58 protein-coding genes (1 of these 58 only partly in view) are annotated in these 54,647 nt (G+C 66.3%); 36 read left to right on the top strand and 22 right to left on the bottom strand.

Annotation, left to right across the window (positions count from 1 at the left end; translation table 11 throughout):
• The 7 genes from AC56KW_RS16285 to AC56KW_RS16255 all read left to right on the top strand — a co-directional run.
• On the top strand, nucleotides 1-308 hold the 3' portion of the coding sequence (locus AC56KW_RS16285) for a flagellar protein FlaG (protein ID WP_497171721.1). It extends 55 nt beyond the left edge of the window; only the last 308 of its 363 coding nucleotides appear in the window; its start codon lies off the left edge, out of view; its stop codon occupies nucleotides 306-308.
• A gap of 103 nt (nucleotides 309-411) precedes the next feature.
• Nucleotides 412-1,854: a flagellar filament capping protein FliD gene (gene fliD, locus AC56KW_RS16280; RefSeq protein ID WP_497171720.1), complete on the top strand. Its 1,443-nt coding sequence runs from the start codon at nucleotides 412-414 to the stop codon at nucleotides 1,852-1,854.
• A gap of 23 nt (nucleotides 1,855-1,877) precedes the next feature.
• Nucleotides 1,878-2,363 carry a flagellar export chaperone FliS gene (fliS, locus tag AC56KW_RS16275; protein ID WP_497171719.1) on the top strand — a complete coding sequence of 162 codons (486 nt, stop codon included), beginning with the start codon at nucleotides 1,878-1,880 and terminating at the stop codon, nucleotides 2,361-2,363.
• Complete coding sequence (locus tag AC56KW_RS16270) at nucleotides 2,363-2,698, top strand: flagellar protein FliT (RefSeq protein ID WP_497171718.1); 336 nt, start codon at nucleotides 2,363-2,365, stop codon at nucleotides 2,696-2,698. The genes fliS and AC56KW_RS16270 overlap by 1 nt, the downstream gene beginning before the upstream one ends.
• Before the next feature lie 48 nt (nucleotides 2,699-2,746).
• Nucleotides 2,747-3,904 (top strand): flagellar hook-length control protein FliK, encoded by a 1,158-nt coding sequence (gene fliK, locus AC56KW_RS16265; protein ID WP_497171717.1) that lies wholly within the window; start codon nucleotides 2,747-2,749, stop codon nucleotides 3,902-3,904.
• Nucleotides 3,897-4,256 carry an EscU/YscU/HrcU family type III secretion system export apparatus switch protein gene (locus AC56KW_RS16260; protein ID WP_497171716.1) on the top strand — a complete coding sequence of 120 codons (360 nt, stop codon included), beginning with the start codon at nucleotides 3,897-3,899 and terminating at the stop codon, nucleotides 4,254-4,256. The genes fliK and AC56KW_RS16260 overlap by 8 nt, the downstream gene beginning before the upstream one ends.
• Complete coding sequence (locus AC56KW_RS16255) at nucleotides 4,249-4,998, top strand: flagellar brake protein (RefSeq protein WP_497171715.1); 750 nt, start codon at nucleotides 4,249-4,251, stop codon at nucleotides 4,996-4,998. Before AC56KW_RS16260 ends, AC56KW_RS16255 begins: the two co-directional genes overlap by 8 nt.
• A gap of 33 nt (nucleotides 4,999-5,031) precedes the next feature.
• Here the strand turns inward: AC56KW_RS16255 and AC56KW_RS16250 are convergent, their stop codons facing one another.
• A complete protein-coding gene (locus tag AC56KW_RS16250; RefSeq protein WP_497171714.1) occupies nucleotides 5,032-5,808 on the bottom strand; it encodes an SDR family NAD(P)-dependent oxidoreductase in 777 nt (258 codons plus the stop codon).
• A 242-nt stretch (nucleotides 5,809-6,050) separates the two neighbouring features.
• Between AC56KW_RS16250 and AC56KW_RS16245 the strand changes: the two genes are divergently transcribed.
• Nucleotides 6,051-6,509, top strand: a complete 459-nt coding sequence (locus AC56KW_RS16245; RefSeq protein WP_497171713.1) for a carboxymuconolactone decarboxylase family protein — start codon at nucleotides 6,051-6,053, stop codon at nucleotides 6,507-6,509.
• Between the two features lie 10 nt (nucleotides 6,510-6,519).
• Nucleotides 6,520-8,052 (top strand): HD domain-containing phosphohydrolase, encoded by a 1,533-nt coding sequence (locus tag AC56KW_RS16240; RefSeq protein ID WP_497171712.1) that lies wholly within the window; start codon nucleotides 6,520-6,522, stop codon nucleotides 8,050-8,052.
• On the opposite strand, the gene AC56KW_RS16235 is transcribed toward AC56KW_RS16240, so the two are convergent.
• A complete protein-coding gene (locus AC56KW_RS16235; protein ID WP_497171711.1) occupies nucleotides 8,045-8,527 on the bottom strand; it encodes a winged helix-turn-helix domain-containing protein in 483 nt (160 codons plus the stop codon). The genes AC56KW_RS16240 and AC56KW_RS16235 overlap by 8 nt on opposite strands.
• Before the next feature lie 56 nt (nucleotides 8,528-8,583).
• Nucleotides 8,584-9,147, bottom strand: coding sequence for an EF-hand domain-containing protein (locus AC56KW_RS16230; RefSeq protein ID WP_497171710.1), 564 nt, complete (start codon nucleotides 9,145-9,147; stop codon nucleotides 8,584-8,586).
• A gap of 241 nt (nucleotides 9,148-9,388) precedes the next feature.
• Between AC56KW_RS16230 and pdxR the strand changes: the two genes are divergently transcribed.
• The 6 genes from pdxR to AC56KW_RS16200 all read left to right on the top strand — a co-directional run bounded on the left by pdxR (nucleotide 9,389) and on the right by AC56KW_RS16200 (nucleotide 15,058).
• Entirely contained in the window at nucleotides 9,389-10,816 is a 1,428-nt protein-coding gene (pdxR, locus tag AC56KW_RS16225) for a MocR-like pyridoxine biosynthesis transcription factor PdxR (RefSeq protein ID WP_497171709.1), read from the top strand.
• 159 nt (nucleotides 10,817-10,975) lie between these two features.
• Nucleotides 10,976-12,634, top strand: a complete 1,659-nt coding sequence (locus AC56KW_RS16220) for a cbb3-type cytochrome c oxidase subunit I (RefSeq protein ID WP_497171708.1) — start codon at nucleotides 10,976-10,978, stop codon at nucleotides 12,632-12,634.
• A gap of 9 nt (nucleotides 12,635-12,643) precedes the next feature.
• A complete protein-coding gene (locus AC56KW_RS16215; protein ID WP_497171707.1) occupies nucleotides 12,644-13,246 on the top strand; it encodes a cbb3-type cytochrome c oxidase subunit II in 603 nt (200 codons plus the stop codon).
• Nucleotides 13,243-13,848 carry a c-type cytochrome gene (locus AC56KW_RS16210; RefSeq protein ID WP_497171706.1) on the top strand — a complete coding sequence of 202 codons (606 nt, stop codon included), beginning with the start codon at nucleotides 13,243-13,245 and terminating at the stop codon, nucleotides 13,846-13,848. Before AC56KW_RS16215 ends, AC56KW_RS16210 begins: the two co-directional genes overlap by 4 nt.
• Nucleotides 13,826-14,470: an SCO family protein gene (locus AC56KW_RS16205; RefSeq protein ID WP_497171705.1), complete on the top strand. Its 645-nt coding sequence runs from the start codon at nucleotides 13,826-13,828 to the stop codon at nucleotides 14,468-14,470. The genes AC56KW_RS16210 and AC56KW_RS16205 overlap by 23 nt, the downstream gene beginning before the upstream one ends.
• Entirely contained in the window at nucleotides 14,471-15,058 is a 588-nt protein-coding gene (locus AC56KW_RS16200; protein ID WP_497171704.1) for a hypothetical protein, read from the top strand.
• 24 nt (nucleotides 15,059-15,082) lie between these two features.
• Here AC56KW_RS16200 and AC56KW_RS16195 read toward each other — a convergent pair whose 3' ends face one another.
• A complete protein-coding gene (locus tag AC56KW_RS16195) occupies nucleotides 15,083-15,712 on the bottom strand; it encodes a LuxR C-terminal-related transcriptional regulator (RefSeq protein ID WP_497171703.1) in 630 nt (209 codons plus the stop codon).
• 148 nt (nucleotides 15,713-15,860) lie between these two features.
• Between AC56KW_RS16195 and AC56KW_RS16190 the strand changes: the two genes are divergently transcribed.
• Nucleotides 15,861-16,310, top strand: a complete 450-nt coding sequence (locus AC56KW_RS16190; RefSeq protein ID WP_497171702.1) for an RrF2 family transcriptional regulator — start codon at nucleotides 15,861-15,863, stop codon at nucleotides 16,308-16,310.
• A gap of 264 nt (nucleotides 16,311-16,574) precedes the next feature.
• Here the strand turns inward: AC56KW_RS16190 and AC56KW_RS16185 are convergent, their stop codons facing one another.
• Complete coding sequence (locus AC56KW_RS16185; protein WP_497171701.1) at nucleotides 16,575-17,477, bottom strand: LysR family transcriptional regulator; 903 nt, start codon at nucleotides 17,475-17,477, stop codon at nucleotides 16,575-16,577.
• 105 nt (nucleotides 17,478-17,582) lie between these two features.
• On the opposite strand from AC56KW_RS16185, the gene sugE reads away from it, so the two are divergent.
• Both sugE and AC56KW_RS16175 read left to right on the top strand, forming a co-directional pair.
• Nucleotides 17,583-17,903 carry a quaternary ammonium compound efflux SMR transporter SugE gene (gene sugE / locus AC56KW_RS16180; protein WP_497171700.1) on the top strand — a complete coding sequence of 107 codons (321 nt, stop codon included), beginning with the start codon at nucleotides 17,583-17,585 and terminating at the stop codon, nucleotides 17,901-17,903.
• A gap of 80 nt (nucleotides 17,904-17,983) precedes the next feature.
• On the top strand, nucleotides 17,984-20,071 hold the full coding sequence (locus tag AC56KW_RS16175; RefSeq protein WP_497171699.1) for a sensor histidine kinase: 2,088 nt from the start codon (nucleotides 17,984-17,986) through the stop codon (nucleotides 20,069-20,071).
• A gap of 26 nt (nucleotides 20,072-20,097) precedes the next feature.
• On the opposite strand, the gene AC56KW_RS16170 is transcribed toward AC56KW_RS16175, so the two are convergent.
• Nucleotides 20,098-21,294: a GAF domain-containing sensor histidine kinase gene (locus tag AC56KW_RS16170; protein WP_497171698.1), complete on the bottom strand. Its 1,197-nt coding sequence runs from the start codon at nucleotides 21,292-21,294 to the stop codon at nucleotides 20,098-20,100.
• A 120-nt stretch (nucleotides 21,295-21,414) separates the two neighbouring features.
• Nucleotides 21,415-21,792 (bottom strand): flagellar hook-basal body complex protein FliE, encoded by a 378-nt coding sequence (fliE, locus tag AC56KW_RS16165; protein ID WP_497171697.1) that lies wholly within the window; start codon nucleotides 21,790-21,792, stop codon nucleotides 21,415-21,417.
• A gap of 188 nt (nucleotides 21,793-21,980) precedes the next feature.
• Here fliE and fliF point away from each other — a divergent pair, with 188 nt between their 5' ends.
• The 13 genes from fliF (at nucleotide 21,981) to fliR (ending at nucleotide 33,839) form a co-directional block, all read left to right on the top strand.
• A complete protein-coding gene (fliF, locus tag AC56KW_RS16160; protein ID WP_497171696.1) occupies nucleotides 21,981-23,687 on the top strand; it encodes a flagellar basal-body MS-ring/collar protein FliF in 1,707 nt (568 codons plus the stop codon).
• Complete coding sequence (gene fliG, locus AC56KW_RS16155) at nucleotides 23,680-24,684, top strand: flagellar motor switch protein FliG (RefSeq protein ID WP_497171695.1); 1,005 nt, start codon at nucleotides 23,680-23,682, stop codon at nucleotides 24,682-24,684. Before fliF ends, fliG begins: the two co-directional genes overlap by 8 nt.
• A complete protein-coding gene (locus AC56KW_RS16150) occupies nucleotides 24,684-25,427 on the top strand; it encodes a flagellar assembly protein FliH (RefSeq protein WP_497171694.1) in 744 nt (247 codons plus the stop codon). The genes fliG and AC56KW_RS16150 overlap by 1 nt, the downstream gene beginning before the upstream one ends.
• On the top strand, nucleotides 25,427-26,863 hold the full coding sequence (fliI, locus tag AC56KW_RS16145) for a flagellar protein export ATPase FliI (protein ID WP_497171693.1): 1,437 nt from the start codon (nucleotides 25,427-25,429) through the stop codon (nucleotides 26,861-26,863). The genes AC56KW_RS16150 and fliI overlap by 1 nt, the downstream gene beginning before the upstream one ends.
• Before the next feature lie 36 nt (nucleotides 26,864-26,899).
• Nucleotides 26,900-27,343, top strand: coding sequence for a flagellar export protein FliJ (gene fliJ, locus AC56KW_RS16140; protein WP_497171692.1), 444 nt, complete (start codon nucleotides 26,900-26,902; stop codon nucleotides 27,341-27,343).
• A gap of 7 nt (nucleotides 27,344-27,350) precedes the next feature.
• A complete protein-coding gene (locus AC56KW_RS16135; protein ID WP_497171691.1) occupies nucleotides 27,351-28,604 on the top strand; it encodes a flagellar hook-length control protein FliK in 1,254 nt (417 codons plus the stop codon).
• A gap of 392 nt (nucleotides 28,605-28,996) precedes the next feature.
• Nucleotides 28,997-29,521 (top strand): flagellar basal body-associated protein FliL, encoded by a 525-nt coding sequence (fliL, locus tag AC56KW_RS16130; RefSeq protein ID WP_497171744.1) that lies wholly within the window; start codon nucleotides 28,997-28,999, stop codon nucleotides 29,519-29,521.
• A 23-nt stretch (nucleotides 29,522-29,544) separates the two neighbouring features.
• Nucleotides 29,545-30,528, top strand: a complete 984-nt coding sequence (fliM, locus tag AC56KW_RS16125) for a flagellar motor switch protein FliM (protein WP_497171690.1) — start codon at nucleotides 29,545-29,547, stop codon at nucleotides 30,526-30,528.
• Between the two features lie 100 nt (nucleotides 30,529-30,628).
• Nucleotides 30,629-31,072 carry a flagellar motor switch protein FliN gene (fliN, locus tag AC56KW_RS16120; RefSeq protein ID WP_497171689.1) on the top strand — a complete coding sequence of 148 codons (444 nt, stop codon included), beginning with the start codon at nucleotides 30,629-30,631 and terminating at the stop codon, nucleotides 31,070-31,072.
• Complete coding sequence (gene fliO / locus AC56KW_RS16115) at nucleotides 31,069-31,917, top strand: flagellar biosynthetic protein FliO (RefSeq protein WP_497171688.1); 849 nt, start codon at nucleotides 31,069-31,071, stop codon at nucleotides 31,915-31,917. The genes fliN and fliO overlap by 4 nt, the downstream gene beginning before the upstream one ends.
• Nucleotides 31,907-32,644, top strand: a complete 738-nt coding sequence (fliP, locus tag AC56KW_RS16110) for a flagellar type III secretion system pore protein FliP (protein WP_497171687.1) — start codon at nucleotides 31,907-31,909, stop codon at nucleotides 32,642-32,644. The genes fliO and fliP overlap by 11 nt, the downstream gene beginning before the upstream one ends.
• A 10-nt stretch (nucleotides 32,645-32,654) precedes the next feature.
• Nucleotides 32,655-32,924 (top strand): flagellar biosynthesis protein FliQ, encoded by a 270-nt coding sequence (gene fliQ, locus AC56KW_RS16105; protein ID WP_005665867.1) that lies wholly within the window; start codon nucleotides 32,655-32,657, stop codon nucleotides 32,922-32,924.
• Between the two features lie 69 nt (nucleotides 32,925-32,993).
• A complete protein-coding gene (gene fliR, locus AC56KW_RS16100) occupies nucleotides 32,994-33,839 on the top strand; it encodes a flagellar biosynthetic protein FliR (protein ID WP_497171686.1) in 846 nt (281 codons plus the stop codon).
• Here the strand turns inward: fliR and AC56KW_RS16095 are convergent.
• From AC56KW_RS16095 to AC56KW_RS16085, 3 genes are all read right to left on the bottom strand, one after another.
• Nucleotides 33,727-34,386, bottom strand: a complete 660-nt coding sequence (locus tag AC56KW_RS16095) for a GNAT family N-acetyltransferase (protein ID WP_497171685.1) — start codon at nucleotides 34,384-34,386, stop codon at nucleotides 33,727-33,729. The two genes, fliR and AC56KW_RS16095, sit on opposite strands and share 113 nt — an antisense overlap.
• 54 nt (nucleotides 34,387-34,440) lie before the next feature.
• On the bottom strand, nucleotides 34,441-34,791 hold the full coding sequence (locus AC56KW_RS16090; protein WP_497171684.1) for a MarR family winged helix-turn-helix transcriptional regulator: 351 nt from the start codon (nucleotides 34,789-34,791) through the stop codon (nucleotides 34,441-34,443).
• 81 nt (nucleotides 34,792-34,872) lie between these two features.
• A complete protein-coding gene (locus AC56KW_RS16085) occupies nucleotides 34,873-35,754 on the bottom strand; it encodes a CPBP family intramembrane glutamic endopeptidase (RefSeq protein ID WP_497171683.1) in 882 nt (293 codons plus the stop codon).
• A 197-nt stretch (nucleotides 35,755-35,951) separates the two neighbouring features.
• Between AC56KW_RS16085 and AC56KW_RS16080 the strand changes: the two genes are divergently transcribed.
• The gene (locus AC56KW_RS16080; protein ID WP_497171682.1) at nucleotides 35,952-37,973 is read left to right on the top strand and encodes an AsmA family protein; all 2,022 of its coding nucleotides are present in this window, start codon (nucleotides 35,952-35,954) and stop codon (nucleotides 37,971-37,973) included.
• A 1,057-nt stretch (nucleotides 37,974-39,030) separates the two neighbouring features.
• Here AC56KW_RS16080 and flgL read toward each other — a convergent pair.
• From flgL to flgB, 11 genes are all read right to left on the bottom strand, one after another.
• Nucleotides 39,031-40,254, bottom strand: a complete 1,224-nt coding sequence (gene flgL, locus AC56KW_RS16075) for a flagellar hook-associated protein FlgL (RefSeq protein ID WP_497171681.1) — start codon at nucleotides 40,252-40,254, stop codon at nucleotides 39,031-39,033.
• A gap of 25 nt (nucleotides 40,255-40,279) precedes the next feature.
• Nucleotides 40,280-42,250 (bottom strand): flagellar hook-associated protein FlgK, encoded by a 1,971-nt coding sequence (flgK, locus tag AC56KW_RS16070; protein ID WP_497171680.1) that lies wholly within the window; start codon nucleotides 42,248-42,250, stop codon nucleotides 40,280-40,282.
• 71 nt (nucleotides 42,251-42,321) lie between these two features.
• Nucleotides 42,322-43,284, bottom strand: coding sequence for a flagellar assembly peptidoglycan hydrolase FlgJ (flgJ, locus tag AC56KW_RS16065; RefSeq protein WP_497171679.1), 963 nt, complete (start codon nucleotides 43,282-43,284; stop codon nucleotides 42,322-42,324).
• Between the two features lie 14 nt (nucleotides 43,285-43,298).
• Nucleotides 43,299-44,423 (bottom strand): flagellar basal body P-ring protein FlgI, encoded by a 1,125-nt coding sequence (locus tag AC56KW_RS16060; protein WP_497171678.1) that lies wholly within the window; start codon nucleotides 44,421-44,423, stop codon nucleotides 43,299-43,301.
• Between the two features lie 15 nt (nucleotides 44,424-44,438).
• On the bottom strand, nucleotides 44,439-45,092 hold the full coding sequence (locus AC56KW_RS16055) for a flagellar basal body L-ring protein FlgH (protein WP_497171677.1): 654 nt from the start codon (nucleotides 45,090-45,092) through the stop codon (nucleotides 44,439-44,441).
• Nucleotides 45,093-45,102: 10 nt separating this feature from the next.
• On the bottom strand, nucleotides 45,103-45,885 hold the full coding sequence (gene flgG, locus AC56KW_RS16050; protein ID WP_497171676.1) for a flagellar basal-body rod protein FlgG: 783 nt from the start codon (nucleotides 45,883-45,885) through the stop codon (nucleotides 45,103-45,105).
• 64 nt (nucleotides 45,886-45,949) lie between these two features.
• Entirely contained in the window at nucleotides 45,950-46,690 is a 741-nt protein-coding gene (gene flgF / locus AC56KW_RS16045; RefSeq protein ID WP_497171675.1) for a flagellar basal-body rod protein FlgF, read from the bottom strand.
• A gap of 106 nt (nucleotides 46,691-46,796) precedes the next feature.
• Nucleotides 46,797-48,323 (bottom strand): flagellar hook protein FlgE, encoded by a 1,527-nt coding sequence (locus AC56KW_RS16040; protein ID WP_497171674.1) that lies wholly within the window; start codon nucleotides 48,321-48,323, stop codon nucleotides 46,797-46,799.
• A 40-nt stretch (nucleotides 48,324-48,363) separates the two neighbouring features.
• Nucleotides 48,364-49,080, bottom strand: a complete 717-nt coding sequence (locus AC56KW_RS16035) for a flagellar hook assembly protein FlgD (protein WP_497171673.1) — start codon at nucleotides 49,078-49,080, stop codon at nucleotides 48,364-48,366.
• A gap of 14 nt (nucleotides 49,081-49,094) precedes the next feature.
• On the bottom strand, nucleotides 49,095-49,496 hold the full coding sequence (gene flgC / locus AC56KW_RS16030; protein WP_071361650.1) for a flagellar basal body rod protein FlgC: 402 nt from the start codon (nucleotides 49,494-49,496) through the stop codon (nucleotides 49,095-49,097).
• 15 nt (nucleotides 49,497-49,511) lie between these two features.
• Nucleotides 49,512-49,928, bottom strand: coding sequence for a flagellar basal body rod protein FlgB (flgB, locus tag AC56KW_RS16025; protein WP_497171672.1), 417 nt, complete (start codon nucleotides 49,926-49,928; stop codon nucleotides 49,512-49,514).
• A gap of 164 nt (nucleotides 49,929-50,092) precedes the next feature.
• On the opposite strand from flgB, the gene flgA reads away from it, so the two are divergent.
• From flgA to AC56KW_RS16005, 4 genes are all read left to right on the top strand, one after another.
• Nucleotides 50,093-50,797: a flagellar basal body P-ring formation chaperone FlgA gene (gene flgA, locus AC56KW_RS16020; protein WP_497171671.1), complete on the top strand. Its 705-nt coding sequence runs from the start codon at nucleotides 50,093-50,095 to the stop codon at nucleotides 50,795-50,797.
• Nucleotides 50,798-50,927: 130 nt separating this feature from the next.
• On the top strand, nucleotides 50,928-51,242 hold the full coding sequence (gene flgM / locus AC56KW_RS16015; RefSeq protein ID WP_497171670.1) for a flagellar biosynthesis anti-sigma factor FlgM: 315 nt from the start codon (nucleotides 50,928-50,930) through the stop codon (nucleotides 51,240-51,242).
• Between the two features lie 3 nt (nucleotides 51,243-51,245).
• Nucleotides 51,246-51,716, top strand: a complete 471-nt coding sequence (locus AC56KW_RS16010; protein ID WP_497171669.1) for a flagella synthesis protein FlgN — start codon at nucleotides 51,246-51,248, stop codon at nucleotides 51,714-51,716.
• 170 nt (nucleotides 51,717-51,886) lie between these two features.
• Nucleotides 51,887-53,122, top strand: a complete 1,236-nt coding sequence (locus AC56KW_RS16005; RefSeq protein WP_497171668.1) for a GGDEF domain-containing protein — start codon at nucleotides 51,887-51,889, stop codon at nucleotides 53,120-53,122.
• Nucleotides 53,123-53,363: 241 nt separating this feature from the next.
• Here the strand turns inward: AC56KW_RS16005 and AC56KW_RS16000 are convergent, their stop codons facing one another.
• A complete protein-coding gene (locus AC56KW_RS16000; protein ID WP_497171667.1) occupies nucleotides 53,364-54,410 on the bottom strand; it encodes a phytanoyl-CoA dioxygenase family protein in 1,047 nt (348 codons plus the stop codon).
• Nucleotides 54,411-54,647: the final 237 nt, after the last annotated feature.

The following is a 54,647-nucleotide window of genomic DNA, read 5'->3' as shown; positions in this document are numbered from 1 at the left end:
GCCAGCCCGCATCCGCGCCGCCTGCTCCCACCACCCCAATCCCCAGCAAGGTCCTGCATAGCGACGGTGAGCGGGATGACGCGGACGCCGCCGACATCCAGAACGCCGTCGAGCGCATCAACGAATCCCTGCCGCCGTCGAGCCAGGGCATCGAATTCGCGGTCGACGCCGACAGCGAGCGCGTGATCGTCAAGGTGGTCGACCGCGAGACGCGCGAAGTGCTGCGCCAGATGCCGACCGAGGAAGCGCTCGAGATCGCCAAGGCGCTCGACCGCAACCAGGGCTTGCTGATCCGGCAAGAAGCCTGAGCCGATCGCCGCCGCCGAAAGAATTGGCCGGTAAAAACGCCTCTGACACTTGATTTGCTTCGGGTGGCGGGCCGGTATATTGCTCACTCATTGGAGGAAATTCATGGCAACCATCACATCCGCAGGTATCGGGTCCAACCTGGATGTCGAAGGCCTGGTGAGCCAGCTGATGGCGTTCGAGCGCCAGCCGCTGACCAAGCTCGCACTCAAGGAAACCAGCTACCAGGCCAAGCTGTCGGCATTCGGCACGCTCAAGTCGTCGCTGACCGAGTTCCAGACCGCCGCACGGGCCCTGAGCACGCCGGACAAGATGTCGCCGCTCAAGAGCAGCGTCGGCGATGCCGCCATCCTGTCGGCCAGCGGCGGCGTGGGCGCCACGGCGGGCACCTATGATATCGAAGTTACAAAACTGGCACAGTCCCAGAAACTGATCACCTCAAAACCATTCACTGCCACTACCGATCCGGTTGGCACCGGCACGTTGACGATCGCCTTCGGCAGCTATGCGGGCAGCGCTTTCACGCCCGACGGCGGCAAGACAGCGGTCGACATCACCATCGACAGCAGCAACAATTCGCTGGCCGGCATGCGCGATGCGATCAACGCGTCCAATGCCGGCGTCACGGCCAGCATCATCAATGACGGCAAGGGCTACCACCTGTCGCTGACCTCGAAGACCACCGGTGAAACCAGTGCGATGCGGATCAGCGCCGCCCCGCCCAAGGGCTCGGATGCGACAGCCACCACGGCGCTGTCGGCATTCGCCTACGGCGGTACCGATGGCGCCGGCGGCGCCGGCATGCGGCAGACCGCGGCGGCGCAGAACGCCGAGATCGTGGTCGACTCGGTCAAGATCAGCAAGCCGACCAATACCATCACCGATGCCATCCAGGGCGTCACGCTCAACCTGACCAAGACCACGGCCGAAAACGTCACCACCAAGCTCACCCTGACGCGCGACACGGCGTCGGTGCAGACCGCCATCGAGGCCTTCGTGAAGTCGTACAATTCGCTGAGCAAATCGATGGCCGATTCGACCGCCTTCGACGTGGCGACCGGCAAAGCGGCCGTGCTCAACGGCGACAGCACGGTGCGTTCGATCCAGACCCAGCTGCGCGGCATCCTCGGCGGCGTGATCCCGGGCGCGGCGCGCGGCGCGGCGGCCCTGCCCGATATCGGGATCACCACCCAGCGCGACGGCAGCCTCGCGATCGATTCGGCCAAGCTCAGCGCGGCGCTGAACGATCCGAACAAGGACATGAGCGCGCTGTTCGCCAGCAGCGGCACCACCAAGGGTTTCGCGTCGCAGATCGACGCCGCCGTCGGCCGTATCCTGAGCCCGGTCGGCACGCTGCCGACCCACACCAACAGCTTCACGGCGTCGATCAAGGATCTCGACAAGCAGCGCGCGGCATTGAGCACGCGCCTGGTCGCCACCGAACAGCGCTACCGGGCGCAGTTCGCGGCGCTGGACAAGACGATCGCCAGCATGACCACGACCAGTAACTACCTGACCCAGCAACTGGCCAGCCTGGCCAATATGTAATTCGGAAACAGAGGATATTCGATATGTTCGGAACCAAACGTAGTGGCGCCAGCGCCTACGCCAATGTGGGCGTCGAGACCGGCGTGATGGCCGCCAGCCCGCACAAACTGATCACCATGCTGTTCGAAGGCGCCATCGCCGCCCTGTCGGCCGCGCTGGTGCACATGGAAGCGAAAAGCATCGCCGCCAAGGGCACCGCGATCTCGAAGGCGATCTCGATCATCGACAACGGCCTGCGCGCCAGCCTGGACAAGAACGTCGGCGGCGAAATCGCCGACAACCTCGACGCGCTGTACACCTATATGAGCGACCGCCTGCTGCAGGCCAACCTCAACAATTCGCCGGAGTCGGTGCGCGAAGTGATCACGCTGCTGGCCGACCTGAAAGGCGCCTGGGAAGCGATCGTACCGGCCAATGCCGTCCAGGAAGCGGCCGCGCCGCCCGCGCCCGTGCAGGCCCAGGCCTACGATGCGCCTGCCCTGCGTGCGGCAGCCTACGCGAGCGCCTGATGATGAACGGGGACGACATTCTCTCGCTGTACGAATCGGTGTCGAGCCTGAGCGGCGACATGCTGGTGGCGGCGCAGGCCGGCGAATGGGATCAGCTGGTCGAACTCGAAACCCGCTGCGCCAGCCAGGTCCAGGCCCTGCGCGCCGGCGAGTCGGCCACCGTCCTGAGCGCCGAACGGCGCGCGCGCAAGATCGCCATGATCCGCAAGATCCTGGCCGACGACCGCGCGATCCGTGACCTCACCTCGCCCTGGATGGCCAAGCTCGGTGCGATGATGCAAAGTACCGGCGCCGAGCGCCGGCTGGCCAATGCCTACGGCAACGGGGCCTTCTAAACCGGCACGCCGCGCGCCGCCGGGCGGCGCCGCGGGCGATCGCGCACCATGATCCCAGCTGAAAGCGTCGGCCCGGTAAGCCGCATCCTGCCATCCACCGGCGCGGGCGACCCGCGCCAGGAGGCGTTTACGCGCGCGCTCGCACCGCTGCTGGGCAAGGCCCTCCACGGCGCGATCCAGGCCAGGCTGACCGACGGCACCTTCGTCGTCAGGTTCGCCGATACCCAGGCCCGCATGCAGTTGCCGCCCGGCGCGCAAGTCGGCGCCGACGTGCCGCTGACCCTCGTCGGCCTGCACCCGCGCCCGACCTTCCAGGTCGGCGCGCAGACGCTGACCGCCTTCGCCGAAGCCGGCCCCGCCCCGCACGAGGATGCCGATGCGCCAGGCGCGCAGCTGGCGTACCGCGAAGGCGCCGCCGCCGGCCGCGCCGGCGCCCTGCTCGCTTCCAGCGCGGCACTGGGCGCGCAAGCCTTCGCCGGCGGCACCGAAGCGAAGAACACCACCCTGAGCCCCACCGCCCAGGCCCTGGCCGGCGTGCTGGCCGCGGCGCAGAAGGCCGACAGCCAGCTCGCCAGCATCGTCGGCCGCGCGCCGCTGGTGGCCAATGCCGGCGCCGATCCTGCGGCCATCGCGGCCGGCCTGCAGCAAGCCTTCGGCAAGAGTGGGCTGTTCTACGAATCGCACGTGGCCGAATGGGCGCGCGGCGCGCTGCCGCTGTCCGAACTGGCCGAGGAACCGCAGCAGCAGGCCGCCCAGGGCGGCGCGCGCCCCAATCCGCAAGACCCCGCCACCGCCCAGTTCATCAGCATGCAGCTGGCGGCCCAGGAACAATCGCACCTGGCCTGGAAGGGCCAGCTGTGGCCGGGCCAGCCGATGGAGTGGGACGTGCGGCGCGAAGCGCACGGCGGCGACCAGAATGACGACGACCAGGCGATCTGGCACTCGCGCCTGCGCCTGCGCTTTCCCCAGCTGGGCGAACTCGAGGCGCAGCTGCGCATGGTGAACGGCGCGCTGCAGGTGCAGTTCGCGGCGGCCGACGACGCCACCGCCGACCTGCTGCGCCGGCATTCGCCCGCGCTTGCCGGCGCCCTCGACGCGGCAGGCATGCCCCTGGCCGGCTTCGGTGCGCGGGCGCGCACCACGCAGGACGCCGCGCAGGACAGCGGCGCGCAGGACGCCGGCGCCAGGGACAGCCCGGATGAATGAACCGGTCGACAAGCGGCGCCAGAACGCCGTGGCGCTGGCCTACAGCGCCGGCGAAGGCGCACCCACCGTGGTCGCGAAAGGATCGGGGCTGGTCGCGGAACAGATCATCCGGCGCGCCCGGGACGCGGGCGTGTTCGTGCACGAATCGAAGGAGCTGGTGTCGCTGCTGATGCAGGTCGATCTCGACCGCGAGATTCCTCCGGCCCTGTACCGGGCAATTGCGGAACTGTTGGCATGGCTATATCATATCGAGTCGGCTCGACAACACGGTGAGCTATTGCCTCCCGCGCCCGATCCGACGCCCCACCTCCCAACGGCGCCAGCGGCAAGGACAGAAGTAAGCGATGAATGAAGCAGACCTGGAAGACTGGCACGATTACGAAGTCAGGTCTCCGCGCGAGATCATGGCGCTGCTGCGCCAGATCGGCGAAAAGAATCAGCTGATTCGCATGCTGATCAAGGGCGAGTCCGATGTCTGCGTGACCTCGATCCTGGCCGTCGATGAAGGCAACCGCACCGTGGTACTCGACCGCTCGGTGGATCGCGCCCAGAACGAGCGCATCGTGGCCGCCGGCCGCGTCAAGTGCGAGACCACGCTCGACAAGATCCGTATCCTGTTCCATGCCGATGGCCTGACCGCGACCAGCTGGCGCGGCGAACCCGCGCTGCGCGCCGACATCCCGCCCACCCTGATCCGCCTGCAAAGGCGCGCTTACTACCGGATGGCGACGCCGGTCAGCAATCCGGTACGCGCGCTGATTCCGGTGCAGGTCGACGCCGGCGGCGGCCTGGGCGTGTTTCCGCTGCAGGATATCAGCGTCGGCGGTATCGCCCTGCTCGACAGCAAACTGCAGCTGGGCACCACCATCGGCCGCGTAATCGAAGGCTGCCGCATCGAACTGCCCGAGATCGGGCCGATCTCGACCTCGCTCGAGATCCGCAATTCGCTCGACCTGACCCTGCTGAACCACAAGACCAGCCGCCGCCTGGGCTGCCAGTTCGTCGACATCTCGCGCGGCGCCCTCGCCACGGTGCAGCGCTATATCACCAGGCTCGAACGCGAGCGCAACGCCAGGCTGGCGGGTTTGGCCTGACCCTGGCCTGACCGGCGCCTGGGCCGTCGCGGCTCAGGCGGCCGGCTGCGACCTGGCGGTGTAACGCGGCGCCGGCGCCGCATCGAAAGCCAGCCATTTTTCTCCCTCGTGCAGGCCCGGGATGGTGACCTGTTCGCCCTGCGCCAGGCCCGCCAGCGCGGCGTCGCCCAGGTCGTCCACGCCCATGATGATCGCGGCCGGCAGGCGCTCGAACGGATGGCCCAGCGTGTCCCAGAAACCGGTGGCGGTCACGCCTGGCAGCACCGCCTGAATGCGCAAGCCCCTGGACCCGAACTCGTGCTGCAGCGCCTGGGTAAACGCCAGCACATAGGTTTTGCTGGCGCCATACACGCCATTCATCATCTCGGTCGCAATCGCGACGATCGACGACACGTTGACGATCGTGCCCGCGCCGCGCGCCGCCATGCCGGCCGCCACCGCGTAGGTCAGGCGCGTCAATGCGGTGACATTCAGCGCGATCATATCGTCCATCGCATCGACGTCGCCATCGACCAGCGGCGCGACCGAGCCGACGCCGGCATTGTTCACCAATACCGTGATGTCGTCGCGCACCCGCAGCAGCGCCTCGACGCGGCGCAGCGTATCGGGCTGGGCCAGGTCGGCGGCCAGCACCTCGACCCGGCGGTCGCTGGCGGCCGCTACCTGCCTGGCCACGCGCGCCAGGCGTTCTTCGTCGCGTGCGATGAGGATCAGGTCGTGGCCCTGGCGCGCCAGGCGGTCGGCATGCACCGCGCCCATGCCGGTCGATGCGCCGGTGATGACGGCGGTTCCCTTGTGTGCTTGCGTCACTGGAGCTCCCTGTCGAATTGATGGCAGCGGCAAGTGCAGCGAGCCGGCAGTAAACACTAATCCGTATGCCTCTCTAATCGGAAGCAGGCCGGCATGGGGCATCGGCAGGTCCGGTGCCTTCCTATCCCGAATGGGAGAGCGGCGCGAAAAAAACGCGCCGCATGTCACAGCCGCGCAGCGCGGATCGTCTTGTCTGCATGAAGGCCGCACAGTGCGTCCTCGCCACCCGAAAGGAACCAACCATGTCAGCACGCATCAACCTGTTCACCCTGGCCCCGGCCAACCTGAAAGCCATGATCAACCTGTCGACGGCCAACCGCCAGGGCGCGATCGGCGAGCGCCTGTTCGAGCTGATCCAGCTGCGCGTCTCGCAAGTCAATGGCTGCGGCGTCTGCATCGATATGCATTGGCGCGACCTGATCAAGCAGGGCGCCGATCCGCGCCACCTCAATTCGCTGGCCGCCTGGCGCGAATCGCCGTTCTTCAGCGAGCGCGAACGCGCCGCCCTGGCCTGGGCCGACGCCGTCAACGCGCTGCCGCAGCGCGACGAGACGGACGCAGCGTGGCCTGCCCTGCGCGAGCATTTCAACGAGAACGAGATCGCCGAACTTGGCTATACTATCGCGGCGATTCGCGGTTGGAACGTCATCAACCTGAGTCTGCGCAACCAGATCCCGGTGCATCCCGCCCCGGGCATGTAATCGAGGATCGATGGACACGGCCGCGCGCGCAACTCCTTCCCTGTCGGTTTCCGCGGCGTCGCTGCACGGCCACGACACCGCGACCCTGGCCCAGGCGATGGGACTGCTCGCCATCGTGGGCGACCTGAGCATGGGCCAGCCGATCGACGGCTCGGAGCGCGCGGCGCGCCTGGCCGCGCGTGTCGCCGCGGCGGCCGGCGGCAACGCCACGGCCTGCGAGCACGCGCGCATGGTGGCGCTGCTGCGCTGGTCGGGCTGCACCGCCAACGCGGCCGGCTTCGCCGCCCTGATGGGCGACGACGTGGCCGGCCGCCATGCGCTGGTCAGCCGCACCTTGAGCCCGCAGCAGGCGAAGCAACTGGGCGACACCACCGCGCTGGCCGAGATCCATTGCGAAGTCTCGGGCGATATCGCCGCCATGATGGGATTGCCGGCCGCGGTCGAAAGCGGCCTGCGCCACGTGTGGGAGCAGTACGACGGCAAGGGCATTCCGCTGCGCATGCGCGGCGACGAAGTGCCCGAGGTCGTGTTCCACGCGTCGCTGGGCGGCGACCTCGAGGTGCTGTCGCGCGCGCACGGCGCCGAACGCGCGCTGGAGATGCTCGCGCAGCTGGGCGACGCCAAGTATCCGGCGCGGCTGGTGGCACTGGTGGCGCCGCATGCGCGCGCCTGGCTCGACGAACTCGAGTCCGAGCAGAAGCAGGCTTCGCGGCCCGACTTCCTTCCGGTATCGGTGCCACTCACCCTGGTGGCCGATATGATCGAGCTCAAGCTTCCCTGGCTGGCAGGCTATTCGCGCCGCGTGGCGCTGCTGGCGCACGGGGCGGCGCAGGCGGCCGGCCTGCCCGAAGCGCAGCAGCGCGCGCTGGCGCGCGCCGCCCTGCTGCACGGGATCGGGCGCGCCGCCGTGACCAATACGGTGTGGGAGCGCAGCGGCAAATTGAGCGCCGCCGACTGGGAAGCGGTACGTCTGGTGCCCTACTGGACCGCGCGCGCCGGCAGCCGCATCGACGGCCTGGGACCCGATACGCAGCTGGCCTCGCAGGTCTACGAGCGGCTCGATGGCAGCGGCTACTTCCGGAGCCTCGACGGCGACATGCTCGGCGTGCCGCAGCGGCTGCTCGGCGCGGCCGCCGCCTGGGTCGCACTGCGCTCGCCGCGGCCGTGGCGCGCGGCCCATGAGCCGGCGGCGGCCATCGCCCTGCTCGAAGCCCAGGTGACGGGCGCTCGCTTCGAGCGCGCCGCGGTGGACGCCGTGCTGGCCACGGCGACGGGCGCCTCCGTCAACGCCGGAGGCGGTGCAATGGCCGCAGCTGGCGCAGGCGCTGTCGGCCACGGCGCGGCGGCGCGCGCCGTGCTGTCGGCGCGCGAAGTCGAGGTCTTGCAGCGCATCAGCCTCGGCGAGAGCAACAAGGAAGCCGCGCGCGCGATGCGCATCAGCCCCAGCACCGTCCGCACCCACGTCGAGAGCATCTTCCGCAAGCTCGATTGCTCCACCCGCGCCGCCGCCACCCTCAAGGCCCTGACCCTGCGGCTCATCTAGGAACCTGTCCCGGCAGATGAGTCGTTCCCGCCGCGCCTGGCAAGCGCGCACTGGGTTGCCCGTCGTTGCGTTGCCCGTCATTGCCTGGCTCGCCATGCATCGCCATGCAGTTTCCCTCACCTGCCGGGACAGGATCCAGTGCCGGATCGATCGGCTCGACCGGCCGCGAAACAGGTAGCCGCGCAGCGGCGCGTTGACGATCCGGCAGCCGCCATCCGGCGCCACCGCGTCCAGCGCCTTGCGCAGCGTCGACAAATGCACGCGCAGGTTCGCTGCCTCGACCACCAGGCCACGCATGGCGCAGCAGTTCGTCCTTGCCCACCACCTCGCCGGCGCGCCGTACCAGGCACGCCAGCAGGTCGAAGGCGGGCGCGCCGAGCGCCACCTGGCGCCCACGGCCTCGGGACGGCGCCGGCGCGGGAACAGCGCGCATGGTCCCGTCCGCCAACCTGTCTTCACATTCGTTCTCCTGCATGGCGCGCGCTGGCGCGATGCATCCGGCAGCCGGACGCGAGGCGCGCCATCGATCACTCAGGCCACGGTGTCGACCTCGCGCGCCATCGCTCCCAGCACCGCCGCGGCGTCGTACTGGGCCGCATGGCGCCGGTGCAGCGCGCCCAGGGCGGCAGGGTCCATGGCGCCGCGCTGCCCGAGCTGGCGGCGAAAAGCCGCATCGCGGAAGGGGTCGTGCATGCTGTCGCCGAATTCCGCCAGTCCCAGCTTGCCGTCGCCGTCGATGTCGAGCAGCGCGTGCAGGCGGCTGGCGCGGCCCTGGTCCGCGCCGCCGCCCATTTGCCCGGCCAGTTCGGCGACGCCGATATCGCCGTCGCCGTCGGCATCGATCGACTTCGCCACCTCGTGCTTGTACAGCATGGCGTAGGAACCCTGGGTCATCTTGACGCCCTTGCCGGCGAAATGCGCGATCGCGTCGGCGTGGCGCGCCGCGTTCTCTTCGAGGCGGCGCCGGTCGTCGGCCGAGTCGGCGCGCGCCTGCGCGATGCTTGACGGGATCTGGCCGGCGCCGGGCTTGACGACCGGGGTCCGCACAGCGGTGAACGACAGCGCCAGCGACGGCGCGCTCGATGAAATCCACATGCTTGCTCCGGCATGGATGAGGGACTGTCATCGTCCTCCGGAATGCTTGCCGGACAAAGAGCCAAGATCGGGCCAAGTACTGGGGCCATCGCGCCGCCGATACAAGGTCGCGCCTGGCGCTACCCGTCGCCTGGACCAAGATCGGCCTTTCTCACTGGACCACACCGGTCTTGGCCCAGTCCGCCCTTTCGTGGCTACCGGTCCAAGCGCATAATCGACCATTGAAGGGGGATCGTTTCCAATGCAAGACTTGTCCGTCAGCGACTACCTGTCGTTCGACACCACCAGCCCGGTTCCGCTGTACCGCCAGATCCATGCCCGCGTGCGCGAGGCGGTCGATACCGGCGTACTCAAGGCGGGTGACCGCATTCCCGCCACCCGCGTGCTGGCCGAGGAGCTGGGCCTGGCGCGCGGCACCGTGGCCGCCGCCTATGCCCTGTTGTCGGCCGAGGGCTACCTGGAAGTGCGCGGTGCGGCCGGCTCGGTCATCGCGCGGCGCGAACCATCTCCCGTGCGCGCGAGGGTGGCGCCGCGCGCGCGGCCGCTGCCGCTGGACGTCGGCGGCGCCGTCGCACCGCTGCCGTTCCAGATGGGATTGCCGGCCCTGGACGCTTTCCCGCGCAAGGTGTGGGCGCGCATCGCGGCGCGCACCGCGCGAACGCTGCAGACACGCCACCTGCTGAAGGAGTCGACCTTCGGCGCGCCGGCCCTGCGCACCGCGATCGCCAGCTACCTCAAGCTCTCGCGCGGCATCGACTGCATGCCCTGCCAGGTCTTCGTCTGCGCCGGCTACCGCGAAGCCCTGGGCCTGGTCGCGCATGCGCTGCTGGCGCCGGGAGACATGGTGTGGACCGAGGAGCCGGGCTTCCCGCCCACGCGCCACCTGCTGGCGGGCCTGGGCTACGTGCCGCGTCCGGCGCCGGTCGACGAGCACGGCCTGGACGTGGCGCGCGCCGCGCTGCTGGCGCCGGGGGCGCGCATGGCGGTGGTCACGCCCGGCCACCAGTGCCCCCTCACGATCAGCATGCCCCCGGCGCGGCGCCGGCTTCTCCTCGACTGGGCAGGCGCCCACGACGCCTGGATCGTCGAGGACGACTACGACGGCGAATTCCGCCACAGCGGCCGTCCGCTGCCGGCCCTGGCCAGCATGGACCAGGGCGGCCGCGTGATCTACAGCGGCAGCTTCAGCAAGGTCATGTTCCCGGCGCTGCGCCTGTCCTATGTGGTGGTGCCGCCCGCGCTGGTCGAGCGCTTCGAGGACGCCGCCTGCCTGGTCGGCAACGGCTGCCCCGCGCTGACCCAGGGCATCCTGTGCGAATTCATGCACGACGGTCACTTCGTGCGCCACGTGCAGGCCATGCGCCGCCTGTACGCCGAGCGGCGCGATATCGCGGCGCGCGCGCTGGCGCCGGCTTTCGGCGACCGGGCCACGCTCCTGCCGCAGGCCGGCGGCCTGCACCTGGTGGCCCAGGTCGCGCCCGGCGCCGACCGCCTGCTCGCGGCGCGCCTGCGCGAGCATGGCCTGGCGCCGCTGGCGCTGGCCGATTTTTATGCCGGCACGCCGGCCCGCAGCGCGCTCCTGATGAATTTCGCGAATGTCGCGAACGGCGTTCATGCCGAAGAACTGGCGCGGCGCGTGGCGCAGGCATTGGACCGCCCTACCCACTAGAGAGGACCCGCGCGGCGCGCGAGGGTAGCGCAGCAGCCGGCGCGGTGCGCTCTACCCTAAGCCGTATTGCCGCCGCCCGTCCTAATTCCGTATCTTGAAAGCATCTTTTCCCGGCCTGCGCACCCGCGCCCGGGCCGCCCTTCTTTCGCCGGACCCGCCATGAATACCATGACCATCCTGCTGTCCTCGTTCATCCTCTCGGTGACGGGATTGGCGATCTTCATCTGGTCGCTGCGCACGCGCCTGTTCGAGGCCAGTCCCGCCGCGGCCCGCACCATCTTCTCCGAAGGCGAGATCGGGCGCAGCGACGATCCCGCCGCCACCCCTGGCCAGGCCGCCGCCCAGGCCGCGCGCGACGCCGCCCCGTCCCTGAGCGACGGCGCGGCGCGGCGCCTGAACAACGAGCTGGAGGCGCGGGTCGAGGCCGACCGCTCGAGCGGCCTGGTGACCTTCCTGTTCCTGGGCTGCGCCGTCGCCTGGCTGCTGGTGGCGACCACCGCCGGCCTGCTCAGCTCCATCAAGCTGCACGAACCCGACCTGCTGGTGCACCAGGCCTGGCTCACCTTCGGCCGCCTGCGCACCATCCACCTGAACACGGTGGCCTATGGCTGGGCGCCGATGGCGGCGCTGGGGCTGGCGATGTGGTTGCTGCCACGCCTGCTCAAGACGCCGCTGGTCGGCGCGCGCTACGCGATTGCCGGCGGCATGCTGTGGAACGCGGGCCTGATCGCGGGGGTGGGTTGCATCGCGATGGGGATCAGCGACGGCATGGAGTGGCTCGAGATCCCGTGGCAGGTCGACATCCTGTTCGTGGCCGGAGGTGCGCTGGCTGGCTTGCCGCTGGTGTACACGCTGCAGGCGCGCAAGGTGCGCCACCTATACGTGTCGGTCTGGTACATGGGCGCGGCGCTGTTCTGGTTCCCGACCCTGTTCCTGGTCGGCAACCTGCCGGCGATGCACTTCGGCGTGCAGCAGGCGGCCATGAACTGGTGGTTCGGCCACAACGTGCTGGGCCTGTTCTACACGCCGATGGCGCTGGCCTGCGTGTACTATTTTCTACCGAAGATCATCGGCCGCCCGATCCAGTCGTACAACCTGTCGCTGGTGGGCTTCTGGGCGCTGGCCTTCTTCTACGGCCAGGTGGGCGGCCATCACTTGATCGGCGGCCCGGTGCCCGGCTGGCTGATCACGCTGTCGATCGTGCAGAGCGTGATGATGATCGTGCCGGTGCTGGCGTTCTCGATCAACCAGCACCTGACCATGAAGGGCCACTTCAAGCGCCTGTGGCATTCGCCCACGCTGCGCTTCATCGTGCTGGGCGGGATGATGTACACGCTCAGCTCCATCCAGGGCTCGATCGAGGCGCTGCGCAGCGTGAACACGGTCGCGCACTTCACCCACTTTACGGTAGCCCATGCCCACCTGGGCCTGTATGGCTTCTTCACGCTGGTGATGTTCGGCGCCATGTACTTCGTGATGCCGCGCGTGATGGACTGGGAGTGGCCGTATCCGAACCTGATCTCGCTGCACTTCTGGCTGGTGGTGGCCGGCTTCGGCATCTATTTCGTCGGCCTGTCGATCGGCGGCTGGCTGCAGGGCCTGGCCATGCTGGACGCGGCGCGCCCGTTCATGGATTCGGTGAACGTGACCATCCCCTGGCTCAAGAGCCGTTCGGTAGGCGGGTCCATCATGGCCCTCGGCCACCTGGTGTTCGCGGTCCACTTCGCCCTGATGGCGACCCGCCGCGGCGTGGCGCGCGAAGGCGCGGCGCTGCTGAACGAACACCCGGCACGGACCGCGGTCCCCAACGCCGCTTAAGGGAACTGTATGCAGGACGAACTCAAACTGCTGGGCGGCGCGATGGTGACGCTGGCGCTGGCGACATCGGCGCTGGTGGTGGTGCCGCACATGCAGCTCAAGGACGGCGCGCCGCCGCCGGGACTGAAGCCCTATTCCTCGGCCGAGCTGCGCGGGCGCCAGGTGTATATCGCCAACGGCTGCATCTATTGCCACTCGCAGCAGCCGCGCGACCGGCTCCAGGCGCCGGACGACAAACGCGGCTGGGGCCGCGCCTCGGTGACGGCCGACTACCACTACGACAAGCCGCACCTGCTGGGCACCATGCGTACCGGGCCCGACCTGTTCAATATCGGCGCGCGCCAGCCCAGCGCCGACTGGCACCTGGGCCATATGTACCAGCCGCGGGCCTACGTCGCCGGCTCGATCATGCCGGCCTATCCCTACCTGTTCGAGGTCAAGGACAAGCTCGAGGAAGGCGACCGCGTGGTGACGCTGCCGCGCGGCTACACGCCGGCCGGCAAGGTCGTGGTGGCGCGCCAGGAAGCGCTCGACCTGGTGGCCTACCTGGTGGGCCTGGACCACACCTATCCGGCGGTCGAGACCATCGGCACGCAGAGGGAGCGCAAATGAGCGAACATCCGCATGAGCACGAGCATGACCACGAACGCGCGCGGCGGCGCGAGAATCCGGATCCGACCGAGGTCGAACGCCCGTTCCCGAAGCCGCTGCTGGCCGTGGTGATCGGCCTGGTGAGCTGGGGCGTCGGCTACATCTATATCACGCAGAGCAATGACAACGCCGCCTTCGGCGACCACCGCACCCTGTCCACCCTGCAGGGGCCGGCGCCGGGCGCCAAGGTCGACGGCGCGCAGATCTACAACGCCCAGTGCGTGGCCTGCCACCAGGCCACTGGCCTGGGCCTGGCCGGCGTGTTCCCGCCGCTGGCCGGATCCGAATGGGTGACGGGCGATCCGAAGCGCCTGGCGCAGATCGTGCTGCACGGCGTCTCCGGCACCCTGACGGTGAAAGGCGCCGCCTACAACGGCATGATGCCGCCATTCAAGGACAAGCTGGACGACGCCCGCATGGCCGCGCTGCTGACCCATATCCGCAGCCAGTTCGGCAACCGCGCCGACGCCGTCGACGCAAGCTTGATGCGTGATGCACGCAGCGCCAGCAGCGCGCGCACGGCCCCATGGAAGGGCGACGATGAGCTCGCCTCGTTCAGGTAGCAGGGCGACATTCGGCGCCGTGCTGGCCGTGACCCTGGCCGGCGGCGCCGCCCTGTACCACGGCAGCAGCGGCTTCCGGGCGGTCTCGACCGAGAGCGCGCGCCGTATCGCGGTGGCCGAGCGTCCCGTCCCCGCGCCGAAGACGCACCTGGCCGGCGCCGACGGCCACACCACCCTGCTGGCCGACGAACTGGCGCGCGACGGCCGCGTCGCCCTGGTCACCTTCATCTATGCGCGCTGCCAGTCGGTCTGCCGCGTGGTCGGCACCGAGCTGCAGCAGATGCAGGAGCACATCCAGGCACGCGGGGCGGCCGACAAGGTGCGCCTGGTGACGATCAGCTTCGACCCGCGCGATGATGCGCGCGCACTCTTCGAATACGCGCGCATGATGAAGACCGATCCGGATGTATGGCGCCTGTACGGGATACCGGCTGGCGCCGAACGGCAAGGCCTGCTCGACGCCTTCGGCGTGATCGTGGTACCGGCGCCGCTGGGCGAATTCGAGCACAACGCGGCCTATCACGTGGTCGACCGCAGTGGTCGCCTCGTGCGTATCCTCGACTACGCCGAACCCGATGCGGCACTGGCCGATGCGCTGGCGCGGGCCGCGGAAGGAACCTGAGTGACGATTGAAAAACACCGCGTGCGCTTGACGCGCTGGAGCGGTCCCGCGATGCTGGCCGTGCTGGTGGCGACCCGTACGCCCCTGGAGGCGACCATGTGGCGCCATATGGTAGTGCAGTTGCCGCTGCTGGTCGTCTGCGGCGTCCTGCTGCGCCCGTGGCTGCGTTTGCCGCCGCGCGCCGCGCAGTGGGATGCGCAAGGCCTGGCGACCTTCACCGCCGCGGTGTTCGCCACGACCTACTGGATGATCCCGCGCGCGCTGGAGCAGGCGCTGGATGAGCCGTTCGCGAATCTCCTGAAGTTCGCCAGCCTGGTGCTGCTCGGCGCCCTGCTCCCCGGCGCCATGCGGCGCGCCCACGTCGTGGTCCAGCTGTTTTTTGTCGCCAACATCTGCGCCATGATGGCGATCGCCGGCATGCTGTACCGCGAACTGCCACAGCGCCTGTGCAACGCCTACCTGCTGGACGACCAGGATATCACCGGCAGCTCGCTGGTGGGCCTGGCGCTGCTGCTGGGCGTGGCCTGGTGCATCGTCAATGCCAGACATTTCGCCGACCCGCCAGACGGACCGCTGCGCGGCCGCTGACCGTCGGTCGGCAGCGCCATGCGCTCAGTTATAGGCGCTGCGCACGCCGCTGCCTGGACGGATCAGGCCGCGCTGAGTGGCAACCACGACCGCATGGGTACGCGCGGTGGCGTCGAGCTTGCTCATCACGCCCTTCACATGGGTCTTGACGGTGCCGACGCCGATGCCCAGCTTGCGGGCGATCGACTTGTTGCAGCAGCCTTCGGCCAGCAGTTGCAGCACGTCGGTTTCGCGGCCCGTGAGGTTCTCGCGGCTCAGGCTGTCGGCCACGCTACGGGTCACCGATTCGCTCAGGTAACGCTGGCCCTGGGCGAGCGAGGCGACGGCCTTGAGCAGCTCGTCCTGGCTGCACGACTGCAGCACGTAGCCGTGCACGCCGGAGTCCATCGCGATGCGCACCTCCCACTCCTTGTCGAGCTGGGTGACGATCAGGACGCTGGGCCGGCGCAAGCCGCCGGCATGCTCGGGCTGGCGCGCCAGCGCGAGGCCGGTGTCGTAATCGGCGACCAGGACGCGCGCCACTTGCCGCGCCTCGGGCTGGCTCAGGTGGGTGCTGACGCGCAGTTCGGGGCGGTCGGCGAGGATGGCGTGCAGGCCGGCGGTCATCACCGGATCGGTGTGGATGATGTGAACGGCGGATGGAATGGTAGGCATGGTGTACTCCTGATTTAGCAACGTCGGGCTCGCTACCCGTTCGTTCATATTGGAACGGCAAGGTAAGTCCGGCAAGTTAATACATGTAAAAATTGCGCCCGGCGGGCACCGGTCGGGGTTACGTTGAATGCGTTATACTTGGCCGATCATGCGCCTGACCTCCTTCACCGATTACACGTTGCGCACGCTGCTGCATCTGGGTAGCAACCCCGGTCGCCTGGTGACCATCCAGGAGATCGCAGACCTGCACAACATTTCTAAAAACCACCTGATGAAGGTGGTAAACGAGCTCGCGCGCAACGGCACAATCGAAACCATTCGTGGCCGCAACGGTGGTTTCCGTTTGGCACATGAACCGAAGGACATCAACGTCGGCGCCATCGTGCGCATGAGCGAGAGCGACTTCTACATGGCCGAGTGCTTCGATCCCAACGGCAACCCTTGCGGCCTGGTCAAGGCTTGCGGCCTCAAGGGTGTGCTGGGCAATGCCACCGCCGCCTACCTGGCCGAGCTCGACCGCCACACCCTCGCGTCCCTGCTGCCCGAACCGCGTCCGCGCGACATGCCCGTGACCGTGCATCGCCGCAAGGCTGCCTGAGTCATCAAGTCACGTCCGGCGACCTACTGAACGGTTTATCTACGCCGCCGCCGGCGTCCCGGATGCAATCGGCGGATACATCCCCGCTCTTCGCGGCGGATGCGCTGGTACAGCACCCGGTTTGCCTCTTGCCTGATCGCTCCTTCGCCTACCAAGGATTATGCTCAGCAGTTAACCAAGTGTAGTGCGGTTTCCTTAAACGTGCAATTAACATGCTTGTTATTATCGGCGCCGCGGCCGGCACGTGTTGCGCCTGTCGTGAAATCAGTTCCCGTGGATGCGGCGCTCGTTCAGCAAGGCGACGAAGCGCCGCGCCGCCAGCCCCTGTGGACGGGCATTGGCCCAGACTACATCGACGAACAGCCGCATGACGTTGGTGAAATTCGCGGACGGGATGTGCACCAGATGGCCCTCAGCCAGCGGCGCACGCACGAAGCCGGCAGGCAGCCAGGCCCAGCCGAGGCCCGCCGTCACCAGGCTGAGCGCCGCGACCGGATTGTCGGTTTTCCACTGCAGGCGCGACATGGCGATGCGCTTGTCGACCTGGTCGGCATGGCGGCCGGCCATCACGATCTGGCGCTCGCCCAGCAGGTGCTGGTCGCGAATCGTACCGGCCGGCATGCGCGCCAGCAGCGGATGGTCGGGCGCCAGCACCGCTACCAGGGTCTCGTGGGCGACCTCCTGGAAGCCTTCGCGCGGGTCCATGCCGTAGCGCTCGAACACCAGTGCCAGGTCGGCGCGGCCATCCTGCAACATCGCCAGCGCGTCGGCCTGTGCGGCGCTGAGGACATTCACTTCGAGCAAGGGAAACTCGTCGGAAAGGACGCGCAGCGCATCGTGCCACGGCGCGGCCGCCATCAGCTCAGGTACCAGCACCAGCGTGAGCGAGGGTTCCAGCTCCTGGCTCAGCGACAGCGCGTGCTGGTTCAACAGGCGCAGTTGCTCGACCAGCAGGCGCGCCTGCGGCAGCAAGGCCATGGCGTGCGCCGTCGGACGCGGCTCACGGCCACTGCGGTCGAACAGTTCCAGGCCGAGCTCGGCCTCCAGGTTGCCGATGGCCATGCTGACGGCCGACGGCACGCGCCCGAGCGAACGCGCGGCGGCCGAGAAAGAACCGTGATCGACGGCGGCAAGCAGGATGCGCAGGTGATCGAGATCGAGTGTCATCCGTCAATCATATTGATAGCTGCTGACTTTTTCCATCACTCTTTCTCACATAAGATATTCCCATCTATCGCGGCGCAATCGCCGCTTTAACTGGAGGAAAGCATCATGGTGTGGTTGGTCTTGTTTCTCGCGGGGCTGTTCGAGGTATGCTGGGCGGTCGGGCTGAAGTACACGGAAGGATTTACCCGCCCGTGGCCCACGGTCGGTACCGTGGTGGCGATGGCGGTCAGCTTCGGCCTGTTGTCCCAGGCCATGAAGCAATTACCGCTCGGAACAGCGTATGCGATCTGGACCGGCATCGGCGCCGTCGGCACCGCCCTGGTCGGGATCGTCCTGTTCGGGGAGTCGGCCAACCCGGCGCGGCTTGCCTGCATCGGCCTGATCGCGGCGGGCATCGTCGGCTTGAAGCTCGCTTCGCCGGCCTGACGCGCACCGTTCGCGCCGGTGCCCGGGCCACTGGCGAAATACAGGCATACTGACGACTTCCGCTAATTTTCATTTAGACAATGTCAGTACCAGCACCCGAATTCGACCATTTGCCCCAGGATAGCGAGACGGTTGCCCTGCTCCGCAGCACGGATTGGTCCTCGACATCGCTCGGACCGCCGTCGACCTGGCCGGAAGCCTTGCGCCTGCAGCTCAATATCTGTTTCGAATCGGCGTTCCCGATCGCCGTCTGGTGGGGCCCCGACCTGATCCAGTTCTACAATGACGGTTACCGGCCGATCCTTGGCGCCACCAAGCATCCACGGGCGTTCGGCGGGCGCGCGATCGACACCTGGCCCGACATCTGGCCGATCATCGGCAAGATGGTCGAGCAGGTCGTCGAGCGCGGCATCGCGGTCAAGGGCGAGGACATGCCCCTGGTCCTGGAGCGCAACGGCTATCCCGAGACTTGCCACTTCACCTTCTCGTACAGTCCCATCCGCAACATCGACGGCCATATCGACGGCATGTTCACCGCGGCCGTGGAAACCAGCGCCAGGGTCCGGGCCGAACGCAGGCAGGCATTCCAGCTGCGTCTTGCCGACGCCCTGCGCGTGATCGGTCACCCGGCGCAGATCGCCGCATGCGCGGCGGCGATGCTTGGCGAGCATGTCGGCGCCGGCCGCGCCGGCTACGGCATGGTCGACGACCAGTTGCAGACCGTCGCCGTCGACAGCGACTGGACCGATGGCCGCATGGCCAGCCTCGGCGGAGAAAGCCGCGCCCTCGACAGTTTCGGGCCGAACATCATTGCCGAACTGCGGGCCGGACGCACGCTCGCGCTGGACGACATCGGCGCCGATCCACGCGCGGCGCCGTACGCCGACGGCTATGCGAGTATCGGCAGCACGAGCCTGCTCGTGGTTCCCCTGCTGAAAAACGGCGCGCTCAACGCGATCCTGTACCTGCATTGCGCCCAGCCGCGCACCTGGATGGCGGACGATATCACGATTGCCGAGGATGTCGCCCGCCGCACCTGGGACGCCATCGAGCGCGTCAATGCCGAGCACCGGCTGCAGTCCGAGCGCCTGCGCCTGCAGGCGGTCGTCGACACGATTCCGGCCGGTCTCATCATGATGAACGACAGCGGCGACCTGCTGATCGAGAATGCCGAGTGGAAGCGCGCCTGGGGCGGTTCCGCGCGACTGGGCGACGGCCTCGACTATGCCCGCTACAAGGGCTACTGGGCCGACAGCGGCGCGCCGATCGCCGCCGGGCAGTGGCCCTGCCTCGTGTCGCTGACGGAAGGCGCCACGATACGCGACGCCGTCATCGACATCGAGCGCCTGGACGGCAGGCGCGGCACGATCGTCGTTTCCAGTGCGCCGGTGCGCGACAGCAACGGACGTGTCGTCGGTGCGGTCGCTGCGAACATGGACATCACCGAGCTGCGGGCGGCCCAGATGAAATTACTGGAAACCGACAGGCGCAAGGACGAGTTCCTCGCCATGCTGGGCCATGAACTGAGGAACCCGCTCGCCCCGATCTCGACCGCCGCGGAAATCCTGCGCGTCGTCTCCGATGGCGACGCGCGGGTCGTTCGCGCCAGCGAGGTGATCCGGCGCCAGGCAAGGCACATGAGTGCGCTGGTCGACGACCTGCTCGATGTCTCCCGCGTGACCCGGGGGCTCGTGCAACTCAACAAAAGCGCGATCGACCTGGACAGCGTCATCGATGACGCCGTCGAGCAATCGCGGCCCCTCGTGGAGTCGAAGCGGCATGCGCTGACGGTGCGGCACGCCGAACGGCATCCCACCGTGATCGGCGACCGCCACCGTCTCGTCCAGATCGTCGTCAACCTGCTCAACAATGCGGCGAAATACACGCCGGAAGGCGGCGCCATCGCGCTGACCGTCCGCCACGACGGCGCGCATGCGTTGGTCGACGTCGAGGACAATGGCATCGGCATCGAGGACACCCTGCTGCCCCATATCTTCGACATGTTCACGCAGGCGCAGCGCACACCCGACCGGGCGCAGGGGGGACTCGGCATCGGATTGGCGCTTGTCAAGAGCATCGTGGGCCTGCACGGCGGCGAGATCTCGGCCTGCAGCAGGGGACCGGGTTGCGGCAGCAGGTTCACCGTCTCGCTGCCCCTGGCGCCGTGAGCCGCGAGGGGCAGCCATGTCCCTGCTCAGGCGCGCCCGGCGTCGCCCACCGGACGCGCCATCGAAAAGGTAAAGCAGACCTTGCCGTCGGCCGAATTCACGTCGACGCTGCCGCCATGTGAACGCGCAATCTCGGACACGATGTACAAACCCAGGCCCAGCCCCTCATGCGGCGTACTGCCAGGGGAACGCCAGTACGGCTTGAACAGCTGCTGGACCAGTTGCGGCGACAAGGCGGCGCCGTCATTGGTCACGGACAGGCGAAAATGGCTGTCGGTGCAGCCGATCAGGACATGCACCGGCGCCGCCGGCGCCCCATGCACGATGGCGTTCTTGACCAGGTTGGACAATAGCTGGCAGAGCCGGACGGGATCGCAGCGCAAGGCGATGTCGGGCTGGATGACCGTGACGATGCTGGCGTCGGGGTGGATCTCGCGCAGCTCGGCGATGACCTGGGCGAACTGGACATCGAGCGCGTGGACCTGCCGCAAGGTCAGCGCAATGCCCCCGCCCATGCGTCCGCGCGTGAAATCGACGACGTCGTCGACCAGCGCCGCCATCCGGCCCACGCTGCGGCGCATGCGCTGCAGGATCGCCTGCGTCGATGAATCGCTGGTGCGCCGGGCAAGCAGCTCCACGCCGCTCTGGACCGAGCCGAGCGGCGTGCGCAGGTCGTGGCCCAGGACGGCAATGAATTGTTCGCGCAACTCCGCCGTCGCGCGCTCCGACGACAGGTCGGTTTGCGCCACCGCGTGGGCGCGCTCGGTCTCGAGCTGCACCGAAATGAACTGGGCGAACAATTCCAGCGTTGCCACGGTGGCGGGCGCCGACAGCCTGGCCGGCCGTGGATCCAGCCCGCACAGGGTGCCGAAATACGTCCCGTCGCGGCGCAGGATCGGGATCGAGAAATAACTCTGGAACCCGTAGAGGCGCGGCGTATGGTGCCCGCAATACTGCTCGCTCATCGCGACGTGATCGATGACGATGCTCTGGCAGCTGCTGCGCACTTCCTCGCACAGAGTCGTCGTGACATCCAGGCTGTCGCCCGGTTTCAGGCCGAAGTCCAGCCTGTCGTTCACCGCGCACGCGGTCCAGGAATCCTCGGCGACATGGGCAATGGCGACGAAACCGAGGCCGGTGAACGCCGCGACCGTTTCAAGAATCTTCGGCACGGCGCCGATCGCCTCGATCTCGCGCACGCAAGTCGCTACACAAGTATTCATGGCCCGCGGTCCCGTAATGAATGACCCTCCATCTTAACATCTGCCAATGGCGTCGTGACGATCGACCGCAAGCCGGCCCGGGGGCAACCGGACGATCACGGCCGATCGCCGCCACGCACGTCACACCTGCATATTCATGATGTCGTGATAAGCCGACACCAGCTTGTTGCGCACCTGTACCGTGGCCTGGAAGGCGATGCTCGATTTCTGCATCGCGACCATGGTGTCCGACAGGCTGACCGTGTCGTCGCCCATCGTGAAGCGCCGACTGAGCGCCTGCGCCTCGGCCGAGCGGTCGCTCACGCCCTGCAAGGATTGATGCAGGGCTTCCGCGAAGTCGAGCTTGACCGCGGACTTGCCGCCCACCGTACCCGCGCCGCCCAGGCCACCAGGAGCCACGGGGGCGCTCACCTCCGGTTTGCTCGCCGCCGCCTTGAGCTGCTCCATCATGGCCTGGATGCGGCTGCTGTCGATGCCGCCGATACCGCCGATACTCATATACACTCCTGCACGTTATTGCCTTGTAGAATCATCTACAAATGCATTCAGGAAAGCAGAATAACAGCGCGAGCGCGAATTCCACCTGTGAGTTAGACCGGTAAACGCCCCCTATTTCAGGGTTTGAATGTTGCCTCACAGCTCCATAATGCTGCCTGTCCCCACACTTTCACCTGAAACCACCCACCATGGCAGCAACTGCGGAAAACTTGATCGACACCAATCCGGGCCAGCCACCGGCTGCGTCCCCGTCGTTTTTCCAGACCACCATGGGCAAGCGGGTTGCCATCGGCGGCGGCATCGCGCTCATCCTGGCGCTGATGATCGCGGTCTGGATGTGGAGCCAGGCGCCCGAGTACCGCGTGCTATTCTCCAATTACAGCGACCGCGACGGTGGTGCGATCACCGCCTCGCTCGACCAGATGGGGGTGCAGTACAAGTTTTCCGAAGGCGGCAACGCGATCCTCGTGCCTGGCGAGCAGATCCACGACCTGCGCCTGAAGCTGGCCGCGCAGGGCTTGCCGAAGGGCGGCAACGTCGGCTTCGAACTGATGGAAAACCAGAAGCTGGGCGTGTCCCAGTTCCTGGAACAGGTCAACTACCAGCGCTCGCTCGAAGGCGAGCTGGCGCGTTCGATCCAGTCGCTGGGTTCGGTGAGCGCCGCGCGCGTCCACCTGGCGCTGCCGAAGCCGTCGGTGTTCGTGCGCGACCAGCAAAAGCCGACCGCCTCGGTGCTGCTGAACCTGCAGCCGGGCCGCGCCCTCGACCAGGGCCAGGTCAACGCGATCGTCCACCTGGTCGCGTCCAGCGTGCCTGAGCTGACCTTCGGCAACGTGACCGTCGTCGACCAGACCGGCGCCCTGCTGTCGGAACAGGCCGGCAAGGGCGCGGGCAACAAGATGCTCGACGCCACCCAGCTCAAGTACGTGGACCAGGTGCAGGACAACATCATCAAGCAGGTCGAGGCGATGATCAAGCCGCTGGTCGGCGAAGGCAATGTGCGCGCCCAGGCGACCGCCGAAGTGGACTTTGCCCAGGTCGATACCGCCGCCGAGTCGTACAAGCCCAACTCGCCGCCCGAGCCGCAGGCGATCCGCAGCCAGCAGACCTCGGAAACCCAGGGCGCCGGCGCCGGCGCATCGGGCATCCCGGGCGCGCTGTCGAACCAGCCGCCGGGCGTGAACACCGCGCCGATCGACGGCGCGCCGCCGGCCGAAGCGCCTGCCGCGACTGGCCCGAGCACCAGGAACTCGACCACCAATTTCGAAGTCGACAAGACCATCACCTACGAACAGCGTCCGATGGGCGGCATCAAGCGCCTGACGGTCGGCGTGGTGGTGAACTACCGCCGCATCGTCGACCCGGCCACCGGCAAGGTCACCGTGCGTCCGCTGGCAGCGGCCGAAGTGGCCCAGATCAACGAGCTGGTCAAGCAGGCCATGGGCTACAATCCCGAGCGTGGCGACACCATGAATGTGACCAACGCACCGTTCGACGGCGTCGACAAGCCGGTCGACCCGGTGTCGGAACCCGACTGGTGGCGTGACCCGGAGATGCTGTCGCTGTTCAAGGACCTGGCGCGCTACGCCTTTGTCGCCGCGGTGATCGCCTTCCTGTACTTCCGTTTCCTGCGCCCACTGCTGCGTCCGGCGATCAAGAAGTTCGACGAGGCGACCGCCGTCCCGGAAGAGGACAAGAAAGACAAGAACGCGGCAGCCGAAGACGAAGAAGCGCAACAGGACGCCGAGCCCGACGAAGAAGAGCTCGAGGAAGAAGAAAAGATGCGCCGCGATATGGGTTACCGCGCCAACCTGAAACTGGCAAAAGAGCTGGCAGCCCAGGATCCGCGCATCGTCGCAAACGTCATCAAGGCATGGTTGGGTTCAAATGAGTGATAAAGACAAGGACGGCACGAACAAGGCGGCGATCCTGATGCTGGCCCTGGGTGAAGCCGAAGCGGCCGAGGTGATGAAATTCCTCGGCCCGCGCGAAGTGCTCAAGCTGGGCGCGGCGATGGCGCAAATGAAGGCGGTCCAGCATGGCCAGGTGGTCGCCGTACTCGAGGATTTCGTCGAAGAGACCAATCTGCACTCGACCGTCGGCCTCGATTCGGACGAATACATTCGCCAGGTGCTGACCAAGGCCCTGGGCGACGACAAGGCGACCGTGCTGCTCAACCGTATCCTGGGCGGCAAGGATGCCTCGGGCATCGAAAGCCTGAAGTGGATGGACTCGGGCTCGGTAGCTGAGCTGATCCGCAACGAGCACCCCCAGATCATCGCCACCATCCTGGTCCACCTCGAGCGCGACCAGGCTTGCGAAATTCTGGCAAACTTTTCGGAACGGCTGCGCAACGATGTCGTGCTGCGTATCGCCACCCTGGACGGCGTACAGCCGGCGGCACTGCGCGAGCTGAACGACGTGCTGACCAAGCTCTTGTCGGGTAACGAGAACATCAAGAAATCGTCGCTGGGCGGCGTGCGCACCGCGGCCGAGATCCTGAACTTCATGAGCGGCGAGCAAGAGCAGGCCGTGATGGACAGTATCAAGAACTACGACAACGACATGGCGCAGAAGATCATGGACGAGATGTTTGTGTTCGACAACATCATCGACATCGACGATCGCGGCATCCAGTTGCTGCTGCGCGAAGTGCAGTCCGAGATGCTGATCATCGCTCTGAAGGGGGCCTCGCAAGATTTGCGCGAAAAGATTTTCAAGAACATGTCGCAGCGTGCCAGCGAGATGATGCGCGAAGACCTGGAGTCGAAAGGTCCGGTGCGCCTGTCCGAAGTAGAATCGCAGCAGAAGCAGATCCTCCAGATCGTGCGCCGCCTGGCGGACGAGGGACAGATCGTGCTTGGCGGTAAAGGTGAGGATTCGTTCGTCTGATGGTGATACCGAAAGAACAGCAGAGCGCCTACCTGCGCTGGGAAATGGCGTCGTTCGGCGACGAGCGCCCCAGCACGCTCGCGCGCCGCGCGGCCGAAGCGGCCGCACCGCCGTCCGCCCGGCCTGGCTCGGCCGGCGCCCATCCCGCCCTGCCGCCCGAATACAACCTCCCCAGCGTCGAAGAACTGGAGGCGATGCGCGAAGCGGCGCGCCAGGAAGGTTTCGCGCAAGGGCTGGAAGAAGGCCGTGCCCAGGGTCATGACGAAGGCCGGGCCCAGGGCTACGCCGAAGGCGCCGAAGCCGGCCAGCGCGAAGCCACCGCCGAGCTCGAGCATCTGCGCCACATCGCCGCCAGCTTCGGCGACGCCATCGCCCGGGCCGACGAAACCATCGCCCGCGATGTACTCGACCTGGCCCTGCGCCTGGCGCGCGGCATGGTGCGCACCGGCTTCGACGTGCGCCCCGAACTGATTTTATCGGTGGTGCGCGACGCCATCGACCAGCTGCCCGTGCTGCAGCAGCCGGCCGTGCTGACCCTGCATCCGCAAGACGCTGAACTGGTGCGCCATGGCATGGCCGAAGAGCTGTCCAAGGGCGGCTGGCGCATCGTCGAGAACGCGTCCGTCGCGCGCGGCGGCTGCAAGGTCGAGACCGCGACTAACCAGATCGACGCCCAGGCCGCGGCCCGCTGGAACCGCCTGACCCATGCGCTCGGCGCCAACGTCGACTGGCTGGGCGACTGATGGACGAGCACCAGCGCCAACCGGAAGGCACGCACGGCGCCGACAGCGACGGCGACCCGCACACCGCGCGCTGGAAAGCCTATCTGCGCGATTGCGATACGCTGGTCAGCTTCGCCGATCCGCTGCAAGTGTCGGGCCGCGTCACGCGCGTGGCCGGGCTGGTGATGGAATGCGTCGGCCTGCGCCTGGCCGTCGGCGCAGCCGCCACGATCCCGACCGCCAGCGGTTTCATCGAGGCCGAGGTGGTCGGTTTCGAGGGCGAGCGCCTGTTCCTGATGCCGCAAAGCGATACCGAGGGTGTCGTGCCCGGTTCACGCGTGTTTCCGGTCGAGAGCGTGCTGCCGCCGCCCGGCACCGTCCAGCACCAGCGCCGCCGTCCGCAAGACCGCGCGCGCCACCTGCCGGTCGGCATGCAGTTGCTGGGCCGCGTGGTCGATGGCGCCGGCCGGCCGCTCGACGGCCTCGGCCCGCTCGGCACGACCGAGGTCGGCCCGCTCAATGCGCGGCCGGTCAATCCACTCGACCGCGCGCCGATCAAGGACACCCTCGACGTCGGCGTGCGCGCCATCAATGCGATGCTGACCGTGGGCCGTGGCCAGCGCCTGGGCCTGTTCGCAGGCACCGGCGTCGGCAAATCGGTGCTGCTGGGGATGATCGCGCGCTATACCGAAGCCGACGTCATCGTCGTCGGGCTGATCGGCGAACGTGGCCGCGAGGTCAAGGAATTCATCGACCAGATCCTGGGACCCGAAGGCCGCGCCCGCTCGGCCGTCGTGGCGGCCCCGGCCGATTCGCCGCCGCTGTTGCGCCTGCAAGGGGCGGCCTATGCCACGGCGATCGCCGAGCATTTCCGCGACCAGGGCAAGAACGTGATGCTGATCATGGATTCGCTGACCCGCTATGCGATGGCGCAGCGCGAGATCGCGCTGGCGATCGGCGAGCCGCCGGCAACCAAGGGCTACCCTCCCTCGGTGTTTGCCAAATTGCCGGTGCTGGTCGAGCGCGCCGGCAACGGCCTGGAAGGCGGCGGCTCGATCACGGCCTTCTATACCGTGCTGTCCGAGGGCGACGACCAGCAGGATCCGATCGCGGATGCGGCGCGCGGCATCCTCGACGGCCACATCGTGCTCAACCGCCATCTGGCCGAGGCCGGCCATTATCCGGCCATCGACATCGAGCAGTCCATTTCGCGGGCGATGCACTCGATCACGACCCACGAACACCAGCTGGCGGCGCGCAAGCTGAAGCAGTTGTATTCGCGCTATCAGCGCTCGCGCGACCTGATCAATGTCGGCGCCTATGCCGCCGGCAGCGATCCGGTACTCGACCAGGCGATCGCGAAAAATGCGGTCATCGAGGAATTCCTGTGCCAGGAAATCCACGACAACGCCACGCTTCCCCAGAGCTTGGGGCAACTTTCCTCGCTATTCAACTGATTGGCTAGAATTGCCCGGCGGTAAAATTGCCGCACCATGGCCCAATTATCCGCACTTGACACACTGATCGACCTGGCGCAGAAGGATTCCGACGCTGCCGCCAAGCGCCTGGGCGCGGCCAACAAACTGGTCGAGGAAGCAGAACAGAAGCTGGAGATGCTGGTCGGCTACCGCGACGAATATGCACACAAGCTCGATGCGGCCCAGGCGGCCGGCATCACGCCGTTCGCGTACCACAACTTCGTTGCCTTTATTGGCAAGCTGGACAGTGCCTTGAACGGCCAGCGCGACGTATTGAAACATGCCCGGTTCAAGGCCGATACCGAGCGCAAGACCTTGCAGGAAAGCGAACGCAAGCGCTTGTCGTATCGCACGCTGAACGAACGCGCCGCGAGCGAAGCGCTCAAGGTGCAGAACAAGCGCGACCAGAAACAGATGGACGACCACGCCGCGCGTGGCGCCCGCTACAAACAACGCTGAGTGAACCATGACGACGCAGACCACGAATCTTCTGTTCCAGGCCAACGGCGCCAATGCCGCCGCGCCCCGCAGCGCAAGCCCGGACCGGCTGGCCGACAGCGCGCGCGACAATGGCGCTTTCGGCGCCACCCTGTCGCGCGAACTGGCGGCGCGCCAGCAGGTGCCGCAACCGGCCGTGCAGGGGGCGAAACCGGCCCCGCAGCAGCAGTCGAAACCGAACGCCGCCGACAAGAGCGCCAACCGCGAGCCCGTGCGCGAGCAGACCAATAAAGCCAATGCCAGGCCGGCCAGCCGTGAAGGCGAGGCCAAGGCCGCCGACGCCGCGGCCATCGACGGCAAGGAAGACGCCGAGGCCGCGCAAGCGGCCGAAGCCGCCGCCGCGGCCACCACGCCGGTCACCGACATGCTGGCCTTCATGGCCAGCCTGACCAGGCCCGCGGCCGCCGACGCCGCGACCCTGCCGGACGATGCCGCGGCCGCGGGCGACGTGCAACTGAAGGCGCTGGAAAAGGCGCTGGAGAACATGACCAGCGCGGCGGCCGCCACCGGCGACGACGCCGCTGCCAGCGATGGGCCGGGCAAAGGCGTTTCGCTGGCCGCCGGCGTGCAGCGCGCGCCGGTCGATCCGAATGCGGCCCCTGCCAACGCGTTGGCGCAAGGCCAGCATGATGCCGACCAGTTCCAGGCCCAGCTGCGCGAGAGCCAGCAGCAGGCCGTGCCATTGGTCGACGAAGCCCCGGCCCCGCTGGCCCAGCTGCAGGCCCAGGCCGCCAGGATGGCGGATGCGGTCGGCAACCCGGCCGCCGCGCCGGGCGACCGCATCCCGGCCCGGATGGGCAGCCAGGCCTGGGACAACCAGGTCAGCCAGCGCATCGTCTACATGGTCGGCAAGGAGCAGGCCGCCACCCTGACCCTGAACCCGCCCGACCTGGGTCCGGTGCAGATCGTGCTCAACGTGAGCAACGACCAGGCCAGCGTGGCCTTCTCGGCGGAACACATGGAGGTGCGCCAGGCCCTGGAAAACGCCCTCCCGCGCCTGCGCGAGATGATGAGTGAGAGCGGTATTGCCCTGAACAATGCAACGGTCGACGCCGGCGCCCGCCAGCAGCAGGAAAGTGAACGCCGTGCGCAGGGCGGCGGCGGTGCGCAGGGCGATGTGGCCGGCGACGGCCGCGATCTCGAGCCGGCGGTGAACGAAGTGGCGCCGCGCACGCGTACCGTGGCATTGGGCGAGCGTGGGACGGTGGATTTGTTTGCCTGATGCGGTCGTTGGTTGAGCGCGCGTCGGCTGAGCGCACGTCAGCTCGAGCACATCGCCGTCGACACGTCGCTCCCGCCGGCGCGAACCCGAGTCTGCATGCCCAGTGGCGTCGTTCGACCTAGCTGGAGTACTGGGTGACTCGGGTTCCCGCCTTCGCGGGGAGTCGCTCTTGCCCGTGGCAAGAACGACGTGTTTGGCCGGCAAAGAAACCGGGGCTGATGGCGGATGACCAATCTTTTGCATTTAGTCATCGCGCGCCAGCAACAATCAGCGATTTACCGCCCCTTCTCCCCTCTTTTCTAGGCTTGCCCGGATGCATCTATCCGCCACAATGCCATAATACCGAACCCACCAACCAGTACTGAAGACATCCATTGAAAGCGAATCCGAAAATGAAGGCTGATCCGAAAGCGGACGCGGCTGCACCAGCGGCAACGGCCGGCTCGAAGAAAAAGCTCATCATCATGATCCTCGCCGCCGTCCTGGTGCTTGGCGCGGGTGTCGGCGGCGGTTGGTATTTCAGTCAGTCGTCGGCCGCCCATGGCGAAGAGGACGCCCCCGCCAAGGGAACCAAGAAGAAGAAAAAGAAGAATTCGGACGCCAAGCAGGAATACGTGCCGATCGAGTCGTTTACCGTTAACCTGCAGCCAGAAAACGGCGAACAGTATTTGCAGGTACAGTTCACCCTGCAGGTCGCGGGGGCGGACCAGGCGACCCTGGTGAAAGACAATATGGCGATCGTGCGCAACCGCGTGCTGCTCCTGTTGTCGAGCAAAAAGGCATCCGAGATCAATACCGTGGAAGGCAAGCAGCAATTGGCGTCGGAGATCCAGGCGACGATCACCGAGCCTTTCGTGAAAGATGGCGACGAACAGGAAGTGTCGGACGTTTTGTTCACTTCGTTTATCATCCAGTGAGCACCAGTAGATAAGCTAGAAACATGGCCGATAATTTCCTCTCACAGGAAGAAGTCGATGCCCTCTTAAAAGGGGTCAACGGCGATCAGGACGACATTGCGGCGCCTGAAGACACCTCGGGGGTACGCACCTATAACCTGGCGACGCAGGAGCGCATCGTGCGCGGCCGCATGCCGACGCTCGAGATCATCAACGAGCGTTTCGCCAGGTATCTGCGGGTCGGCCTGTTCAACTTCCTGCGCCGCAGCGCCGAGGTCTCGGTCGGCTCGGTGCGGGTCTCGAAGTACAGCGAGTTCATCCGCAACCTGGTGGTCCCGACCAACCTCAACCTGATCCACATGAAGCCGCTGCGCGGCACCGCCCTGATGGTGTTCGACCCGGGCCTCGTCTTTTTGCTCGTCGACAACCTGTTCGGCGGCGACGGGCGCTTCCATACCCGGGTCGAAGGGCGCGATTTCACCCAGACGGAGCAGCGCATCATCATGCGCATCCTCGACATCGTGTTCGAGGCCTATGCCAAGTCGTGGGAGCCGGTCTACCCGGTCGAGTTCGAATACATCCGCTCCGAGATGAACACGCAGTTCGCCAATATCGCGACCCCGAACGAGGTGGTGGTGTCGTGCACTTTCACGGTCGAGCTGGGTTCGGTATCGGGCCAGATCCATTTCTGCATGCCGTATTCGATGATCGAGCCGATCCGCGACGCGCTGACCTCGAGCCTCCAGGGCGAGGCGCTCGAAGTCGACAAGCGCTGGGTACGCCTGATGACGCAGCAGATCCAGGTCGCCGAGGTCGAGCTGGTCGCCATGCTGGGCCACGGCAAGGCGAACTTCGACGAGATCCTGAACATGAAGATCGGCGACGTGATTCCGATCGTGGTGCCGGAGATGCTCGAGGCGACCGTCGACGGCGTGCCGGTGATGGAGTGCACCTACGGCGTGCACAACGGGCAATATGCGCTGAAGGTCGAGAAGCTGCTCGCGAACAGCGACACGTTCGGCAAATAGGCGGCAATGGGCCTTGACCACGCGCCATGCGCCATGCGCGCCGGCTTGAACGATATATTGGCGGGCGCGCTGCGCCGGCTGCAAGCAACAGGAGAACACCATGTCTGACAACCAGGACGACCAGGACCACATCGACGACGACTGGGGCGCGGCGATCGCCGAGCAGGCCGCTGCCGAAGCGGCCGCGCTCGAGCGCCAGCAACAGCAGCAGGCGGCCGCACCGCCCGCGGCGGCGGCCGTATTCAAGGACTTCTCGAACAAGGGCGCGCGCAACGAGACGCCGAACGACATCGACTTCATCCTCGACATCCCGGTGCAGCTCACGGTCGAACTGGGCCGCACCAAGATCGCCATCAAGAACCTGCTGCAACTGGCGCAGGGGTCGGTGGTCGAACTCGATGGCCTGGCCGGCGAACCGATGGACGTGCTGGTCAATGGCTGCCTGATCGCCCAGGGCGAGGTGGTGGTCGTGAATGACAAGTTCGGGATCCGGCTCACTGATATCATCACGCCGTCTGAACGGATCCGCAAACTGAATAAATGAGCCTGCGCCGCGCCCTTGCTCCCGATCGCCCCCCGGCCGCCGAATACGGCGTAGGGCTGGCGGCCACGCCGCCGGCGCGTCGATCCGCAATGGCGCCCGTGTCGTCCCGCTCGATCTCGCGGCCAACCCTGGGATCCATGGCGGGGGCATTGCTGCTAGCGCCAGTGTGTGCGTTCGGCCAGCAGCCGACAGCGCTGGACACCACGACGGCGCCGGCGCCGGCGGCCCACGAAAACGCCGAGACCCTGCGCCGTCCCGGTGAAACCACGACCGGCAGGCCGCCGGCGCCGGCCGTGCCGGCCCCGGCCACCACTCCCGCTGCGACAGTCCCGCCGACGGCCCCTCTGCCCGGCGACGCCGCCAGGGCCGTGGGGCCCACGCCACCGGTCGCCAGCGCGCCCGTGTCGACGACGACCAGCGCACCGCTGGGCGAAGCGCCACGCGTCTCACTGCCCACGTCGGCGCCCGCCCCATCCGGCGCTGGTTTGGGCGCGGCCGGCCTGTTGCAGACCATCCTGGCCCTGATGCTGGTGCTCGGCCTGCTGGCCGGCCTGGCCTGGGTAATGAAGCGCTACGGCCCCAGGATGAGCGGTGGTGGCGCCAACCTGCGGGTGGTCGGCGCGTTGAACCTGGGCGGACGCGAACGCATCATGGTGGTCGAAGTCGGCGACCAGTGGATCGTGGTCGGCGCCGCGCCGGGCCGGGTCAACGCCCTGCACACCATGCCGCGCCAGGAAGGCGCGCTGGCCCCGACCACCAGCCACGGCGGCGCAGCCGGCGGCAACCCGGGCGCCAATTTCTCTGACTGGCTCAAGAAGACGATCGACAAACGCAATGCGAACTAGAACCCTCCTGTTGGCCGGCGCACTGGCCCTGCCGCTGATCGCGGCGGCCCAGCCCGGCATTCCGGCTTTCCAGAGCAGCCCGGCGGCGGGCGGCGGCACCGCCTATTCGCTGCCGGTCCAGACGCTGCTGCTGCTGACGTCGTTGACCTTCCTGCCGGCCGCGCTGCTGATGATGACGGCGTTCACCCGCATCATCATCGTGCTGTCCCTGCTGCGCCAGGCGCTGGGCACGCAGAGCGCCCCGCCGAACCAGGTCATGCTCGGGCTGGCGCTGTTCTTGACCTTCTTCGTGATGGGTCCCACCTTCGACCGCATCTACAGCGAAGCCTACCTGCCGCTGCAGCGCAACGAGATCCAGATGACCGAGGCCATGAACCGCGGCGCGGTGCCGCTCAAGGAATTCATGGTCAAGCAGACGCGCCAGTCCGACCTGGCGCTGTTCGTCAAGATTTCGCGCTCGGAAGCGCTGCAGGGGCCGGAAGACATCCCGCTGCGGGTCCTGATCCCGGCCTTCGTCACCAGCGAACTCAAGACGGCATTCCAGATCGGCTTCGCGATCTTCATCCCGTTCCTGATCATCGACATGGTGGTGGCCTCGGTGCTGATGGCGATGGGCATGATGATGATGTCGCCGGCCGTCATCGCCCTGCCGTTCAAGCTGATGCTGTTCGTGCTGGTCGACGGCTGGCAATTACTGCTCGGCTCGCTTTCGCAGAGCTTCTACTGAGGAGGCTGGCATGACACCCGAAAGCGTGATGACCATGGGCCGCACGGCCATGGAAGTGACCCTGATGATCTCGGCGCCGCTGCTGCTGGTGGCGTTGATCATCGGCCTGATCATCAGCATCTTCCAGGCCGCGACCCAGATCAACGAAGCGACCCTGTCCTTCATCCCGAAACTGGTCGGCGTGTTCGTCGCCCTGGTGGTGGCGGGGCCGTGGATGCTGTCGGTGATGCTCGATTATATGCGGCAGGTGTTTACCGGAATTCCGGGCCTGATCGGGTAGCGTGGGCCTGCCGATCGTTGCTGGACACGTGGACGGCGCAGCCGTCCATCCGACGCTACGAGGCGTGTCGTGCTGACATTGACGTCGGTCGAGATGAACGCCTGGATCGCCGGGCTGCTGTGGCCGCTGGCGCGCATCCTGGGGCTGATCACGTCGGCGCCGCTGTTCGGCAACGCCGGCGTGCCGATGCGCGTCAAGCTCCTGCTCGGCATCCTCCTGGCGCTGGTGATCGCGCCGCTGGTGCCGGCGGTGCCGGCCGCCGATCCCACGTCGTGGGCGGGCCTTCTCATCCTGGTCAAGGAAATGATCATCGGCCTTGCGATGGGCTTCGCCATGCGCATCGTGTTCGCCGCCATCGAGTATGCCGGCGAGGTCGCCAGCCAGACCATGGGCCTGGGCTTCGCCATGTTCTTCGACCCCAGCACGCGCGGCCGCTCGTCGGCCATCAGCCAGTTCATGGCCCTGGTCGCGACCATGGTCTTCCTGGCCGTCAACGGCCACCTGGTGCTGCTCGAGGTGCTGGCCGAAAGCTTCATCACCATGCCGATCACCGAAACGCCGTTCTCCTCGAACGCGGCGCTGGAACTGGTGCGCTGGGGGGGGCGCATCTTCTCGGCCGGGCTCCAGCTGGCGATGCCGATCATCGCCGCGCTCCTGATCACGCAGGTCGCCCTGGGCATCCTGACCCGCGCCGCGCCGCAGCTGAACATCTTCGGTATCGGCTTTCCGATCACGCTGGGCGTCGGCTTCCTGACCCTGAGCCTGGTCCTGCCCTACCTCGGCGCGCCGATCGTCAACCTGTTCAACCACGGCATCGAAACCAGCCGTTCGCTGCCGCGGGCCGGCAATCCGCAGCCGGGCGCGCCAGGCGCGCCGCCGGCGCAGGCGGCGCCCGTGGCGCCGGCGCCGGGTTAGCGCGGCTGGTAGCGCATCGCGACGTCGCAACGTGCGTAGCGCGCGCCGTACTCCGCCATGATCGCGGCGTCGTGCTGGAAACCCAGTTTTTCGTACAGGTGATCCCGGCGGCGCACTTGGCATTGCTGAGCAGGTAGAGCGGCTCGGCGCCCAGGGACATCGCCCGTTCGATGACGGCGCGCAGCAGGAATTCGCCCGCCTTGAGGCCGCGCGCGCTTTCGCGCACGCCCATCTTGGTCAGCTCGACGCTGCGTTCGCCCGTTTTCTGCAGCGCGCAGGTTCCGACGATGCCCAAGCCGCGCGCTGCGACGAACAGGATCACGCCGCCCTGGTCGACAATCCTGGCACGCGGGTTTTCCAGCACCTCCCGGTCGGTCGCCTCGAGCCGGAACATGGCGTTGATCCACTCGGCGTTGATGTCATGGAAGTGGCTGGCCAGCTCGTCGCTGAACTCATGGATCGTGAGGATCCGGGGCGTCGACCGGGCCGCCAGCACGTCGATCGGGTTCTCGGCCAGCGCCGCTTCGATGGCGGCGATCTGCGCCATGAATGCTCCCGGCTCACCGCCGAACAAGGCGTTCACCGCCTCACCGACCTGCGGTCAGACATACAGCTTGGCGCGCGCCAGCACGGCGCTTCCTTGCGTGGTCAGCGAAATGGTGCGCTGGCGTGCGTCGCCCCCCTGGCTCTGCTGCGATTCGACCAGGCCGAGGTCGACCAACTGCCCGATGCCACGCGTAATGCCAGGCTGGCTGACGCCCACGGCCTGCACCAGCTGACTGACGGTCAGCGCCTGGCCATCGAGCGCAGCCAGGAGAGGCATGTGGGCTGGCTGCACCGGCAAGCCGGCATCCGATGCGACCCTGGCCGCGCCGGCCTGCATCCGCTCTCCCAGGCGCTTGAGGCGGCTGCCCAGGAAGGTCGGCCCCAACGCTTGCAATAAATCCGGCATCGGCAGTCTCCATGACGCGATATATAACAATGTATATACTCGGATTGGCGTCGTCAACGCGGGACCTTGCAAAGGCCCGCCTCAGCCTGCCAGCGCCGGATACGTGAATGCGAGGAAGTGCACCGCGTTAAGCATAAAGTGCGTCAGGATCGCACCTTCTATCCGCTTCGACAGCAGGTAGGCCGCCGCGTAGTGCAGGCCAGCGATCGTGGCCAGCAGCGCCAGCAGCACGCCGCCGCCCAGGTGCGCCAGGCCGAACAGGATGGACGTGACCAGCGCGGCGACGACCGCCCCACCCCGCCAGCCGCGCATGGCGCCGGCCATCTTCCCGAGCAGGAAGCCGCGGAAGAACGCCTCTTCGGCCACGCAGGTGATGAGAAGGTTGGAGGCGAGGAACCAGGCCGAATAGGATGTCCACTTCAGGTCGGGCCGTATCTGGCCCAGCAGCCAGCCCAGGCCCAGCACGACGACCAGTGTGGACATGACGACTGGTGCAATGCGGCGCAGCATCGCCAGCCACTCATCGAGCGCACCCATCCGCCGGCAAAACACGCCCAGCAGGACAATGCCGACCACCGCTTTGTCGAAGTTGGCCCATAGCGGGAACGGCGCGCCATCGCTGGAGAAACGGATGCCGTCGGCCAGCATCGGATTGTGGAAACCCGGCGCCTTGTGCAGGGCCAGCGCCAGCGCGGCAACCGCGGTCAGTACCAGCAGCAGCGCACGCGCATGCTTGTTGCGCGCTTGGCGCGCGCCCCACGCGAGCGCCGCGAAGACGGCGATCGCCACTGGCGCGCGCCAGTCGAGGATGCCGCCCGCCAGGCCGGCCGCGACGGCCAGCACCAGACTGGTGCACCAGGGCCACGCACGGTTGCCATGAATGGCCGGCAAGGGTATCCACAACAGGACGATGGTCACGGCCAGCAGGCCGAAAGTAAGCAAGATGTGCGGGGCAATTGTCATGCGCAAAATTATATTCGCGACACAATTGCATAGCAGCATCCCGTTCGGTAGAGGAATTGACAGAAGTCAAAGTCCAAACAAATTACGCCGCAATGCTACTTAGCCAACAAACAAAACCGTATGGTAGGGGTAGCCTGAAAATCCCAGGGCGTAGCAGCGCCTCAACCCGCCAAGCCACGCGTTGGCTGCTATCGACAATGAAAACATCAAAACCTTTAAAGATTGCCGGTTGGATCCTGCTCGGAATTACGGTCGTAGTGATCCTGTTCTTCCTGCTGTTTGACTGGAATATGTTGCGGCCCTATATCAACCGCAAGGTATCCGAGACCACCGGACGCGAGTTCGCCATCCGCGGCGACCTGGACGTGAAATTCCAGCGTGGCCTGGAGAGCGAAACCGGCTGGCGGCGCTATGTGCCCCGTCCTTATGTCAGCGCCAACGACGTCACCATGAGCAACCCGACCTGGAGCACCGTCGGCCCGCGGATGGCCGCCGCCCAGCGCGTCGAGGTGGGCCTGCATGTGTTGCCGCTGCTGCGCAAAAACGTCGTCATCACCGACCTGCGCCTGGCCGGGCCCGACATCGCCGTCGAGCGGCGCGCCGATGCCCGCAATTCCTGGACCTTCAAGGACAACGGCCCCTCGCAATGGGATGTCGACATCCAGCGCCTCTCGTTCAACAGCGGCAAGCTGCGCTACCTGGACGAGCCGCTGCGCCTGGACCTGCGCGCCGATGCGCGCACGATCGACGGCCAGCAAAGCGCGCCGGCCGCCGGCGTGCCGCCGTATGGCCTGGCCTTCACCCTGGCCGGCACCTATAACAAGGCAAAGATCACCGGCGGCGGCAAGGCCGGCGCGGTACTGTCGCTCACCGGCGACGATATCACCTTCCCGATCGAAGCCGACGCCAGCGCCGGACAGAACAAGCTCGGGCTGCGCGGCGTGGTGCGCGATCCACGCTCCCCATCCGGCTTCGCCCTCAAGATGGAACTGGCCGGCGCCAGCATGGCCGACCTGTACGGCCTGACCGGCGTGCTGCTGCCCGAAACGCCGCCCTACTCCACCCGTGGCGACCTGCTGGGCAAGCGCGATGGCGACTTCTGGACCTTCACCTACAAGGACTTCACCGGCAAGGTGGGCGCCAGCGACATCGCCGGCACCCTGTCCTATGCCCAGCGCGAAAAGCGCCCGTTCCTGAGCGGCGCCCTGACCTCGCAGCAGCTGCGCCTGGCCGACCTGGGCCCGACCATCGGCGCCGACACCGGCGCCGGCACCAAGGCCGCCGGGCGCGTGAAGGCGCCGCCGCCCGGCAAGGCCTTGCCGGCGGAAGGATTCAATACCGAGAAATGGGGGGCGCTGGACGCCGACGTGAAATTCTCCGGCAAGCGCATCGTGCGGACCAACGACATTCCGCTGCGCGACATCGAGACCACGATCCGCATGAAGGACAAGGTGCTCACGCTCACGCCGCTGAGCTTCGGCATGGCGGGCGGGCGCATCACCTCGAATATCCGGCTCGACGGCAGCACCAAGACGCTCGACGCCTCGGCCCGCCTGGCGGCGCGCGGGCTCAAGATCCGCGAACTGTTCCCCAAGCTGCAGTCGATGCAGGCCAGCTTCGGCGAAGTCAATGGCGACGGCGTCCTGGCCGGCAAGGGCAATACGGTGGCCGCCATGCTGGGCACCTCGCAGGGCGAGATCAATGCCGTGGTCACCGAGGGCACGGTCAGCCAGTTCATCCTCGAGCTGGCCGGCCTGAACGTGGCCAACGCCGTCTACGCGAAGATCTTCGGCGACAAGCAGACCATGCTCAATTGCGTGGCGGCGCAGACGACCGTGCGCAACGGCCGCGCCAATATCGACCGCTTCGTGCTCGACAGCGAGGATGCGGTGGTGAATGTCTCGGGCTATGTCGACCTGGCCAAGGAAAGCCTGGACGTGGACGTGCGGCCGAAATCGAAGGGGGCGCGCATCCTGACCCTGCGCACGCCGCTGTATGCGCGCGGCACCTTCACCGATCCGAAGGTCGGACCGCATGCGGGTCCGCTGGCGCTCAAGGCCGGCGCCGCGGTGGCGCTGGCGGCGGTCACGCCGCTGGCCGCCCTGCTGCCGCTGGTGAACGTCGACAAGGCGCCGGACACGAATTGCGGCGCCGAGATCGCCGCCGCGACCAAGCCGCCGAAGGTGAACGCGAAGACGCCGCCGAAGCCGGTCAAATAAGCCGTTATCTTGAACAGCCCGGGCATGGTTGAGCACCTGCCCGGGCTTTTTCACAATGAGGCCGCGCGTGTGTACCGTGTGTACCGTGTGTACCGTGTGTACCGTCTGGATTGTGGATCGGAATGGCCGGGGCGTCCGTGTGAACGCCAGTGGGGTGGACGGCTCTGCCGTCCACGCGTTCAACTCACCGATGCAATGTGGCTGTGCATGCCCAGGCTGAACGCGTGGGCGGGATACCCGCCCACCCCACGGTACCGGCTAGCTGAACGCCATCACGCGCGCCGGCAATCACCTCACAGTAGTGGCTAAGTGAACTCCATTTGAACGCCAGTGGGGTGGACGGCTCTGCCGTCCACGCGTTCAACTCACCGATGCAATGTGGCTGAGCATGCCCGGGCTGAACGCGTGGGCGGGATACCCGCCCACCCCATGGTACCGGCTAACTGAACGCCATCACAGTGGGGTGGACGGCTCTGCCGTCCACGCGTTCAACTCACCGATGCAATGTGGCTGTGCATGCCTGGGCTGAACGCGTGGGCGGGATACCCGCCCACCCCACGGTGCCGGCTAACTGAACGCCATCACAGTGGCGTGGACGGCTCTGCCGTCCACGCGTTCAACTCACCGATGCAATGTGGCTGTGCATGCCTGGGCTGAACGCGTGGGCGGGATACCCGCCCACCCTACGGTACCGGCTAGCTGAACGCCATCACGCGCGCCGGCAATCACCTCACAGTAGTGGCTAAGTGAACTCCATTTGAACGCCAGTGGCGTGGACGGCTCTGCCGTCCACGCGTTCAACTCACCGATGCAATGTGGCTGAGCATGCCCGGGCTCAACGCGTGGGCGGGATACCCGCCCACCCCACGGTACCGGCTAACTGAACGCCATCTCGTGCGCCGGCAATTACCTCACAGTAGTGGCTAACTGGACCCCATTTGAACGCCAGTGGGGTGGACGGCTCTGCCGTCCACGCGTTCAACTCACCGATGCGATGTGGCTGTGCATGCCTGGGCTGAACGCGTGGGCGGGATACCCGCCCACCCCACGGTGGCAATTACAACACGTTGAACAGCGACAGCCCCGACATGGTCTTGAACGACATCTGCGCCGCCTGCAGCGTCATCTGCTGCTGCGAAAAGTCCGAGATCGCCTTGACCATGTCCAATCCCTGCAGGTCATCGAGCGTGGTGGCGTGCTGGATCATCAGGTCGTCGCCGGCGCTGTCCAGGTAGTCAAGCTCCTTCATGTGCGCGCCGACCGAGGCCTGCACGGTCAGCACGTTGTCGTGCGCCGATTTCAGGTTGTCCATCGCGGTGTTGAGCTGGTTGCTCAGCGCGGCCTTGCCCGCCGGGGTGTCGGCCGGCGCGCGCAGTGCCGAGATCAGGTCGGTCACCGTGGTGAACACCGACTGCTTCTCGCTCGGGGCGACGGTGAAGGTGTCGCCGTCGGCCGGTTCGCCCTTGATATCGAACGCCATGCCGCCGAACGAGATCTGCGTACCCTCCTTGTAAGGCTGGTCGGTGCTCACCACGGTCGGCGGCACGGTGCTGGTATCGTTGACGCCATAGGTCGCGACTGCCGGCACGCTGTCCGATACCGTGAAGCTCACCTCATACTTGGCGCCCGTCAGCGCCGCACGGTTGACGACCGAGCCGCTCGAGATCACGCCGGTGCCCTGGTTGGTACCGGCGGCCTGGGTCTGGAATACGCCGTTCCCGGTCGGATTCGCCTCGAACACGGCGCTGCCCGATGCCGACAGCGGCATCTTGCGCGATTCGCCCACCTGCAACTGGCGCACGCCCTGGTCGCCCTGGTAGCGGGCGCCCTCGGGGGTCCGCGCGAACGGCTCGGTGGTCGTCATATAGCCCGAGAACAGGTAGCCGCCCGCGCCGTCGGTGGTATTGGCCACCCCCAGCAGGTCGGCCAGGCGGCCTTCGAGTTCGACCGCCAGCGCCTCGCGGTCGCTGGGCAGCATCGCGCTGCTACCAGCCTGCACCGTTCGCTGCTGCATGTCGAGCAGCAGGTTGCTGGCGTTGTTCAGCGACGACTCCACCTGCGACAGCGACGACTTGGCGCTGCCGCGGTTGGTGCCGAACTGGGCCGCCATATCGAGCGCCTGGCTCACCTCGAGCGCGCGCGCCGAAGCCACCGGGTCGTCGGACGGCGTCAGCACGCGGCGGTTGGTCGACAACTGCATCTGGGTGCGCGCGAGCGCGCTTTGCAGGTTGTTGAGCTGGTTGGTCGTGGTGTTGTAGAAGTTCTGGGTGCTGAGTCGCATGGATTACTTTCGCAAAAGCCTGGCGTTAGCGGCTGATCGACAGCAGGGTGTCGAAGATCGTGTTTGCAATCTGCATGACCTTGCTGGCCGCCTGGTAGGCCTGCTGGTACTTGATCAAATTGGTGGCTTCCTCATCCAGGTTGACGCCGGCCACGTCGGCGTGCGCACCCTGCGCCTGCGCCAGCAAGGCATTGCCGGCCTGGGCATTGATCTGCACTTCGCGCGTCTTGTTGCCGACCTGGCTCACCATCTGCGCGTACGACGACTGCAGCGTGGCGGAACCGTTCTTGAAGATGTTCTTGGTCTGCAGCTCGCCGAGCGCCGCGATATTGCGGGTATCGCCCACGCCGCTGGTGTTGGAAGCGATCTCGAACTTGTCGCCATTGCCGGGCGCGCCGGTCAGGGTCACGCTGATGCCGCTGAACTTGTAGGTCGAGCCGTTCTCGAACTGGACGGCGTTCGCCGCCACGTCGCGCCACTCGCCGCTGCTATTGGTCACCCTCACCGTGGCGCCCGCCGGAAAGCCGCCCAGGGCGCCGGTCTCCTTGTCGAACACGAGGGTCACCGGCAATGCGGGCGACGCATTCAGGAAACCGCCGTCGACCTTGCTGTCGACGATCTTGCCGGTGCCGGTATTGGCCAGCGGCGTGGTGGTGACGATCGGCGCGGCCGCCGCGATTTGCGACACGTCGTTGGCAAGCACCTTGAAGTCGGCGGCGCCGTTGATGGTCGGGCGCACCAGGAAGGAGTCGCCGGTGCGCGTGTTGTTGGAGAAGGTGAACTCCACGCCGTCCAGGTTCAGGGTCGCGCTGCCGTCCGCGGCGACCGGCACCGGGGTGCGCTGGTTGTCGGTCAGGCGGGTCACCTGGTACTGGGTGCCGTCGAACCTGACCTCGTAGTCGCTGTCCATCAGCTGGCCGGGATTGGTGACCCGCGCTTTCAGCTCGGCCGCCGGATTGTCCTCGGTGCCCTTGGCGTTGTTGGCGCTGGCGCCGACATAGGCCGGCGCCTCGTTGAAGAAAGCCTTGCCCGGTTTGCCGTTCTGGTCCAGGCCCAGCTCGTGCTGGCGGTTGAACTCGAAGGCCATGCCGATCGCGATCTTGCCCAGGGCGCTCTGGGCGACGTCGAGCGACCCCGAACGGAACTCCAGTACACCGCCGAGCTTGCCGCCACCCAGGGAAGTGTCGGACAGGATGGACACCTTCGAACCCACCTGATAGCCGACTTCCAGCCGGTTCTGGTCGGTCGGCGACGTCACGGTCGCCAGCTGGAACGACTCCTGGCCAACGACCAGGGGCTGGCCGTTACCGATCGATACCGTCAGGCTGTCGTTATCGCCCGGCATGACATTGGCCTTGACGTACTTGTTCAGTTCGAGCACCAGCTGGTCGCGCTGGTCCAGCAGGTCGTTCGGCGGACGCTGCGGGGTCGACGCATAGTTGCTGATCTGCTCGTTGAGCTTGGCGATCTGCTTGGCGTAGGTATTGATGGCGGTAACGCTGGTCTGGATCTCGGAATTGACGCCGCTGCGGATCTCGCCCATGCGCGCATCCAGGTCTTGCAGGCGGGTTGCCAGCGACTCGGCGCTCGACAGCATGGCCTGGCGCGACGGCACCGAGGCGCGATTCGCCGCCATGTCCTGCACGCCCTTGAAGAAACCCTGCATCGCCGGCGACAGGCCCGACGTGGTGTCCGCCAGCAGGTTGTCGATCTGCTTGATCTGGGAAAAATACGACTCCAGGCCGCTGGTGCTGGCCTGGGCGTTGCGCACCTGGGTGCCCAGGAAATCATCGCTGTAGCGCTTGATCTGCGCGATCTGCGTGCCGGTCCCCATGAAACCCACGCTCGTGTCGAGCGCGGCCGTCGTGGCCTGCACCACGACCTGGCGGCTATAGCCGGTCACATTGGCATTGGTGATGTTGTGGCCGGTCGTGGACAGGGCGGCCTGGGCCGCATAAAGGCCTGTCTTGCCAATGGCGAGTAGGTTACCGGACATGATTTTTCTCTCTTAACTATGCCATTTACGACAAATTTTGGGAAAACTTGACGAATAAGTCTTCAGGACGCTCATGCCAGGGACTGCTTGATCAGACGGGTCAGCTTGGCCGCGTAGTTCGGATCGGTCGCATAGCCGGCGCGCTGCAAGCCCTTGGCGAACGATTCGGCGTCGCCGCCATTGGCGATGACTTTTTCGTAACGCGGATTGTTGGCGATCAGTTTTGCGTAGTCGCGGAACGAATCGGCGGGCGTGTCGTAGGCGCGGAATTTCTCCACGCGCGTTTGCGGCTTGCCGTTCACGTACTCGGTGGTCACGGCGGTGGCGACCTTGCCCTTCCAGCTGGCCCCGGCCTTGATGCCGAACAGGTTGTTGCTGCTGGTGCCGTCGGCGTTCTTGATCATGCGCTTGCCCCAGCCGGTCTCGAGCGCGGCCTGCCCCAGCATGAACTTGGCCGGCACGCCGGTGGTCTGCTCGGCCGCGTGGGCGTGTTCGTGCAGCTTTTCCTGGAAGGCGCGCACGTGCGGCGCCTGGGTGCGGCCGTTCTCGAGCGTGGCCGGCAGCGGCGGCGCCTTGCCGGTCGCCTCCTGGCCGGCCATGGCGGCGTTCTTGTACATCGCGGCGGCGTTCATCGCCGTCGGCAGGCCCTTCATGCCGGCCGCGCCCGGCGCCGCGCTGGAACCTGCGCCGTCGGCGCCGATCGCCAGCGCCTGCTGGCCCATTTGCTGCGAGTTCAGCTGTCGCACCAGCGCATCGGCCAGGCCGACGCCGCGCTTGGCCAGGTTCTGGCTGGTCTGCTGGTCGAGCATGGTGGTGAAGGTCTTGGTCTGCTGGTTGTCCATCAGCCCTTCCTGCGGCGTCGCGTCGCGCATGCTCTTCATCATCATATTGATGAACATCGCCTCGAACTGGGTCGCCGCTTCCTTGAGGGCGGCCGGCGAGCCATCCTTCGCGCTCTGCCGCAAGCCGTTGAGGCTATTGGTGTCGAGCGCGAGCTTGGCGGTCTGGTCGGCGGACATTTTCGAGGTGATCATGGCGCGATAAGCAATCAGATGATTTCGAGTTCGGCGCGCAGCGAACCGGCGGCCTTCAGCGCCTGCAGGATGGCCAGCAGGTCTTGCGGGGTGGCGCCGATCGAGTTCATCGCCTTCACCACCTCGGCCAGCGATGCGCCGCCCTTCACGTTGAGCACCTGGCCCGGTTCCTTCTTGATCTCGACGCTCGGGTTCTGGGTGACGACGGTCGCGCCCAGGGTGCCCGGGTTCGGCTGGCTCACCTGCGTGTCGCTGCCGATCGTGATCGACAGGTTGCCGTGCGAGATCGCGCAGTCGTCCAGCATCACGGCCTGGTTCATCACCACCGAGCCGGTGCGGGCGTTCATGATCACCTTGGCCGAGGCCAGCGGCTGCCTGACGTCGATCTGTTCCAGCTGGCCCAGGAAGGCCACTCGCTGGTCGCTCGACGAGGGGGTGCGCACGCGCACCACGCGGCCGTCCAGGGCGGTCGCCACGCCAGGACCGAACTGGTCGTTGACTGCCTCCACGACGCGCGCGGCGGTGGCGAAGTCGGTCTCTTTCAGCTCCAGGCGGATCTGGTTGTTCTCGCCCAGGTTCGAGGCGACCGCGCGCTCGACGGTCGCGCCGCCCGAAATGCGGCCCACCGACAGGTGGTTGACCTGCACTTGCGCGCCGCCGCCCGGGGCTTGCGCACCGACGCCGCCGACCACCAGGTTACCCTGGGCCATCGCGTACACCTGGCCGTCGGCGCCATGCAGCGGCGCCATCAGCAGCGTGCCGCCGCGCAGGCTCTTGGCGTTACCGATCGACGACACGGTGATGTCCAGGGTCTGGCCCGGCTGGGCGAACGCCGGCAGCGAGGTGGTGACCATCACCGCCGCCACGTTCTTCAGTTGCAGCTGGACGCCCGGCGGCAGGTTGACGCCCTTCTGCTGCAGCATCGCCTTGATCGACTGCACGGTGAACGGGGTCTGCGTGGTCTGGTCGCCCGTACCGTCCAGGCCCACGACGATGCCGTAGCCGGACAACTGGTTCTGGCGCACGCCGGCGATGGTCGCCAGGTCCTTCAGGCGCTCGGCCTGGGCCATCGGAGCCACGGTCAAGCCCGCGCCGGCAAAGGCGGCGGCCAGCAGCATGAAGGAGGTGATTTTACGCATGGAATTCTCTAGCAATCAGAACGGCAGCATCGACAGGAAGAAACGCGACAGCATCGAGGTCACCTCGGCGCGGTCGAGACGGCTGTTGGTGCGGTATTCGACCCGCGCATCGGCGATCAGCGCCGACGAGACCGTGTTGCCGGCCTGGATGGTGTCCGGGCTGACCATGCCCGAGAAGCGGATGAATTCGGTGCCCTTGTTCATCGCGACCTGCTTTTCGCCCGCCACGATCAGGTTGCCGTTCGGCAGCACTTCGGTGACGGTCACGCCGATGGTGCCGGTGAAGTTGTTCGAGGCACTCTGGTTGTCGCCATCGGCAAACTTGGTGCCCGACTCGAGATCGACGCCCGCGCCGATGGTGCCGGCCAGCAGGCCGGGTGCCTTGAAGCTGGCGCTGCCGGTCTTGTTGCCCGAGCTGGCGCCGGCCTTGGTGGCCGAGGTGCGCTCGCTGATATTGACGGTCAAGAGGTCCCCGATATGGCGTGCACGGCGGTCTTCGAACATCGGGCGGTAGCTGTTGACGTTGAAGATGGCGCCGTTGGTGGCCGGCGCGGTCTCGACCAGCATCGGGCGGGCGCTGGTCGGGCCCTGCACGATGGTGGTCGGGGCGGTGTTGCAACCGGCGAGCAGCACCACCGCTGCCAGGAAGGACAAGGACAGAGTTTTCATGAGGACTGGATTAGAGCTGCGACAGTTTCTGGAGCATCTGGTCGGACGTCGTGATGGCCTTGCTGTTGATCTCGTAGGCGCGCTGGGTCTGGATCATGGCGACCATTTCTTCGACCACATTGACGTTCGACGATTCGACGTAACCCTGCATCAGGTTGCCAGCGCCATTGGTGCCGGGCACGTTCAGGTTCGGCGCGCCGGAAGCGGTGGTTTCCATGTACAGGTTCTCGCCGCGCGACTCGAGGCCGGCGGGATTGATGAAGGTCGCCAGTTGCAGGGCGCCGATCTGGGTCATCCCGGTCTCGCCGGCGATCTTGACCGACACGGTGCCGTCGCGGCCGACGCTGATCGACTCGGCGTTCACCGGCACGGTGATGGCCGGCTGGACCACGAAGCCGCTCGACGTGACGAGCTGGCCGTTCTGGTCTTTCTGGAAGGAGCCGTCGCGGGTATAGGCCTGGGTGCCGTCCGGCATCATGACCGGGAAGTAGCCGGGACCGTTGACCATGACGTCCTTGTCATTGCCGGTCAGCTGGGGGTTGCCCTGGGTGTGGATGCGCTCGGTGGCGACGGTGCGCACGCCGGTACCGATCTGCAGGCCGGATGGCAGGTTGGTCTGTTGCGACGACTGGGCGCCGGGCTGGCGCACGTTCTGGTACAGCAGGTCCTCGAACACGGCGCGCGACTTCTTGAAGCCGTTGGTGCTGACGTTGGCGAGGTTGTTCGAGATGACGTCCAGGTTGGTCTGCTGGGCTTCCAGACCGGTCTTGGCGATGTACAGCGAACGAATCATGGCATTCTCCTATTGGTGGCAGGCGAACACCGCCACGCACCATAGAATTATGCCGGGGCAACTATCAATTCAAAGCGAGGATCTGGGTCGCTTTTGCGGCGTTATTCTCGGCGTTCTTCAGCAAGCTCATTTGCATGTCGAACGACCTTGCCAGGGAGATCATGTCGACCATGCAATCGACCGGATTGACGTTGCTGCCCTCGAGCGCGCCGCCGGCCACCCGTACATTGGGGTCGGGCTGGGCGGTGCCGCCGTCCTTCAGGCGGAACAGGCCGTCGTCGCCGCGCACCAGGTCGGCGTCTGGCGGATTGACCAGCTTCAGGCGGCCCAGCACGGCCGGGGCGGCCGGCGAATCCACGTTGGAGATGGTCGAGATGGTGCCGTCGCCGCCGACCGTCACGGTGGCGTCGGGCGGGAGCGTGATCGGACCGCCCTCGCCGGCGATGGTCTGGCCCGACGCGGTCTGCAGCACGCCGTTCGGGCTCATCTGCAGCGAACCGTTGCGGGTGTACGCCTCGGATCCATCCGGCATCTGCACCGCCAGCCAGCCCTGCCCTTTCACCGCCACGTCCAGGTCGCGGCCCGTCACCTGCAGCGCGCCCGACGAAAAGTCGTTGCCGGCGGTCGCGTCGACCACGAAGGCGCGGGTCGCCAGGCCAGGGCCCTGCACCGGCGCTGCGCGAAATACGTCCATCTGGGCCCGGAAGCCCGTGGTACTGACGTTGGCCAGGTTGTTCGAGGTCGTGGCCTGCTGCTCGAGGATGTGCTTGGCGCCGGAGGCGGCGGTGTAGATCAGGCGGTCCATGGTGTGGTCCTTATCGTGCAACGCTGACGTCGCGGGTATTCATCGCTGACCTCGACCCGCATCCCCGCGACGGCGGGGATCCGGGGTGGGTCATGCAGTATCGGGATTAACGCAGGTTCACCAGCGTCTGCAACACCGAATCCTGCGTCTTGATGGTCTGCGCATTGGCCTGGTAGACGCGCTGCGCGGTGATCATGTTGACCAGCTCCGCGGTCAGGTCGACGCTCGAGGACTCGGTCGCGCCCGATTGCAGTACGCCCAGGCCGCTGGTACCTGCGGTGCCGATCAGCGGCAGGCCCGAATTGGCCGATTCGGCCCAGGCGTTATTGCCCAATGGCTCCAGCCCGTTCGGATTCACGAAATTGGCCAGCACGACCTGTCCCAGGGCCTTGGTCTGGCCATTGCTGTACTGGCCGATGATGGTGCCGTCGGCGCCGGTGGTGAAGCGCTGCAGCGCGCCAGGCTTGTAGCCGTCCTGCTCGAGCCGTTTCTCGCTGGTGGCGGTGCCGTACTGGGTGGTGCCGGCAAAGTTGATCTGGACCGGAAGGATCGGTTCGGCGCCGGTCAAGGGCACGACCGGGATCTTGATGTCGAATTTGCCGCCATCCGTGCTCGTGGCCAGGTTCAGTGCGCCGCTGGTGTCGAATTTCAGGGTGCCGAAGGACTTGGGCTCCATCTTGAGCGCCTTGGCGATGGCGGCATCGATCTGCAGCGGGGTGGCGCCCGGTATCTGGGCGGCGGCGGCGGCGGTGGCCCGGACTTCGGCCAGGTTCTCGGTGCTGGCCCGGTCGCCGGCCTTGGTCGCCACCGCGTTGGCGGCGGCGGTGGCATAGGCGCCCGCCGCGATGGTCACGTTGTCCGGCACTTGCGGCACCACCGCGCTGGCGGCCGTCCAGGCGGCGCGCGCGGTGACGGCGGCCGGGTCGTCCTGCGACGCGCCGACCGCGTCCAGTGCGCCGATCTCGGTGCCGTCCTTGGCGATGTAGACGTTCCAGACGCCGGACTCGGACGGCGACTTGACGTAATAGGTCGACAGGGTGTGCGGATTGCCGAGCGTGTCGTACACGCTCATGGGCACCTGCTTGTTATAGGTGCGCGGATCGGCCGGATCGAATTCGGGAACGGTCGGCGGCTGGCTGCGCGAATCGAGCTGCAGTTCGATCTCGACCTTCGACGTCACTTTCGGCGGCTGGTCGGCGGTGTCGATCTGCAGCGGCACCGGCGACCCGGCCGACAGCTGACCGTTCGCGCCCAGGCCGTAGCCGGTCAGCTTGGCCCCCTGGGCGTTGACGATGAAGCCCTGCTTGTCGAGCGAAAACTGGCCATTGCGGGAATACTGGGTCACGCCGCCCTGCTCCATGCGGAAGAATCCGGAACCGTTGATGGCGATGTCGAGCGGATTGCCCGAGGCTTCGATATTGCCCTGGTTGAACTGCTGGGCGATGGCCGCGACCTTCACGCCGATGCCGGGCGTGATGCCGCCGGCGCCGTTGAGCGCATTGGCATAGACGTCGGCGAACTGCGCGGTCGAGCCCTTGAAGCCGACGGTGCTGGCGTTGGCGATGTTGTTGCCGATGACATCAAGCGATTTGGCGGCGCCGTTCAAGCCGCTCAGGCCTTGTTGGAAAGACATGGTGATGCTCCTGATGAGATAAAAAGGTAAGCGGCTCGGCTTACATGACTTGCTTGATGTCGGCCAGGGTCACGGCCCCTTTGCCGGGCAGGTTGAGCTTGACGCCATCCTTGCCACCGGTGGTGACGCTGGCGACGCTGTCGAAGGCCAGCGCCTTTGCGTCCTTGAGCGGTTCGCCGCCGCGCGAGGCGACCACGCGGAACGAATACGCGCCGTCCGGCAGCACGACCGGCTTGCCGTTGGCGTCGAGCTTGTTCGGGTCGGGCACGCCGTCCCAGGCGATCGGGATGATCCCCGCTTCCTGTGCGCCCAGTTCCATCGAGGCCACGTCCTTGCCGGTCTTGGCGTCGACGATGACGACCTGCACCTTGTCGGCCGGGGTTTCCAGCTCCACGCCCAGGATCGCCTGGCTCTTGTGCAGGAGGATGCCGTCGCCCTCGACCAGCACGCCGGCGCCGATCAGCTGGGTCGCCTGCAGCGACTCGGTCGACTGGTAGCTGGCCTTGAGCGATTCCAGGGTCGTGTTGAGCTTGTTCACGCCGGTCACGGTCTGCAGCTGGGCCAGCTGGCTGGTCATCTGCGCGTTGTCCATCGGATTCAAGGGATCCTGGTTCTGCAGCTGGGTCACGAGCAGGGTCATGAACTTGTCGGTATCGGCCTGGACGCTATCGGTCGCGGCCTTCGCCTTGGCGTTCATCGCCGTTTGCAGGTCGGAAATATTCGCGGCAGGGTTCTGGGTGCTGATCGGGCTGGTCATGGTAGGTAGGAGGCTTATTGGCCGATGGTCAGGGTCTTGAGCAGCATGGTCTTGGCTGCGTTCATGGTCTCGACATTGGTCTGGTAGGAGCGCGAGGCCGACAGCATGTTCACCATCTCGTCGACCACGTTCACGTTGGGCATCGACACATAGCCCTTGTCGTCGGCCATCGGATGCTTGGGATCGTAGACCTGCTTGAGCGGCGACGGGTCTTCGACCACTTCGCGCACCCGCACGCCGGTGGCGCCCGAGGCGGTCGGCACCGACTCGAACACGACCGCCTTGGCGCGGTAGGCTTCGCCGGTCGGCGAAGTGGCGCTGTCGGCATTGGCCAGGTTGCTGGCGGTGGTGTTCAGGCGCTGGGCCTGGGCGCTCATCGCCGAGCCCGACACATTGAAGATATTGAATAGCGACATAGGGAATCAGTCCTGTTACTGGCCCTGCAGGGCCGACATCAGGCCCTTGAGCTGGCTGTTGATCATCATGATCCCGGCTTCGTAGCGCAAGGCGTTGTCGGCGAACTGGTTGCGCTCGACGTCCATGTCGACCGTATTGCCGTCGACGCTGCCCTGCACCACCCCGCGGTACTGCACCGGGGTGCCGTTGGCCAGGGTGTCGCCGGTAGCGGCGCCGCGCCCCATGTGATTGTTATTGGTGGTGTTCATGGCGCCGCCATTCTTGCCGCCCGCCATCGCGTTCTGCAGGGCGCTGGCGAAGTCGATATCGCGCGCCTTGTAGTTGGGCGTGTCGGCGTTGGCGATATTCGACGCCAGCAGTTCCTGGCGCTGCGAGCGCAGGGACAGTGCGGTTTCATTGAAACGCAGGTAGTTGTCGAGATTGCCGATCATGCTGCCTCCGGGGTGGGCTTGTTGGGACAGAAGCGATGATACGGACCAGGTGTGCAAGCCAATCGACGGATAAGGAGGTAAAAGTCCCCCGCTATTCAATGTTTCACCATGGAATCATTCGACCTAAGATGGCAGCATTCCCGAATCCTTCCCACTGGAATTCCATGAAACAGCAACTCGTCGCTTTTTCGCTGCTTGCCTTATTCGTCGGCGGCGCGCAGGCGCAGCAGGCCCCAGCCGGCGCCGGCCGCCAGAAGCCCGAGGCCGTGCGCTCTGTCGCCGAGCAATTCCTCAAGACGCAGAGCGGCGGCCTGCCGGGCCAGGTAACGGTCAAGGTCGGCGCCGTCGACCCGCGCCTGAGCCTGCCGGCCTGCCCGGCGCCGGAAGCCTTCCTGCAACCGGGCGCCCGCCCCTGGGGCAAGACCACGGTGGGCGTGCGCTGCAACGCGCCGGCCTGGTCCCTGTACCTGCAGGCGCAGGTGAGCGTGGTCGCCGATTACGTCGCCGCGGCGGTGCCGCTGGCCCAGGGCCAGCCGGTCCAGCCGGGCCAGCTGGTGCTGGTGAAGGCCGATATCGCCGCCATGCCGAATGGCATCATTACCGATATGGCGCAGGCGATCGGCCGCACCCCGACCATGTCGCTGCCGGCCGGCACGGCGCTGCGCGCCGATACGCTGCGCAGCCAGCAGGTGATCAAGCAGGGCCAGGCGGTAAGGCTGGTATCGCGCGGTTCGAACTTCTCGGTATCGAGCGAGGCGAAGGCGATCAACAACGCCAGCGACGGCCAGGTGGTGCAGGTGCGAACCCAATCCGGCACCGTCGTCAGCGGCCTGGCGCGCAACGGCGGACTGGTGGAAATCGCGCTTTAAGTAATGCACTGGAGTAATTGTGGATTTTGCCGCATCGATTTCGTGATGGATCGCTAAAGTTTGTAAAGGCGCCGCCGTTACATCAAGCAGATCCCGGAGCTTGTCGCTTCGAACCGAGAAGGATGATGCTGTGAAAATCAACGATACCACCAAGGGCGCCCAGGGTCTTCAACCCACGACCACGCAGGCCAATACGGCGCGTGGCGCGGACAAGGCCGCAACGACCGCGCCGACGACCCAGGCGCAGACCGACAGCGTACGGCTGTCCTCGCAGGGCCAGGCCATGGTCAATGCGGTGGGCGGCGGCGCGCAGGTGTTCGACGCGAAGAAGGTCGAACGCATCAAGATGGCCATCGCCGATGGCCAGTTCCAAGTCAACTCCGAGAAAGTGGCGGACGGCTTGCTAGAAACCGTACGCGACTTGCTCCATTCGAGACAACGCTAAACCATGACGCCCAGCCCGACCCAGACCATCGCCGCCGAACACCAGCACCTCGACGCCCTTGTTGCGTTGATGAAACAGGAACAGCAATCCCTGGTCACGCTCGACACCGATGAGCTGTCCAGCCTGACCACGCAAAAGAATGCGCTGCTGGCCAAGCTGTCGGGCTTGTCGCAACAGCGCTACGCGGCGTTGAAGGCCACCGGATGCGAAGGATCGGAAGCGGGCATGGCGCCCTGGCTGGCCGCCAGCAACGACGGCGAAGGCCGGGCACAGTGGGAACGCATGCTGCATGTGGCCCGCGAAGCAAAAGAACTCAATCGCGTCAATGGCATGCTGATCAGCAAGCAACTGGCGCACAACCAGGGCGTGCTCAACGCCCTGCGCACCCCGACCAATGCGCCGACCGGCGCGATCTATGGCGCCAGCGGCCAGACCATGGGGCTGGGCGCCTCCAAGCGGTACGTTGTGGGATAACTGGCCGACATCGGCACCGCCGCGGCGGTCGTTGGCCGCAAGACCGTCTGGCGCGGTAGCGGTGCCGTCAGCGATCAATAATAAGCATTCCGCATGGCAACATAACAGAGCATAATACCGGAACATCCGCGTCGCCCCTCTATCGCGCCTTGCGCACAGGCCTGTTCCACATGCTCGCCACCCAGCAGATTTTCCTGATCGCCTCGCTGCTCTGCTTCCTCGTGTTCCTGGCCCTGCTGGCGGCGGGATCCGAGAATGTGCGGGGCATGCGCGCGATGCTGGCGTCCGCCCTGCTGGGCCTGGCCGGCAACCTGCTGTACGCCTTCGGACGCGAATTGCCGCCGCTGCTGGCCTATGAGGTGGCCAATATGGCCTATGCCGGCGCCGGCGCGGCGCTGGCGGCCGGCTACCGCCAGCTTGCCGGGCTGCCGGCCCGCCTGAAATCGCTGGCGCTGCTGGTCGGCGCGGCCGGCCTGGCCATCGCCCTCTTCCATTACCGCTTCGACTCGTTCTTCGCACGCAGCGCCATAGCCTCGCTGTTCCAGGCGGCCATCTGCATCGACATCGCGCGCAGCGTGCTGGTGCGCCGCGACGGCGCCCCGGCCCGGCCGCACGCCGGCGCAGCGGCGCGGCAGGCCACGCCGGTGCTGAACAAGGTGCAGCGCTTCGTACTGCTGATGTGCGGCCTGGTCGTGGCGGGCCACACCGTGCGCGTGGCCTGGCTGCTGCTGGCCGTCGACCCGCCCGCCTCGCTGCTGCAGCCGGGCAGCGCGAGCCTGGCGATCCTGACCGCCGCCGCGCTGGCGCTCCCGGCCCTGACCCTGGGCGGCCTGCTCACCATGCACCGCTACCTCGTGCGCCAGGCCGAGTACATCGCCAACCACGACCACCTGACCGGCGCCTGGTCGCGCAAGGCCTTCTTCGAGATCGCCGAACGCGAACTGGCGCGCAGCCGCCGCAACGGCCAGCCGCTGGCCCTGATGCTGATCGACCTCGACCATTTCAAACAGATCAACGACAGCGGCGGCCACGAGGCGGGCGACGTCGCCCTGCAACTGGTGGCCGAACGCGCCCGCGCCTCGCTGCGCGCGGCCGACTGCGTCGCGCGCCTTGGCGGCGACGAATTCGCGGTGCTTCTGCCCGAAACGGCGCTGGCCCACGCCTGCACGGTCGGCGCAAAGCTGCAGGCCGAACTGCGCACCTTGCCCCCCGGCCTGCAGCGCCATGCCGGGCAATCCCACCTTACCCTGAGCATCGGCGTGACGGTGACCCAGGACGACGAGCCGTTCAAGATCACCCTGGCGCGCGCGGACGCCGCGCTGTATGCCGCCAAGTCGGCCGGGCGCGACAAGGTGATCGCGCTGGCGCCGCAGTTGCAGGCGGTGCAAGCGCGGCAGGCGATGTAAGCGCCGGTTCATTGGCTGTGGGCCGCAATCCACGCGCGCAGCGCCCACACGACGTTTCTCAGCGCAGCACGAGCGATGCAATGCATGGAATGACAGCGATCTCGCGATTGCATGGATAGTTCAATGGCTCGTTACGGTATCGACGAGAGATCCAAAGGGCTTGCGGTCAAACCAGCCGAGACATTTGACGAGAATATGCGTTTTAGATGCGTGGCCTAGCCAGCCCCGCATCGTTGTTGAATCATGGGCGAAGCTTGCGGTTTTCGCGTCGTCCATGCGAAAGATAATGTAAGGCAGGGTCAACACCGGCAGCGGCTACGTCCGGATTTGCAAGCAAATAAAGGGCTGGGTCGAATGAAAGATCCTCAGTCCATCGCGTGCGCCCTGGAGCGGTAGCTTCGATGAATTTCTTGGGCACTAAATTGCCTGCCATTTGATTTGGAACTTGTTCGCCAGTGACAATATTGGTGAGGGTCCGGAATGCGATACTTCCATACATGGGATCAGACATCATCGGGGTGTAATAGGCGCAGTCATCAAAGAAGTAGTGAGTCACCTGTGACCAGCGCGTGCGATCGGGATCGAGCTGTTTCATTCCCCCATGCATGAGGTTCGCAGCCCAAATAAGGGCCTGTCCTTTCTTGGCGTAGAAATATTCGGGAGTGGCGCCGTGCGCATCAACAAGGTCGCGCCACATCGCTTCGTAGATTGCCTGGGTCGGCGTGCCTTCAAGTTCGGCAATGCATCGCCCAATGTGCTCATTTGTATAGATTGGCCACCGATGGCTACCCGGAAAATACATCAATGGCCCATTCTTCTCATCGATGTCTTCCAGCGCCACCCACACGCCGCACATGAAGCGCTCAGGGCTTGAGCTGAAGTGAATCGAATCAGTATGGAAATGCTGCTGGGTTCCAACAGGAAAATTCAACGTTTGGAAGGGCCATGCCTGGCGTCCATAAAGCCGGGTCAGCAAATCAATGATGTGCTGATTACATGCTATACGTCGTACCTCTTCATTAAATTTCCACGCATCTTGGACGCGCAGGCTGATTCCCTGTGCATAGCCGTTCGCACGCCACCCCTCAAAGTCGTAATGTTCACGTAGATCGGTCTTGATCAATTCTGCCATGTCCATAACGCCCGCTTCGGGAAAGTCAATAACCGCGTAGCCCTTTGTGAAAAGTTCCAGAGCGACTCGAAGCGTTTCTGCATCAGTGCTCTCTTCAGAAAATATGCGCGAGAAAAACGGAGATTCGACATGCGGGACGCCTGGCAGCGAGTTCATGAAGTTTGTTGCCATTAGGGAATTAGTCTCAAGGTTGTTCAAGAATTAGTTGAAATCCAACTAATTATTTGAATAAAATTATGCAGGATGGGTACGTTAGAGTAAGTACTTGGGTGAATTATTTCCACAGTCCAATTCTATCCGCAACCAAAATAAAAGTGTCAATCTGCCGCATCTGTTCGTGATTCTTCGCCGCGCTCAGTTGAACGGGAATTCCTACGCAGTCGCGGCATTCAC

The sequence above is a fragment of the Telluria sp. RT2P19 genome (genome assembly GCF_059685725.1).
Note: the sequence above shows the minus strand (reverse complement) of the source record. Positions and strands in the feature narration are given on the sequence as shown.

Bases quoted from the DNA above. Each gene is read 5' to 3' on its own strand.
- fliD (WP_497171720.1), top strand. From the start codon at position 412: ATGGCAACCATCACATCCGCAGGTATCGGGTCCAACCTGGATGTCGAA.
- fliS (WP_497171719.1), top strand. From the start codon at position 1,878: ATGTTCGGAACCAAACGTAGTGGCGCCAGCGCCTACGCCAATGTGGGC.
- AC56KW_RS16270 (WP_497171718.1), top strand. From the start codon at position 2,363: ATGATGAACGGGGACGACATTCTCTCGCTGTACGAATCGGTGTCGAGC.
- fliK (WP_497171717.1), top strand. From the start codon at position 2,747: ATGATCCCAGCTGAAAGCGTCGGCCCGGTAAGCCGCATCCTGCCATCC.
- AC56KW_RS16260 (WP_497171716.1), top strand. From the start codon at position 3,897: ATGAATGAACCGGTCGACAAGCGGCGCCAGAACGCCGTGGCGCTGGCC.
- AC56KW_RS16255 (WP_497171715.1), top strand. From the start codon at position 4,249: ATGAATGAAGCAGACCTGGAAGACTGGCACGATTACGAAGTCAGGTCT.
- AC56KW_RS16245 (WP_497171713.1), top strand. From the start codon at position 6,051: ATGTCAGCACGCATCAACCTGTTCACCCTGGCCCCGGCCAACCTGAAA.
- AC56KW_RS16240 (WP_497171712.1), top strand. From the start codon at position 6,520: ATGGACACGGCCGCGCGCGCAACTCCTTCCCTGTCGGTTTCCGCGGCG.
- AC56KW_RS16235 (WP_497171711.1), bottom strand. From the start codon at position 8,527: ATGCAGGAGAACGAATGTGAAGACAGGTTGGCGGACGGGACCATGCGC.
- AC56KW_RS16230 (WP_497171710.1), bottom strand. From the start codon at position 9,147: ATGTGGATTTCATCGAGCGCGCCGTCGCTGGCGCTGTCGTTCACCGCT.
- pdxR (WP_497171709.1), top strand. From the start codon at position 9,389: ATGCAAGACTTGTCCGTCAGCGACTACCTGTCGTTCGACACCACCAGC.
- AC56KW_RS16220 (WP_497171708.1), top strand. From the start codon at position 10,976: ATGAATACCATGACCATCCTGCTGTCCTCGTTCATCCTCTCGGTGACG.
- AC56KW_RS16215 (WP_497171707.1), top strand. From the start codon at position 12,644: ATGCAGGACGAACTCAAACTGCTGGGCGGCGCGATGGTGACGCTGGCG.
- AC56KW_RS16210 (WP_497171706.1), top strand. From the start codon at position 13,243: ATGAGCGAACATCCGCATGAGCACGAGCATGACCACGAACGCGCGCGG.
- AC56KW_RS16205 (WP_497171705.1), top strand. From the start codon at position 13,826: ATGAGCTCGCCTCGTTCAGGTAGCAGGGCGACATTCGGCGCCGTGCTG.
- AC56KW_RS16195 (WP_497171703.1), bottom strand. From the start codon at position 15,712: ATGCCTACCATTCCATCCGCCGTTCACATCATCCACACCGATCCGGTG.
- AC56KW_RS16190 (WP_497171702.1), top strand. From the start codon at position 15,861: ATGCGCCTGACCTCCTTCACCGATTACACGTTGCGCACGCTGCTGCAT.
- AC56KW_RS16185 (WP_497171701.1), bottom strand. From the start codon at position 17,477: ATGACACTCGATCTCGATCACCTGCGCATCCTGCTTGCCGCCGTCGAT.
- sugE (WP_497171700.1), top strand. From the start codon at position 17,583: ATGGTGTGGTTGGTCTTGTTTCTCGCGGGGCTGTTCGAGGTATGCTGG.
- AC56KW_RS16175 (WP_497171699.1), top strand. From the start codon at position 17,984: ATGTCAGTACCAGCACCCGAATTCGACCATTTGCCCCAGGATAGCGAG.
- AC56KW_RS16170 (WP_497171698.1), bottom strand. From the start codon at position 21,294: ATGAATACTTGTGTAGCGACTTGCGTGCGCGAGATCGAGGCGATCGGC.
- fliE (WP_497171697.1), bottom strand. From the start codon at position 21,792: ATGAGTATCGGCGGTATCGGCGGCATCGACAGCAGCCGCATCCAGGCC.
- fliF (WP_497171696.1), top strand. From the start codon at position 21,981: ATGGCAGCAACTGCGGAAAACTTGATCGACACCAATCCGGGCCAGCCA.
- fliG (WP_497171695.1), top strand. From the start codon at position 23,680: ATGAGTGATAAAGACAAGGACGGCACGAACAAGGCGGCGATCCTGATG.
- AC56KW_RS16150 (WP_497171694.1), top strand. From the start codon at position 24,684: ATGGTGATACCGAAAGAACAGCAGAGCGCCTACCTGCGCTGGGAAATG.
- fliI (WP_497171693.1), top strand. From the start codon at position 25,427: ATGGACGAGCACCAGCGCCAACCGGAAGGCACGCACGGCGCCGACAGC.
- fliJ (WP_497171692.1), top strand. From the start codon at position 26,900: ATGGCCCAATTATCCGCACTTGACACACTGATCGACCTGGCGCAGAAG.
- AC56KW_RS16135 (WP_497171691.1), top strand. From the start codon at position 27,351: ATGACGACGCAGACCACGAATCTTCTGTTCCAGGCCAACGGCGCCAAT.
- fliL (WP_497171744.1), top strand. From the start codon at position 28,997: ATGAAGGCTGATCCGAAAGCGGACGCGGCTGCACCAGCGGCAACGGCC.
- fliM (WP_497171690.1), top strand. From the start codon at position 29,545: ATGGCCGATAATTTCCTCTCACAGGAAGAAGTCGATGCCCTCTTAAAA.
- fliN (WP_497171689.1), top strand. From the start codon at position 30,629: ATGTCTGACAACCAGGACGACCAGGACCACATCGACGACGACTGGGGC.
- fliO (WP_497171688.1), top strand. From the start codon at position 31,069: ATGAGCCTGCGCCGCGCCCTTGCTCCCGATCGCCCCCCGGCCGCCGAA.
- fliP (WP_497171687.1), top strand. From the start codon at position 31,907: ATGCGAACTAGAACCCTCCTGTTGGCCGGCGCACTGGCCCTGCCGCTG.
- fliQ (WP_005665867.1), top strand. From the start codon at position 32,655: ATGACACCCGAAAGCGTGATGACCATGGGCCGCACGGCCATGGAAGTG.
- AC56KW_RS16095 (WP_497171685.1), bottom strand. From the start codon at position 34,386: ATGGCGCAGATCGCCGCCATCGAAGCGGCGCTGGCCGAGAACCCGATC.
- AC56KW_RS16090 (WP_497171684.1), bottom strand. From the start codon at position 34,791: ATGCCGGATTTATTGCAAGCGTTGGGGCCGACCTTCCTGGGCAGCCGC.
- AC56KW_RS16085 (WP_497171683.1), bottom strand. From the start codon at position 35,754: ATGACAATTGCCCCGCACATCTTGCTTACTTTCGGCCTGCTGGCCGTG.
- AC56KW_RS16080 (WP_497171682.1), top strand. From the start codon at position 35,952: ATGAAAACATCAAAACCTTTAAAGATTGCCGGTTGGATCCTGCTCGGA.
- flgL (WP_497171681.1), bottom strand. From the start codon at position 40,254: ATGCGACTCAGCACCCAGAACTTCTACAACACCACGACCAACCAGCTC.
- flgK (WP_497171680.1), bottom strand. From the start codon at position 42,250: ATGTCCGGTAACCTACTCGCCATTGGCAAGACAGGCCTTTATGCGGCC.
- flgJ (WP_497171679.1), bottom strand. From the start codon at position 43,284: ATGATCACCTCGAAAATGTCCGCCGACCAGACCGCCAAGCTCGCGCTC.
- AC56KW_RS16060 (WP_497171678.1), bottom strand. From the start codon at position 44,423: ATGCGTAAAATCACCTCCTTCATGCTGCTGGCCGCCGCCTTTGCCGGC.
- AC56KW_RS16055 (WP_497171677.1), bottom strand. From the start codon at position 45,092: ATGAAAACTCTGTCCTTGTCCTTCCTGGCAGCGGTGGTGCTGCTCGCC.
- flgG (WP_497171676.1), bottom strand. From the start codon at position 45,885: ATGATTCGTTCGCTGTACATCGCCAAGACCGGTCTGGAAGCCCAGCAG.
- flgF (WP_497171675.1), bottom strand. From the start codon at position 46,690: ATGGACCGCCTGATCTACACCGCCGCCTCCGGCGCCAAGCACATCCTC.
- AC56KW_RS16040 (WP_497171674.1), bottom strand. From the start codon at position 48,323: ATGTCTTTCCAACAAGGCCTGAGCGGCTTGAACGGCGCCGCCAAATCG.
- AC56KW_RS16035 (WP_497171673.1), bottom strand. From the start codon at position 49,080: ATGACCAGCCCGATCAGCACCCAGAACCCTGCCGCGAATATTTCCGAC.
- flgC (WP_071361650.1), bottom strand. From the start codon at position 49,496: ATGTCGCTATTCAATATCTTCAATGTGTCGGGCTCGGCGATGAGCGCC.
- flgB (WP_497171672.1), bottom strand. From the start codon at position 49,928: ATGATCGGCAATCTCGACAACTACCTGCGTTTCAATGAAACCGCACTG.
- flgA (WP_497171671.1), top strand. From the start codon at position 50,093: ATGAAACAGCAACTCGTCGCTTTTTCGCTGCTTGCCTTATTCGTCGGC.
- AC56KW_RS16010 (WP_497171669.1), top strand. From the start codon at position 51,246: ATGACGCCCAGCCCGACCCAGACCATCGCCGCCGAACACCAGCACCTC.
- AC56KW_RS16005 (WP_497171668.1), top strand. From the start codon at position 51,887: ATGCTCGCCACCCAGCAGATTTTCCTGATCGCCTCGCTGCTCTGCTTC.
- AC56KW_RS16000 (WP_497171667.1), bottom strand. From the start codon at position 54,410: ATGAACTCGCTGCCAGGCGTCCCGCATGTCGAATCTCCGTTTTTCTCG.